The 57671-nt window shown below is 66.2% G+C and carries 37 protein-coding genes and 1 pseudogene (1 of these 38 running past the window's edge); 17 read left to right on the forward strand and 21 right to left on the reverse strand.

From position 1 onward, the window contains the following. Positions 1 to 141: 141 nt before the first annotated feature. Both IU459_RS29095 and IU459_RS29100 read right to left on the reverse strand, forming a co-directional pair. The gene (locus IU459_RS29095) at positions 142 to 330 is read right to left on the reverse strand and encodes a hypothetical protein (protein ID WP_195132787.1); all 189 of its coding nucleotides are present in this window, start codon (positions 328 to 330) and stop codon (positions 142 to 144) included. Between the two features lie 623 nt (positions 331 to 953). Further along, on the reverse strand, positions 954 to 1136 hold the full coding sequence (locus IU459_RS29100; RefSeq protein WP_195132788.1) for a hypothetical protein: 183 nt from the start codon (positions 1134 to 1136) through the stop codon (positions 954 to 956). A 630-nt stretch (positions 1137 to 1766) separates the two neighbouring features. On the opposite strand from IU459_RS29100, the pseudogene IU459_RS29105 reads away from it, so the two are divergent. Continuing rightward, positions 1767 to 2215 (forward strand): annotated as a pseudogene (locus IU459_RS29105) (SulP family inorganic anion transporter); the annotation flags it as partial. Between the two features lie 1687 nt (positions 2216 to 3902). Here IU459_RS29105 and IU459_RS29110 read toward each other — a convergent pair. Further along, positions 3903 to 5123, reverse strand: a complete 1221-nt coding sequence (locus tag IU459_RS29110) for a PucR family transcriptional regulator (protein ID WP_228838688.1) — start codon at positions 5121 to 5123, stop codon at positions 3903 to 3905. Positions 5124 to 6292: 1169 nt separating this feature from the next. Between IU459_RS29110 and IU459_RS40535 the strand changes: the two genes are divergently transcribed. Next, the gene (locus tag IU459_RS40535) at positions 6293 to 6826 is read left to right on the forward strand and encodes a LysR substrate-binding domain-containing protein (protein ID WP_440446540.1); all 534 of its coding nucleotides are present in this window, start codon (positions 6293 to 6295) and stop codon (positions 6824 to 6826) included. A 56-nt stretch (positions 6827 to 6882) separates the two neighbouring features. On the opposite strand, the gene IU459_RS29115 is transcribed toward IU459_RS40535, so the two are convergent. Both IU459_RS29115 and IU459_RS29120 read right to left on the reverse strand, forming a co-directional pair. Beyond that, positions 6883 to 7086, reverse strand: coding sequence for a hypothetical protein (locus IU459_RS29115; RefSeq protein WP_195132790.1), 204 nt, complete (start codon positions 7084 to 7086; stop codon positions 6883 to 6885). Positions 7087 to 7358: 272 nt separating this feature from the next. Next, entirely contained in the window at positions 7359 to 7661 is a 303-nt protein-coding gene (locus IU459_RS29120; protein WP_228838689.1) for a hypothetical protein, read from the reverse strand. A gap of 385 nt (positions 7662 to 8046) precedes the next feature. Between IU459_RS29120 and IU459_RS29125 the strand changes: the two genes are divergently transcribed. Genes IU459_RS29125 through IU459_RS29140 form a run of 4 tightly spaced genes read left to right on the forward strand, consistent with a single transcriptional unit; the run spans position 8047 to position 16124 of the window. After that, positions 8047 to 9555 (forward strand): TIGR02677 family protein, encoded by a 1509-nt coding sequence (locus IU459_RS29125; protein WP_195132791.1) that lies wholly within the window; start codon positions 8047 to 8049, stop codon positions 9553 to 9555. A 1-nt stretch (position 9556) separates the two neighbouring features. Continuing rightward, positions 9557 to 10756, forward strand: a complete 1200-nt coding sequence (locus IU459_RS29130) for a TIGR02678 family protein (protein WP_195132792.1) — start codon at positions 9557 to 9559, stop codon at positions 10754 to 10756. Beyond that, a complete protein-coding gene (locus IU459_RS29135; protein ID WP_195132793.1) occupies positions 10753 to 14898 on the forward strand; it encodes a TIGR02680 family protein in 4146 nt (1381 codons plus the stop codon). Before IU459_RS29130 ends, IU459_RS29135 begins: the two co-directional genes overlap by 4 nt. Next, on the forward strand, positions 14895 to 16124 hold the full coding sequence (locus IU459_RS29140; protein ID WP_195132794.1) for a TIGR02679 domain-containing protein: 1230 nt from the start codon (positions 14895 to 14897) through the stop codon (positions 16122 to 16124). The genes IU459_RS29135 and IU459_RS29140 overlap by 4 nt, the downstream gene beginning before the upstream one ends. Before the next feature lie 87 nt (positions 16125 to 16211). Here the strand turns inward: IU459_RS29140 and IU459_RS29145 are convergent, their stop codons facing one another. The 8 genes from IU459_RS29145 to IU459_RS29180 all read right to left on the reverse strand — a co-directional run bounded on the left by IU459_RS29145 (position 16212) and on the right by IU459_RS29180 (position 35591). Continuing rightward, the gene (locus tag IU459_RS29145) at positions 16212 to 18326 is read right to left on the reverse strand and encodes a DEAD/DEAH box helicase (RefSeq protein ID WP_195132795.1); all 2115 of its coding nucleotides are present in this window, start codon (positions 18324 to 18326) and stop codon (positions 16212 to 16214) included. Beyond that, a complete protein-coding gene (brxD, locus tag IU459_RS29150) occupies positions 18327 to 19622 on the reverse strand; it encodes a BREX system ATP-binding protein BrxD (protein WP_195132796.1) in 1296 nt (431 codons plus the stop codon). Continuing rightward, on the reverse strand, positions 19619 to 22414 hold the full coding sequence (gene pglZ, locus IU459_RS29155; RefSeq protein ID WP_195132797.1) for a BREX-2 system phosphatase PglZ: 2796 nt from the start codon (positions 22412 to 22414) through the stop codon (positions 19619 to 19621). The genes brxD and pglZ overlap by 4 nt, the downstream gene beginning before the upstream one ends. Further along, on the reverse strand, positions 22411 to 26181 hold the full coding sequence (locus IU459_RS29160) for a DUF6079 family protein (protein WP_195132798.1): 3771 nt from the start codon (positions 26179 to 26181) through the stop codon (positions 22411 to 22413). The genes pglZ and IU459_RS29160 overlap by 4 nt, the downstream gene beginning before the upstream one ends. Next, entirely contained in the window at positions 26181 to 29765 is a 3585-nt protein-coding gene (gene pglX, locus IU459_RS29165; RefSeq protein WP_195132799.1) for a BREX-2 system adenine-specific DNA-methyltransferase PglX, read from the reverse strand. Before pglX ends, IU459_RS29160 begins: the two co-directional genes overlap by 1 nt. Further along, on the reverse strand, positions 29765 to 33841 hold the full coding sequence (locus IU459_RS29170; RefSeq protein ID WP_324199073.1) for a protein kinase domain-containing protein: 4077 nt from the start codon (positions 33839 to 33841) through the stop codon (positions 29765 to 29767). The genes pglX and IU459_RS29170 overlap by 1 nt, the downstream gene beginning before the upstream one ends. Positions 33842 to 34468: 627 nt before the next feature. Continuing rightward, complete coding sequence (locus IU459_RS29175) at positions 34469 to 34675, reverse strand: DUF397 domain-containing protein (RefSeq protein ID WP_195132800.1); 207 nt, start codon at positions 34673 to 34675, stop codon at positions 34469 to 34471. Continuing rightward, the gene (locus tag IU459_RS29180) at positions 34665 to 35591 is read right to left on the reverse strand and encodes a helix-turn-helix domain-containing protein (protein ID WP_195132801.1); all 927 of its coding nucleotides are present in this window, start codon (positions 35589 to 35591) and stop codon (positions 34665 to 34667) included. The genes IU459_RS29175 and IU459_RS29180 overlap by 11 nt, the downstream gene beginning before the upstream one ends. Positions 35592 to 35841: 250 nt before the next feature. Between IU459_RS29180 and IU459_RS29185 the strand changes: the two genes are divergently transcribed. Both IU459_RS29185 and IU459_RS29190 read left to right on the forward strand, forming a co-directional pair. Beyond that, positions 35842 to 36039, forward strand: a complete 198-nt coding sequence (locus IU459_RS29185) for a hypothetical protein (protein WP_195132802.1) — start codon at positions 35842 to 35844, stop codon at positions 36037 to 36039. 31 nt (positions 36040 to 36070) lie between these two features. Continuing rightward, positions 36071 to 36355 carry a hypothetical protein gene (locus tag IU459_RS29190; RefSeq protein WP_228838691.1) on the forward strand — a complete coding sequence of 95 codons (285 nt, stop codon included), beginning with the start codon at positions 36071 to 36073 and terminating at the stop codon, positions 36353 to 36355. A gap of 138 nt (positions 36356 to 36493) precedes the next feature. On the opposite strand, the gene IU459_RS29195 is transcribed toward IU459_RS29190, so the two are convergent. The 4 genes from IU459_RS29195 to IU459_RS29210 form a co-directional block, all read right to left on the reverse strand. Next, positions 36494 to 37087 (reverse strand): hypothetical protein, encoded by a 594-nt coding sequence (locus IU459_RS29195; RefSeq protein ID WP_195132804.1) that lies wholly within the window; start codon positions 37085 to 37087, stop codon positions 36494 to 36496. Between the two features lie 162 nt (positions 37088 to 37249). After that, the gene (locus tag IU459_RS29200; RefSeq protein ID WP_195132805.1) at positions 37250 to 37627 is read right to left on the reverse strand and encodes an alpha/beta hydrolase; all 378 of its coding nucleotides are present in this window, start codon (positions 37625 to 37627) and stop codon (positions 37250 to 37252) included. A 39-nt stretch (positions 37628 to 37666) separates the two neighbouring features. Continuing rightward, positions 37667 to 40468, reverse strand: a complete 2802-nt coding sequence (locus tag IU459_RS29205) for an AAA domain-containing protein (protein ID WP_195132806.1) — start codon at positions 40466 to 40468, stop codon at positions 37667 to 37669. A 124-nt stretch (positions 40469 to 40592) separates the two neighbouring features. Beyond that, positions 40593 to 40856 (reverse strand): hypothetical protein, encoded by a 264-nt coding sequence (locus IU459_RS29210; protein WP_195132807.1) that lies wholly within the window; start codon positions 40854 to 40856, stop codon positions 40593 to 40595. 170 nt (positions 40857 to 41026) lie between these two features. Here IU459_RS29210 and IU459_RS29215 point away from each other — a divergent pair, with 170 nt between their 5' ends. Then, complete coding sequence (locus IU459_RS29215) at positions 41027 to 41842, forward strand: alpha/beta hydrolase (RefSeq protein ID WP_195132808.1); 816 nt, start codon at positions 41027 to 41029, stop codon at positions 41840 to 41842. Between the two features lie 212 nt (positions 41843 to 42054). Here the strand turns inward: IU459_RS29215 and IU459_RS29220 are convergent, their stop codons facing one another. The 3 genes from IU459_RS29220 to IU459_RS29230 are packed head-to-tail and all read right to left on the reverse strand — an operon-like array spanning position 42055 to position 44791. Beyond that, entirely contained in the window at positions 42055 to 42660 is a 606-nt protein-coding gene (locus IU459_RS29220; RefSeq protein WP_195132809.1) for a response regulator transcription factor, read from the reverse strand. Beyond that, the gene (locus IU459_RS29225) at positions 42657 to 43802 is read right to left on the reverse strand and encodes a sensor histidine kinase (RefSeq protein WP_195132810.1); all 1146 of its coding nucleotides are present in this window, start codon (positions 43800 to 43802) and stop codon (positions 42657 to 42659) included. Before IU459_RS29225 ends, IU459_RS29220 begins: the two co-directional genes overlap by 4 nt. Next, positions 43799 to 44791 (reverse strand): hypothetical protein, encoded by a 993-nt coding sequence (locus IU459_RS29230; protein ID WP_195132811.1) that lies wholly within the window; start codon positions 44789 to 44791, stop codon positions 43799 to 43801. The genes IU459_RS29225 and IU459_RS29230 overlap by 4 nt, the downstream gene beginning before the upstream one ends. Positions 44792 to 45433: 642 nt before the next feature. Here IU459_RS29230 and dpgA point away from each other — a divergent pair. The 8 genes from dpgA (at position 45434) to IU459_RS29270 (ending at position 57111) form a co-directional block, all read left to right on the forward strand. After that, positions 45434 to 46495 carry a 3,5-dihydroxyphenylacetyl-CoA synthase DpgA gene (gene dpgA, locus IU459_RS29235; RefSeq protein ID WP_228838692.1) on the forward strand — a complete coding sequence of 354 codons (1062 nt, stop codon included), beginning with the start codon at positions 45434 to 45436 and terminating at the stop codon, positions 46493 to 46495. Positions 46496 to 46534: 39 nt separating this feature from the next. Next, complete coding sequence (dpgB, locus tag IU459_RS29240; RefSeq protein ID WP_324199074.1) at positions 46535 to 47236, forward strand: enoyl-CoA-hydratase DpgB; 702 nt, start codon at positions 46535 to 46537, stop codon at positions 47234 to 47236. Then, positions 47233 to 48549, forward strand: a complete 1317-nt coding sequence (gene dpgC, locus IU459_RS29245) for a (3,5-dihydroxyphenyl)acetyl-CoA 1,2-dioxygenase DpgC (RefSeq protein WP_195132813.1) — start codon at positions 47233 to 47235, stop codon at positions 48547 to 48549. The genes dpgB and dpgC overlap by 4 nt, the downstream gene beginning before the upstream one ends. Beyond that, a complete protein-coding gene (gene dpgD, locus IU459_RS29250; RefSeq protein WP_195132814.1) occupies positions 48546 to 49355 on the forward strand; it encodes an enoyl-CoA-hydratase DpgD in 810 nt (269 codons plus the stop codon). The genes dpgC and dpgD overlap by 4 nt, the downstream gene beginning before the upstream one ends. 7 nt (positions 49356 to 49362) lie before the next feature. Then, positions 49363 to 51174 carry a thiamine pyrophosphate-binding protein gene (locus tag IU459_RS29255; protein WP_195132815.1) on the forward strand — a complete coding sequence of 604 codons (1812 nt, stop codon included), beginning with the start codon at positions 49363 to 49365 and terminating at the stop codon, positions 51172 to 51174. 22 nt (positions 51175 to 51196) lie between these two features. Next, the gene (locus tag IU459_RS29260) at positions 51197 to 52243 is read left to right on the forward strand and encodes a ketoacyl-ACP synthase III family protein (protein ID WP_195132816.1); all 1047 of its coding nucleotides are present in this window, start codon (positions 51197 to 51199) and stop codon (positions 52241 to 52243) included. A gap of 17 nt (positions 52244 to 52260) precedes the next feature. Further along, positions 52261 to 56100 carry a type I polyketide synthase gene (locus tag IU459_RS29265; RefSeq protein WP_228838693.1) on the forward strand — a complete coding sequence of 1280 codons (3840 nt, stop codon included), beginning with the start codon at positions 52261 to 52263 and terminating at the stop codon, positions 56098 to 56100. Positions 56101 to 56196: 96 nt separating this feature from the next. Continuing rightward, entirely contained in the window at positions 56197 to 57111 is a 915-nt protein-coding gene (locus IU459_RS29270; RefSeq protein ID WP_195132818.1) for a D-alanyl-D-alanine carboxypeptidase family protein, read from the forward strand. 87 nt (positions 57112 to 57198) lie between these two features. Here IU459_RS29270 and IU459_RS29275 read toward each other — a convergent pair whose 3' ends face one another. Further along, positions 57199 to 57671: the 3' portion of a glutamine amidotransferase gene (locus tag IU459_RS29275; protein ID WP_324199075.1), read on the reverse strand. The gene runs 283 nt beyond the window's last position; the window shows 473 of its 756 coding nt (coding positions 284–756); the start codon falls outside the window, past its right edge; the stop codon is at positions 57199 to 57201.

Raw genomic sequence — 57671 nt, forward strand, 5'->3', positions numbered from 1 at the left:
ACCCCCGCCGAATACGCTGCCAGCTGCACCCACCGCCACCACCCGGTGGCCTGCACAATCAACTGAAACTGGATCGACAACAACCCGGACTCAAAGACCGGGTGGTCCCGTCATCGGGGACCGGCCACAGGCATGGGTAGATCACCCGTAAACAATTCTTTCCAGCAGATCGAGCGCGTCGTCCACCTTATGCAGTTCGCTCGATGACAAGCTCTCGGACAAGATCTGCGCGAGAGCGTTGTTCAGTTGTGCCTGCTGCCCGCGCACCCAGGCGCGGCCTTCGTCGGTGAGCATCAGGTTCACGCGGCGCCCGTCGATCGGGTCGCGCAAGCCGACGATCAGCCCCAGATCTCGTAACCCGTCCGACGACGTTGCGCATCGTTTGCGGGCGCAACATCTCCAGGCGAACCAGATCGACGGCGGCCATGGCTCCACATCGATTCAGGCGTCCCAGCACCGCCCATTGCGTCGCGGACAATTGACGCCCATCGGGATGCCTCCGGGCGCGGCGCAAAATCACGGTCAGTGCAATGCGCAGGCGTGCCGCCGTGGCGGACAGTGCTGTGGCGTCCGCGGTCTCAACGCTCACGTACAACTCCTACTTACCTGATCGGGAATGATCCATAGGGGGCGATGGCCGCGGACGCCGATGCGCCGAGGCCAAGCCCTGATCCCGCGCTCGGTGATCGCGCAGGCGCCCAGAGACGCCGGAGGGGTCGCCGTGCACGAACACGGCCCGACGTCCGGCTGTTCGCCTGATCCCGGCGTTTGCCCGGCTCTGCGACACCCGCCCTGACGGGGTGGTGCCGCTCGCGCGCAATCCCTCCGGTGCCCCCCACCTGGAGCCCGCTCGCCGACCTTGGGGCGCAGGCTGAGGGCGGTGGCGACTCCGAACTGGAAGCACGGAGTCGTACGGACCATGGATGGTGTCGCCACCGCCGCGTGCGCCCGGGCTAGCCGATAGGCAGGCAGAAGGTGTTCTCGGCCGAGCCAAGGGGGATGGGAATACACAATTCCACCGAGCCCGTGACGGGGGTGGCCGCGGACGCATCCGCTGAGGCCGTGCCGACACCGAGGGCGGTGGCCGATAGTGCGAATGCGGCCACGGCGAGCGGACGGATAATTCTCGAGTTCATACAGTCATCCTCAGTCGTGTTATGCGAAAAGCCCCAGGCCCGAGACGGCCCAATCAGATCACGACCCCGGGGATCGCTGCACGCCGTTTTCGAGAATTCAGATTCCAAGATCAATTACTTGCAAAACTATCGTGAACGATCACAAAATTCATTGGCGTTCACATTAACTGTGTCGTGCATACACACGATAATTCTGTCGATTGGTTGTGGTCTTCGTCCTCGGCATCGAATACCTCGAAGTCGGCCACGGGGGCACACTGCGCCACTCGAGTTGTGACGCCGAAGAAGACATTGCCGTTCGGAATAGTGTCGGTCACAAAGATCCGTGCGACCCGTTTTCGCTGTGCTGTTGCCAGTACTTTGATCTTGGAAACCCTCCTGCCTGAGCGCCTGCCGGTGAATGATGTGTCTGACACACATTGGCCTGCAGTTGCTTTCGATGCCTGGAGAACATGTTCAACCGACCGGACCGGCCCACCGGCCTGGCGAAGGAGAAATATGTCCGCCGACACCGATACGACGCCTGGATCGGAAGCCTCACCCGGGATTCCCTGGGGGTCACGACCTGGGCCGCGTACGAGAGCCCCGCGCCGAACGCGATGAGCAGCGCGGTCCGAACGATTTTCGTCGATCTGCCGCCATGATCTGCCCGCCTCGATCGTGGTGTTCCTCGTCGCTCTGCCGTTGTCGCTGGGCATCGCCATCGCTTCAGACGCCCCTATCGCCGCAGGCCTGATCGCGGCCGTCGTGGGTGGCATCGTCGTCGGCTTCGTCGGTGGAAGCCCGCTGCAGGTCAGCGGGCCGGCTGCGGGCCTCACTGTGGTCGTCGCCGAGACCATTCACCAGTTCGGCTGGAAGACAACCTGTTCATCACCATGGCCGCCGGCCTGTTGCAGATCGTGTTCGGATTGAGCCGGATCGCGCGCGCTGCGCTGGCGATAGCGCCGGTCGTCGTGCATGCCATGCTCGCCGGTATCGGCGTCACCATCGCGTTGCAGCAGGTGCACGTGGTGCTGGGCGGCTCGTCGCGCAGCTCGGCCTTCGAGAACATCACCGAACTACCCATGAGCATGGTCAACGTCGCCGTGCAGCTCGAGACCCTGCAACGCCACCCGGTGATCCGTCAGGCCGTCGCCGACCGCGGCCTGACAGTGTCGGGCCTGTTCTTCGACATCTCCACCGCCTGCGTGCTCGAGGTCACCGCCGACGGCATCAGCGAAATCACAGACCAGGTCGCCGCCCCGGGCGTCGTGACCGGTCGTGTGCGAGTTCCCCAGTTCACCAAGTGAACTCGCACCCAGTGCCGGTGGCGACACCATCCGGACTAGACGTCGATCGCCAGATTCCGGCCTGACACACGAGATGCGTTCAGCGACTGATTCTTTCGGGTAGCGGCGATCGGCGCCGAGGTTAGGGCATGTGCCAGTTGATGAACCGACGTGGCTGACAGCTCTCTACTCATTGCGCTGCGCGCGGATCCACTATTCCGATCCCATCTGTCCTATCGGATGATTCCGGCCCGGATCGAGCCAACAAGCGACAGCTTTCCAATCCGCAGAAGTCATTCCTGTACGAGCGCCCTCCCGGGCGCGGCATGCGTGCAGGCGTTGGCAGCCTTCCATTGTCGATGGCAAGTCTCTCCCGCACGGACGGCAATGAATGTAATCCATTAGGTGAACCAGTTTCATCTGGTCAGGCTCCCGAGCGCGGAGGCGCAAAGGTTATCGATATTGCGGGCCTATGAAAGTTACTCAGGGCCACCATGGCTAGGGCCCGTTTCGAGGTCCACGCCATTGTGGACCGTCATCGGCGTCGTTGCCGGACGGCGGGGTGTCGAACACCCACACCTGAAACCGGCATTCCGGAAGAACTGGAACGGCGTGCAGCTCTGATCGGCCTGTCGCGAGCACGGCCTGCAGGAGACCTCGAGGGCAGAGCCGAGCTCCAATCGACATGATCAGTGCGCCGAGGCCGAATACAGCGGCAAAGCTGCAGGGCTAGTTCGTCGTGTCAGGTGAACGAATCCAGGAGCGGGCAGCGCTGAAACATCTCCGGTATCTGCGCTGGGGGAGCCAGCGGGCTTGCTGACCAGTTCTTCAGCGTCGGGTTGCCGAGAGCCCTGGCCCTTTCCGGCTGTGTCGCGTCGACCACACGGCGGTGGTCATTGGTTGAGAGCCCGATGCGCACGCAGCAGTGGGCGCGGGGCTTCAAGATCGCGTCCATCGCCGTTGGCACCGTGGTTGCGGCGGAATGAGTTTGGTCCAGAAGTCGTGCCGTACCGCGTCCCACAACTTGTTCATTTCCGGAAGGAGTTCTCGTGCTTGTGCGAGATCGGGAAAGTCCTCGGGGCCGAAGGATACGATCGGCGTGGCGCCGTATGCCTCGTGGACGGCGACAATGGAGATCAGGTGGTCCTGAAACGGCCGCCATGTCGCACGCAATCCGTCTGCTTCGGTTCTTCGCATATCATCCATGTTTTGTTTCCAACTAGTCGGCTTTGTTCCAGAGCGTTTTCGACCATTGTCAATGCCATCCTCCTGCTGATTCTGACCGCACGAATGATATCGATCGGGTCCGGTGCGGGCATGGGTGAGAGAACGAAACAACCATGCCCTGTATTCGTAACTCATAGGCGTATCGGACCGTATGGAGTCTGCGATTAAAAGCGCCTGGCGGCGCCCTTCAGCGCTGGCGCCGTCGTGCGGCGGCGGAAACGGCGAACGCTGATCGACCGGAGTAATTCCACACCGCTCGACCGCACTCCGCTCACCTGCGGTAAGAGTGGGCAACCAATGCCGAACGCAGATACCACACCCCGCTCGCCTTGGTGGGATCGAACCCCGTGAGCTGACCGATCCGCTTGAGCCGGTAGTCCACGGTGTTGGTGTGTACATGCAGTAGCCGCGCAGTGCGCTGGCGGTTCAGGTTGTGCGCTATATGGACCTGCAGGGTCTCCAGCAGTTCTGGATGCTCGTCCAGTGGATCGAGCAGCGACCCGAGATATTCACGGGCAGGGCCTGGGCGGGTGAGCTGGTATTCCAGCGCGAGATCGTCGAAGTGATACAGGCCCGGCACCGACCGCATCCGGGTGACCATGTCGAGTAGTTGGTGGGCTTGATCGGCAGCGGCAGGCACGGTGTCTGTGGGGACGGTGACCACCGCGGCGGTGATGGGCACGCGGGCCGCCCGCGACAGGTGCCCGATCAGCTCCTTCAGGGTGCCCTTGGTGATGCGATCGGCGGGGATGAGCAGGGTGCCGCCGTCGATCGACAGCAGCGACAGCACGGCGTCGCCGCAGCGGGTGGCCAGTTCCGCCTGTACGCGCCGGAGTTTGCGGCGGGCAACGACTTTCGCGTCCAGCATCGGGTTGGACTCGTCCGGGTGGGACGGAATGGCGAGGGCTATTACGCGATAGCGGTCGGAGATGTCGATGCCGCACTCGCGGGCCATGGTGGAGGTGGGGTGCCCCCCGAGCAGCGCCGAGGTGAGCGTGTGCACCGCGGTGTGGTGCTCCGACACGACCGCGCGAAGTTCGCGCACATAGGCCACCGAGACCACCGTGGTCATGGTGTCGAGCATTTCGACGACGAGTTTGGCGCCGTCGAGGATACTTTGGTAGTCGGCCATGCTGAGGGTGAGCATCGGCTCGGTGTCGGCCGAGCCGGAGGCACGCTGCTCGGCCGAGGCGGCGGACACCACCAGGTCGAAGCCGATCTTGAAGCCCTCGTGGATAGCGTGGTGAATGGTACCAATGGGCACGCCTTCGCGAGCCCATTGGGCCGCAGCGTCCTCGAGTTGTTCGGTCTTCTCCGGAATGTTGCTGCCATCCAGCATGCTGACTGCAAGTTCCAAGCACACGCGGGTGATGATGGTGATGTCGCCGTGGATCGCGTCACCGGGCAAGGTGCCGCAGGGGGCGACGGTTTCGACGAAATGCCCGACCATCTGCCGCGACAAGGCCCGTACGTCTTTCAACGGCAACGACATGGGCCGGCCGGATACAGTGAGTCCTTGCCGGCGCGGAGCGGTGACAGACATAGTCGAACTTCCTTCCATCCCCGTTAACTGCACTATTGCACCAGAGTAACCAGAACAAGATTCGTAAGAAGGGTTGACTCCGAGTAACGTGATATTTTGGGAGGGTCGGTCATCGAGCGGTCGTGATAGTTCACAATGGCGGTCAGCCAAACTGCGACTGACGTGCCGAGATGCCGGAGAGCGGCGAGTCGAGCGCGACCGGGGGAAGTCGCCGAAACGACGTGCAACCGGCGAGATCGACGGCGTGGATCCACACCTCCCCGTGCGGGCTTCGGCCTGGCCATGCGACCGAGGGAAGGTTTGTTTCCCTAATCAAGGACCAGCTAGTCTGCTGCTTTCCATCTGGACATCGGTACAGGTTTCCGCCTAGCCGGTTTCACCTCGGTCGGATTCTCGACGAGGTAAGCACCTCCGGTTCGAAACTGCATAGGTGGTCTATTTTTGCGCTCGCGCCTGGTGTTGAGTTGGTGGGTCCAAGCCGATCAGCGCGGCTCAAAAGTAACGCACGAGGAGTGCCTGGCGATTGCGACACAGTACTCGAAGTCGCCTTCTGCGAAGACGACTCGCAATCGGAGAAACCCACGATGAGGTCGAATGCCATACGAATCCGCCCCATTCTTCTGGCGCCTCGCCACCAGGATCCGCGATCTTGCGTTCTGCCTGCTGCTCACCGGCTGAAACCGGGGCACACGTGCCATCCACATCGGATTCGAGGCAGGAACCTGTACGGTACAAGACCGGCATTCACTCCTGGACCAGCATGTTTCCGTCGACGGGTGCGTGTGCGTATTGGTCGACTCCCTCTAACGCCGTTTGCCATGCGTCCTCCGCAAATTTGCAGAGGACGCATTCTCTTTGGGGTGCGGACGGTGTCCGCTGGGTGGCCGGACGCTGTCGATCTGCAAATGTGCGCAGATTGCCGGTTAAGGCGTAGACGGCGGCACCAGTGAGTGCCCTGTTCGGCGGTCGCGAGTCGGTGCGGCAGTCGAAACGCAGCGCCTGGTTCGGCTAGAAGCCCACGTGCTCGGTCACTCCTCGTTCAACGCGGTCTCGAAGACTGTCTTGGTGAACTGCTCGAGCGGCCCGCCCGACCCGGTCATCGGCAGATCCAGGCGGCCATCCAGCGCGCGACCTGTGCGGCCGGAGGCGTCGAGGGCACCCTCGTCGTCGGCTTCGATAGCCTGGCGTCCGGCCGGTTCATCGTGGCGGCGGCCGAACTATTCCAGGCCGAGCATCCGAACGCTGACGTGCAGATCCGGGGATTACACATGTCGGAGGGTTCGGCGGGCTGGCGTAGCGGCAATTATGACATGGTGTTGATCGGCCGCCCGATCGACGACCGGATCTGGTCATCGGCCCGGTTTTTTGATGCGCGAACCACGCATGCTCGCGGTGGCCGTGCACCATCGGCTGGCGTCGCGCACCTCCATCGCGCTGGAGGATCTTGCCCACATCACCCTGTTGGACATGCCGGATTCCCTACCGCAGTCCATGATCCGGGACCACGCACCGCGACGCACTCCCAGCGGTCGCACCTTCCCGCAGGGACGGGTGGGCCACAGCTGTCAAGAACTCCTGGCCCTCGTGGGCGCAGGCAAAGGCGGCGGCGTCGGCGGCCGAGACGAGTTGGGCAGCTGTCGGGCGCGCAGTGACTCTGCCGAGATGGTCTACATCGCCGCCCCGACCGGTCGAGTCGGCTGTTGGCGGCTCAGCGGCGGACGCGCCGCCAGTTCCAGGAGCGACCCCCGGTGCCTACGCGCGCGCCGGTACCGAATCCCGCGAGGTGCAGCGCGATCAACAATAGTCCGACGGTGATTAGGGTGCCGTCGGTAATGCCCTCACCGAGGGTGGAATCCGCCAGATCGAGAATGAGGGCAAGACCGAACGATACGGCGGCGGCGATAGCGAGCATGAGAACCTCCTGATGTTCCGCCGGAAACGATGACACACGAGCAAGTTCATCGAGTTCCTCTGTTGCGCATACCCCCGAGCCGCGCCAACACACAATCGTGACGCGAATCGGCTGGCACAACCTGCTACGACTCGAGCTATCCGTGCCAGAACCCACGGTGCCACGCGGCGAAGTACGTCCTGACCTGACCCCTGTGGTTCGTTCGATGCGCAACGGCTGACACCATGCGATAGACCGCGCAGGGAGGATCCCGCTGAACCCCATACGTCTGGTCAGTGGTCGAATTCGAGCCGTTCCCATCTCAGTGCTGTTCGCCAGCCTCCACGCTGGAATGCCCAGTCCTGGACGGTGTTCACCACGGTGTCGAATGCGGGAGAGAAGGCGCTGCTCCACGGAGCGTCGTCACTGACGGTGGCACGGAAATGCGCATCCGGTCCGCCGTCGCGAAATTCGACGATGTAGCCGTGCCCCTGCTCTGGATCCACTTGTTCATCGAGGTGAACCTGGATGTAGTAGTCGCCGGGTTCGGGGCCGTCGAGCCGGTCGACGATCACGAACGGCACACTCAGGTTCATGTCCGCAAGGATGTCGTGCAGCTGCGTCTCGGATGGATTCTCGATAGTCCGGTAAGAATCTGTCGCTACGATTCGCGGCGATGTGGTCTGGTCTCGATTCACTCCGAGCAGGGTACTGGGATAGGGGTGTCATCTCGCCGACGGTTTCGAGTGATCGTCGCGATGCGGTTCATACTGTCACTTCGGTGTCGAAGACCTCGGTGGCGGTAGGCCACTCGAGGAACCTTCCTTGTACGCCTCGAAACTTTGGCAATCCTGACCCGACGAACGACGCGCCGATCCGTCCGGTTGTTCCTCATCCATCAGCCCAAACTTGTCCGTGTTCGGTCTTATGGTGTTCAGCGGGCGGGATGAGCATCGGACAGGCGACGTGATCGGAGGGGGCATGAGTCAATCAGCCAGGGAGTCAGCCAATCTGGACCTGTTCCGATATCTGGCAGCGGAGGAACGCGGCGAGTACATCACCATCATGTCGTTGTTCACGGCGTCATTGCTCGCGGACATGTCGGCGGCCACGGTGGCCGAGCAACTCGCCGCCGCAGGAACTCCGTTGCCGGCGGAGGTCGTGGAGAACCGCTGCAAGCAGCTGGTGCGGTGGGGCAATCTTGTGCCGTCGCTGCGCGATGCCCGGGTAAGTACGGTCGCAGAGTACCTGCGGGCACGATCGCGGTATCAGGTGTCGACGCTCGGCGGGCGGGTGCATCGCGGCGCGATCGAGATCATCGGGGCTTCCGACGGTGCGCGCGAGGTCGCGCGCGAACTGCTCGGCCAGATCGCCGATGCGCTCGCGGAGATCCCGGCGTTGCTGGATGCCGGCGTCGAGGGCGAACGCGCGGAACGCCTGGCCGGCGTCGTCACGACCATCTTCAACAACCAGCGCTTGTTCACCGCGAGCGTCACCGATTTCTACGCCTACCTCTCCGGCGTGCTGTCTCGCTTCGATCTGGGCGGCGAGGAATACGCCCAATTCAAGACGCTGCTGTTGGACTACGTCGATCTCATCAACGCGGATGTGAACCGGCACGCGCCTTTGATCGCCGCAGCGCTCGACCGCGTGCTGGAACGGCTCGACCAGCTGTTGTCCGCTCTCGAAACGCTGCCGGGTCTCGATCTGGGCGGACAGGTGGAAGTGGAGCGCTCCGAAGGTCGCTCCCGTCAGGACTGGAAGCAGTTGCAGCAATGGTATTCGGGCGCGGAATCCGGTCCGGGGCAACTGCGCAACGCGGCCGGGCAGGCACTCGGGCAGCTGATCGCCAATGCTAAACGCATCCTCGACTCCTCCCGCACCGGATACTCTCGCCGAGCCGATCTGCTCCGGCTGGCAGGCTGGCTGGACCGCTCTTCCGAGGACGACGCGACTCGTCTGTTCACCGCGGCATTCGGCACCTGGCCGGCCCGGCACCTGGGGCTCGGGCCCGAGGAACCCGATCCGCGCGTGACGCCGACTACGTCGTGGACGACGGCCGATCCGATCGACGTTCCGATCTCGCTGCGAGAACGCGGGAATCGAGTCGCGCGCGGCAGAACCTCGCGAGTGCCGGACCCCACCGCCGACCGCAAACTCGTCGAAGCGGCCGCACGTGAGGAGGCGAGGCGACACCGTGAGGCGGCTGCCGAACTGGCAGCGTGTGGCCCGCTGGACGGTGCCCGGATCTCCCCGGCAGCACGTGCCGTTCTGCTGGACCAGTTCGCTCGCCTGTTGACCGTGCAGTCGGATCCAGCGATCGAGTTTGCTATCACCGACCCCGACCTCGGATTGGTACTGGAAGCCGCACCCGGCGGTGCGACCCGAATCGAGTCGAATGACGGCACACTGCTCGTCGAGGGATACACGCTGGCGATACGTGCCATCGGCAGCGAATCGTGCGCGTGGCAGATCCGCGAGGCCAGGTGAGATGAGTACCGATTCCCGTCGGGCCCGGTCACTGGGCACCCGATCCCAGGACGCCGCCGGCGTACTCGAGGCAGCGAGGGAGTTGCTCGCGACGCCGATCGTGACTGCGACCCGATCACCGGAAACTCTCACGCTGATCCGCAGACATGCCACCGCACTGCGCACGATGTTCAGCACTCAGCTCGGTTACCACCTGATCGTCGAGTCGAGCTTCGCCCGGTTGGTCAAGTCGCCTCCCGAAGCAACCGCGCCGCTACGCCGCACCTTTCGGCGCAGTGGTGCTGCGCTGGACGCGCAGACCTGCGCGCTCGTGGCACTCGCCTGCGCGGCGTTGCTCGCACCAGGCGTCGGCGAGCAGATTCTCATCTCGCAGCTGGTCGCCCAGATCCGTTCCGACGCGGCCGAGCAAGGCATCGCCTTGTCCGACGACCTGGCCGAGCGCCGCAGGCTGGTGGCGGCACTGACGGTGTTGACCGGATGGGGTGTGCTCGCCGAAACCGATGGGACCGTGGCCCAGGGGGGGGAAACCGTCGGTGGCGAAGCACTGTTGACCGTGTGCAGGCCCCTGCTGCCTCATTTGCTGGTCCGCTCGATGGGCCCGTCCACCGCCCTCGCCGACATATTGGCGCCGGATACCGAGGCGCCGCGACGACGGCTACGCCGCAGGCTCACCGAAGACCCCGTGGTGCTCCGTGGTGATCTCAGCGCCGAAGAACTCGACGTGCTGTCGAGGGAACGTTCCGAACTCACTCGATTGCTGAACGACAATTTCGGGCTGACCCTGGAAGTCCGTGCCGAGGGCGCCCTCGCCTACGACCCGGCAGGCTCGCTCAGCGACATCGACTTCCCCGGCGCAGGCACCGTCAAACAGGCCGCGTTGCTTCTCATCGGAGAACTGGGCGCGCGAGCCGCCGAACACGACAGTAACATGACCGAGTTCGACTGGCCCGTGGTCGATGCGACGCTGGCCGAACTGCTGAGCCGGCATCGACGGGCATGGAAGTCCGAATACGCCGAAGCCCCGCAACGCCTGCGGGGCGATGTCGTCGCACTGCTGACCTCGCTGCGCCTCGCCGAGCCCAGCGAGACCGGCATGCGCCTGCTCGCCCCAGCGTTCCGGTATCGACCGCGGATCACGATAACCGAACGACCCGCCGACCAACTCAGCTTTCTCGTCGATGGACAGGGGGATTCGCAATGACCGCCGACCCGGTGAAGTATCACCCCAACCGCTGGCGCTTGGCGCGCGCCGGTGTCGTCAACGTGTGGCATTACCTGGACACCGAATTCACCATCTCCGGTGGCCGGCTGATCCTGCGCGGCGCCAACGGCTCCGGCAAGTCCAGGGCGTTGGAGATGCTGCTTCCGTTTCTGCTGGATGCCGACCGCCGCCGTATGGACGCCACAGGTTCGCAGAAGGTCAGTCTCGATGAGTTGATGAAAACGGGGGCGCGAGGACAGACCAACCGAGTCGGATACCTGTGGCTGGAACTGCAGCGCCCGTCGGAGCCACGGGACACGGTCGAATTCCTCACACTGGGTGCGCACATCAAATACAGTGCCTCGGCGCACCGATCCGAAGTCCTGTTCTTCACGACGAGCAAACGGGTCGGCGAGCAGTTGCCGCTGCTGAGCGGTGACCGCGAAGTGCTCTCACGCGATCGGCTGCACGCCTTGATCGGCACCGAAAATCTCACCGACGCGGAAGGCCATCGAGACAATGTCCGCGGCAAGGTGTTCGGGCTGCGTGGCGATGCCGATCGGGACCGATTCACCGGATTGATCCAGCTGCTGCACACCCTGCGCTCCCCCGATGTGGGCAATCGCATCGATGAGGGCAAACTGCCGCAAATCCTGTCCGACGCGCTGCCCCCGTTGAGCGAGCAGACCCTGCAGACAGCGGGTGAGCGCTTGGACGGACTGACCGAAACCCGTCTGGCGCAGCAACAACTCGTCGAAACGCTCGACCATGTTCGACGGTTCCACGCCGTGTACGGTTCGTATGCCGCAGGTGTGCTGACCGAGAGCGCCACCGCCCTGCGCAAGGCCGCCAAGGAGCTGGGTACCGCACAGGACACCCGCAACGACCTCACCGAGCAGGGTGAGCGGCTCCGAGCGCGGCTCAGCTCGGCCGAGGCCACGATCGTGGAACTCACCGACGAAGAGACCGAACTCAAAACCTCCATCGAATCTCTCCACGAAGCACCGCAGTTCAAAGAGCGCGCCGATCTCGTTCCGCGAGAGAACGCACTCGAAGCATTGAGGCAGACTGCTGAACAGGCGTTGCAGATCGCCCGACGCGCCCGCACCGACGAAGCCGACGCGGCTGAGCGTTTCGCCGAATACCGTACCGAGCTCCGGTCAGATAGCGACGCCGCCGCGACCACGCTCACCCGCGCGGTCGCCCGGCTGGCCGACAGCAGGATTCCGCACGGCACGCTGCCCGCGTCGATCACGCTGCGTGAACTCGAGGAGCCGCCGGTGACCGATTCGGTCCGAGACACTCTCGATCAGGCTCCGACCCAGGTGCAGCGTCCTCGCCTCGTGACGGTCGAGATCCTGCCCGACGATGTCGCCGGAATCGGTTCGGCCGCTCTGGACTGTGCGCGAGCAGCATCGGACACAGCGAGCAAGGTCGCCCGGCGCGAACAAGAAGCGCGCCGACTTGCCGACCACCGCGTGAAGCTGACGCAGCTCGAGAACGCCGCCGCTGAGGCTGAGCACCGGGCAGCTGCCGATGAAGCCGCCGCCGGTGATGCCGCCGACCGGCGTGACGATCTGGCCGTGTCGCTGAATCAGTCGTGGCGCGGGTGGATTTCGTCTGCCGACACCATCCGACTCATGCCCGACGCACAGTGGTCCTGCCCGCCGGTCGAGGCCCTGCGCTCCGACACCGAGGTGCTCGCCGGGGACACTGCCGACGACACTCTGCTCGACGAGCTCGACACGCTCGCAGCGGAACTCGCCCGCCCCGTCGACGGCGGACTGGCCGCCCGGATCGCCGACATCGACCACGACATCCTCCGGCTGCGACAGGACGCCGAGAAACTGCACGCGGAGAATGCCCGCCTCGACGCGGAGCATGATCCCGAACCTCCGACCACACCGTGGCACCGCGCCGGACAGGGCACCCCGCTATGGCGGACGATCGAATTCCAGGACGAAGTGACCGCGGACGATCGCGCCGGGATCGAAGGCGCGCTGCTGGCGGCCGGCCTCCTGAACGCGACCCTCACCGGCGACGGCGCGCTGCGCGCCGAGAACGGCGAGACCTACCTCCGACCGGGGAATACACGCCCGGCGTCACCGCTATCGCAGGTGCTGCGCCCCGATCCCGCCATGCCCCTGCTCGCCGATCTGGTCTCGGGTGTCCTCGCCGCCATCGGTTGGCGCGACCCCGACGCGACGATTTCGATCGCCGGGGACGGCAGTTGGCGCACCGGCATGCTGACCGGCCGCCATCAGCCGCCCACGGCCCGCCATATCGGCGCGACCACACGGGCCGCGACGCGCAGGGCCCGAATCGCCGAGATCGGACAGGAGCTCGAAAAGCTCTCGGCATCCGTCACGGACCTGTCGGCACACCGCGAACGACTGGACGAGCATCGTAGACAACTTGCGGCACATATCCGCACCGCACCGAGATCCCGCCCTCTGGCGGTGGCCAGGGAAGCCGCTCGCGGAGCCATGAAGCAGGCCGTCAGAGCCGCCGACCATGCTCGTGAGGCGCGGGAGAAGGCCGTTCACGAACGGTCGGAGTGGAGCAGACAGGACCGCGAGCACCGCGCGATCTGTGACCAGTTCGCCTTGCCGTCCGGATACGACGACTTGGTCGGGAGGCGAAAAGCCTGCGACAGCGCGGCCGATGCGTGCAAGACGCTCGACAGCGCCTGCAGGGCACTCATCGGCGCGCGCTTAGCCGCCGACCGTGCGCGGAAAGAGTTCATCGACGCCCGCAACCGCCGGCAGGAGGACGAAGCTCAGGCCGAAATCAGCCGACGCGACTGGGCCCGCGAGGCCAGCAGCTTGAACGCGGTGCGTGAGGCGCTCGATCTGCCCATCAAAGAGCTGTTGCGGGAGATCGAGAAGAGTGCGGCCGAGCTGAAGCGCACGAGAACGAAGCTGGACGCGGCCAAGCGAGAACACGGCCAGGCTGCGCTGGACGCTGTCGGCGTCGAGACCACGCTGGTGGCAGCCGAAGCCGCCATGCGCCACCGTGCCGACGAGTTGCGTCTGGCCGCCGAGCTGTTCAACGCCAGACTGCACCTGCCCGGGCTGCGCGCCGCCGCCGGTATGGACGAGATCGCCGCGGTCCGCGACGTGACCGACCGATTCGAGTCCGCGCACGTCGCCGAGACGGTCCTGGCCGGTCTGCGGGGCCGGAAAGCGGCCGATGTCGGCAAGATGCTCAACGCCCTCACCAAATTCGGCGGGGAGTCCTCCGGCTATCTCGAGGTGTCCCAGAGCTACGAGCACGGTGCGCATCTCATCCACATCGATGGCGTCGAGCACCACCACGATCTACCGTCGGTCCTGGCGCACCTGCAGGAAAAGGTCGAGAACGGCCGACAGGCACTGACCGATCGGGAGCGCGAAGTCTTCACCGAGTTCATCCTCGGCAGCGTCACCGACGAACTGCGCCGCCGCGTGCAGCAAGCCCGGAACCTCGTCGGCGCGATGAACGCCGGTCTCGCGAACACCACGACCAGTCACGGCATCGGCGTCCGGATCGGCTGGGAACTGGACGGTTCCGACCCTGAACTGCGTCGGCTGGTGCACCTCGTCGGCATCGCCGATCAGGTGCGTTCCGACCAGGACAACGAGGAACTGGTCGCGCTGGTCCGCGCCCGGGTGGAGCGCCTGTACAGCTCCGACAACGCGGCCGGCTACACCGCCCATCTGCGCGAGGCCCTGGACTATCGCGCGTGGCACACCGTCGAGGTCACCATCCTCGGGCCGGAGCCGAACCAGACCAGACGAATTTCACGGCGTGCGAAGATCTCTCAGGGCGAGACACGATTCGTCTCCTACGTGACGCTGTTCGCGGCGGCCGACAGCTATCTGTCCGGTCTGCCCGACGCGGAGGGCGCATTGCGGCTGGTACTGCTCGACGACGCGTTCGCCAAGGTCGACGAGCGCGCCATCGGCGAACTGATGGGCCTGCTGGTGCGGTTGGACATCGACTTCGTCATGACGGGGCACGCGCTGTGGGGCACCGTTTCAGAAGTTCCCGCGCTGGATATCTACGAGATCCGACGGATCGGCGACAGCTCCGTGGTGCCCACCCGCATCCATTGGGATGGACGCAAGCGCACCTACCTGGCCTCGGTAGGAGGGACGTGAACCTTCCCCCGAGATTCCAGGCGTACCTCGATGTGCCGGGCCTGCGCGAACTGTGGTCGAAACTCCGCGACCGGCTCGAGCGCTCGGGACACGCGATCCGCGGCTCGATCAGTGCCGACCTGGATACCGATGCTGCGGAACGCATGTCCGGTCTACTCGGCCGTCATCTTTCCGCCGGGCGGCGCACACTGTCGCTGGGCGAGCTGGACGCGGCACTCCTGCGCAGCGCGGCCGGGCAGGGACTTGTTCCCGTGATCGCCGAGCTCACCGGCGGTCCGTTGCGTGATCGGCCGTCCGAGCGACTGGCGCGGCGCGAGGCGGTGAGCGCGCTTTGGAGCGATGTCGAGAAGGTCTTGCACGACCGGGGCCTGTCGACGGCGCCGTGGATTCGCGGCTGGACGCAGTGGCTGCACGACACCGGGCTGCTGGTGCGCTCGGCCGATACCGCTCGAGCCGAATTCGACACCGCCGCGCACGCCGTGGCCGTCGCCCTCGGTCGCCCATCGGAAGCACCCCGCATGCTCGGCCAGCTCGCCACGACGGTCGCAGGCGACTCCCATGCCCTCGACAACGACCGCCTCGCCGGTCGCTTGGCCATTCGGGCACTGGCTTTCGCTCTGGACCGACCGGAGCCGAGCAGTCCACGGGACCGGATCGCCTTGTGGCAGTCGGCGGGGATCACCGTCGACATGGTGTCCGGCACCGTCCTCACCTGGGGGCTGCGACCTCCGGGTGTAGACCGCTGGTCGGAAATGATGCGAATGCGCGCGGATCTCGGCCTGGTCACCCACCTGAGTCTCGCCGAATTGAATAGCTTCACAGCACCTTTGACCGACCCCGGCGCGACGATCGCCGCCTGCGAGAATCCGCAGGTCTTGCAGCGCGCCGCCGAAGCCGGAGTCCAGCATCCCTTGCTCTGTTTCAGCGGCAATCCGTCCTCGGCCGGCCTGGCCGTCGCCGAACGAGTCCGTATCCGCTACCACGGGGATTTCGACTGGCCGGGAATCGCCATCGCCGCCCGCTTGCATGCGGGCGGCGCGGACCTCTGGCGCATGACGACCCAGGACTACCTGCGCGCCACCACCTCGGACGCCACTCGGCTTCCACTCACCGGTGCCCCGATACCGACCCCGTGGGAGCCCGAGCTCTCCCCCACCATGACCCGTGTCGGGATGGTCGTCCATGAGGAGGCCGTCCTGGACGACCTCCTCGCCGACCTGCTGTGAAGCCGATCAGTCGATAACGGGCTGTCTCGGGCGGTGGGAAGAGCAGCGGACACGCCTGCACCGGCACGAGAAGGTCCGTAGGTGGCGCTATCCGTTCATCTGGTGTGCTGTCCCACTGATTCGCGTTCTCTCACCCAAGACGGCCAGCGCCGTCGCGGGATCGGTAATGCGCGCGGCGAGGGTGGCGCGCGCGAGATGCGGAGGAAGCGCCGCGGTGAACTTCAAACCCTGCAGCGCATTCGTGTCGATCTCGGGCAACGGCCTGTTCCGAGCGGTGCGAAGCTGTGTCAATCCGGAACGGATGTCGGCGACGCTCAGATCGGAGTGCAGGCGTAGTGCTTCCGCGCCGATTCGCTGACGCGCCGGCACCAGGTCGGGTGCCCAGGCAGCGAGGGTTCGATTGGCTCTACTTCCCGCCCAGGTCCACCAACGCCACTCGTTCCGGTCGTCGCGAGCGATGACGAACGCACCGTCGGTGACTTGGTCGGCGCGCACCACACGCAGATCCTCGAGGGTCGCCGCGGCACGCTTCGTGAGAGCCACCCCCGAAGGGTGGGCGCCGAGCAGCACCTCCCGGATCGCGCGGGTGATGGCGAAGGAAGCACCGTCGGGCACCGAACGCCACTTGGCTCGACCGGGGATATCGGTGCTTTCGACGTAGACCTGCCGCCGCTTCCAATCGATGTGGGTGACCTTCCACGATCGACCGCCCAGCAGCAGGATTCTTGCCCCTTCGACGGGGTCGGTGAGGACGCTCGATTCCACGGAGCCGATCTCCTGCCGTCCCGCGAGCACCAGGAATTCGGGCGCGGCGGTGAACACGGCGAGCAGATCCATGAAATGTCTTCGGCCGAAATGCTTTTCGGCTTCGGGGCCGATGAAGGCGCTGCCGGCGTCGTGTTCGAGGAACCCTTCGGCGAGCAGGTGCTCGAAGATCTCCTGTCCGTCGGCGTCGAACAACGGCAGCGCACCCCATGCTCTTCGCCAACCGCTCAATGGCACCCGTCGCGTCTGCAGCGCCGCGGCCAGCAGTTGCTGGGCGGCGATGTGTCGCGGTTGCGGGGGCGCGACGACCGGTTCGACCCACCCCGAGGACCAGCACCGCAGCATCCCCAGCGTGTCCAGGACAGCTTGGTCCGTGATACCGAGGAACAGGCAGTTGCGGGTGGTGCCGGGGCGACGGCCGGTGCGGCCGAGCCGCTGCAGGAACGACGAGACGGTTCTGGGGGCGTTGATCTGGATCACCCGGTCCAGGTCGCCGACGTCGATGCCCAGTTCGAGGGTGGAGGTGGCGACGATTACGCAGTCACGGGCCTCGGCGAACGCCTGTTCCGATTCGCGGCGCTCGGCAGCGGAAAGCGAGGAGTGCGAGAGGAAGGTGGTGACCGAGCGTCTGCGCAGTTCGGTGCCGAGTTCTTCGGCCACCCGTCGCGAATCTACGAACACCAAGCGCTTTTCGCCCAAGTGGAGGGCGGAGATTACCTTGGCGGCGTTCTCGACGCTGCCGACGGAATCGACGGTGATCTCCGGCACGACGGCGTTACCGGAGACCACCGGGGCGAGGACTCGACCGGGCCCGGCGGAGCCGCCCTGCAGCCAGCCGAGCAGTTCGTCCGGGTTGCCGACGGTGGCGGACATGCCGACCCGCTGCAGCCGGCGTCCGAGAAGCGTTTCCAGCCGCGCGAGGACTGCGAGCAGATGCCAGCCACGGTCGTCGCCGGCGAAGGCGTGCACCTCGTCGACCACGACGGCACGAACCTCGCCGAGCAGCTCACCGGCGTCGACACTCTCCGACACCAGCATCGACTCCAGCGACTCGGGAGTGGTGAGCAAGATATCGGGCCGGTCGCGTTTGATTCGGCCGCGCACCGATGCGCCCACATCGCCATGCCAGGTCATGGCGGTGCGACCGAGCCATTCGGCGTATTCGGCCAGCCGCGGCTGCAGATTGTTGAGCAGTGCCTTGAGCGGGCAGATGTAGAGCACCGAGATCCCGGTCCAGCGCTCGGCCTGCATGCGCGTCAGCAGCGGGAACGTCGCCGCTTCGGTCTTCCCGCCGGCGGTGGGGGCGAGCAGGATCGCGTCGGCTCCCTCGGTGATGGTCGCTACAGCTTCGTCCTGGAGCGGCCGCAGGCCGGGCCACCCGAGCGTGTTGACGATGTGGTGTTGCAGCGCGGGATCGAGCCGGTCGAATCCCGTCATCTACAGCTCCACATCGTCGGCGCTGACCGCGGCGCGCTCGGTGTCGGTGAGTTCGGTCGCGGTGACGGTGAGCGCGTAGTGCTGGCGCGGATCGAAATCGGGGAACTGGTCCACCCGGTCGAGAACATCGAGAACCAGCTTCTTCAAGAACAGTCGCGGCGAGATTCCCACCTGCCCGCCGAGCTTGCCTGCCACGGCCGAGGCGAGGTCGCGCAGGTACGCGTCGTCCACGAGCGCTCGTATCCGCTCCGGGGCAGCCGCACCCTCGGCATAGACTCCGCGGACGCGCATTCCCACTTCGACCAGCCGGTCGAGGTCGAACCCAGCGAGCCGTATCTGCGGCGCACGCGGATTGTCGAACCGGGCGTCGGTGGTGAAATCGGTGTGCAGACGCTGTGCGAGCGGCGGAAGCGACTGGACGCCGAGCCGGCCGTCGAAGAATGCCGGGGTGCCGGTGATGAGCAGATACAGCCCTGGATAGCGGCCCGAGTCGAGTTCGTCGATCCACTGCCGCAGGGCATTGAGGGCTTTGGCTCGGCTATCCGAACGCATCCGCTGCAGTGTCTCGACCTCGTCGATCACCAGCAGCAGTCCGGGATGGCGCGCACCGCGCAACACCGCGAGCAGACCCTGCAGGAATCCCATCGCCAGGAAGTGATCGACATCCTGGCGCACCCCGGCCGCGCGTTTGGCGGCTGCGCCCACGTGTGGTTGCCCGCCGAGCCAGGCCACCAGCGCGTCCGCGGTGGCCGGGTCGCCGTCGGCGAGGGCGGCGCGGTAGGCGCGCAGCACCATCGGATACACCGGTGTCGCCGAGGCGACGGTGGCCAGGCGTTGCTCGAGCAAGGCATCGACCTGCTCGGTGGTGGCCTCGTCCACACCGGCGGCGGCCGCGGCGTCCTCCTCCACTCCGAAAAGCCACGCGTCCAGCACATTACGGAACGCCGAGGGCGAAAACGCAGCGGTGCGCAGGGATTCGGTCGTGCGGCGATAGACGGTCTCGAGTTTGTGCAACGGAGTCTCGAGCTCACTGATCTGCACCTCGGCGACGGCCAGTCCGCGACGCATCGCCCGTTGCTGCATCCAGCGGGCGAAGAAGGTCTTGCCGGAGCCGTATTCGCCGCGCACCGCTTTGAACAGGGAGCCGCCGGCCGCTACGGCCTCGAGGTCTTCGTCCACGGTGGGCGCGAATCTGTCGATACCAACCGCGAGCACGTCGAGACTGCCGGCCGGAACGGTGCCCTGTCGGAGCGCCTGCAGGATCTCACGCCGCCGCACCGGCGAGAGCGCCGTCACGGCGCCACGCCGTACTGCTCGAACATCAATGTGGTCTCGAGCTCGACTTCGACGCCGTTGTCGGACAGGACCACGACCCCGTCGGTGTTGAGCACTTGGGCCAGCACCGCGATCGCGGCGCGGGCGCGGGCGGGCTTGACCTCGAGGATCTCGGCGGCGCGGCTCGACGGCAACCTGCCGTTGCTGTCGATCAGCTCCTGTAGCAGGCGTCCGATCACCGTCTTGCCGAACTTCGGCCGGAACAGCCCGTACTGCTGCTTGAACAGCTCGCTGTTCAGCAGCTCCGCGACCCGGTCCCTTTCCCGGGCTACGGGTTTCGCGGCTGGGGCCGTGCCGACCTCGAACAAGGCGTCGACGTGCGCGGCGGGCTTCGGCGCGGTGGTCGGCTTCGGTCGTTTCACGTGTGTGCTGGTGGTCGGCGCGGAGACGGGCTCGATGATTTCGCGCGCGGTAGTCCACCATGAGGGTTGCGGAGGCGGCACGACTTCGAGCCCGAGATGCTGCGGCACAGCGCCGTTGACGAGGATCGTCACCGGAATCACCACCTCGGCAAGTGATCCGCCGCCGTGGTAGCCCGCTTTGAGGCCGGTGTAGCGCAGTTGCTCGTCCACGGCGAGGATCGCGCGCTGCTGCCCGGAGAGCACCCGGTCACCGGTGACCAGCACCTCGTCGTCCCGTACGTCGGCGTCGGCCTCCGAGGCGGATCGGTAGCGAGCCGAGATCTGCTGGCCTCGCTGCACGCTGGGTTGTTCTCGCCGTTCGACCACGTGTCCGTGGTCGCTGACCAGGACGACGGTCCGTCCGACGGCGGCCGCCGCCGTGAGCAGCGGGTCGAGATGCTTGAAACTCGCTGTGCCCCAGCTTGTTCCGATCGGATCGGAGCGGTCGAGCGCGTCATCGATGTCGTTGAGCACGCAGGCGACGACCGGGCGGCGCAACGTGTCGTCGACCGCGTCGCGCACGTCTTCGGCGAGGGCGTGGTTGCGGGAGACGAGGTCCAACGCGCCTTTGTGGAACAGCACCGGTCCGGTCTCGCGCCCCAGGCCGTTGCGCCGCAGCCAGTCCGCGAAACCCGACTGTTCCTTGTCCTGGCCGCCCTCGGCAAGAGCGCCGGTCAGCAGCGAGCATCGCGAGAACCGGGTGAGGGTCGGCAACACGGCCAGCGCGGCATGGGGGCCTTCGGCGCCTGCGAAGCGGCATTCCTGCCACTGCGGCCGGTGCCGGCGCAACGCGTCGGCGACCACTTCGTTGGACACCGCCGCGCTCATCCCGTCGGCGATCACGAGCAGCACCGGTGATCGTTTCGGACCTCCGGAGGCCACACCGCCACCGAGCCCGCCTGTCGCACCGAAAGCGGGGGCCGTGAGAGGTTTGACGACGCGGTCGAGAATGTCCTCGACATAGAGCAGTTCGCTCGGCGCCGAACGGTGGCCACCTTCGGCACGCAGTTGCCGCGCGAATGCGCGGTCCGCGTGCGCGCGCCGCTCGCGAACCGCGGTGACGATCCGATCGGCGACCTCGGCGAGGTCGCGGTTGTCGGCGCCCACGAAGGCATCGTTGACCGCTTCGTCCACCCAGGACAGGTCCTGCCGGTAGTAGGTCAGCCAGTCGGCGAGTCCGCCTGGGGTCGGCCAATCCACGCCACGACGGCGCAGCAGCCGGAGCGCGGCCGCGGCGACCCGCACATTGCGCGGTGCATCCGTGGTGCCTGCGTGCGCGGCGCGATGGACGACCACGTCGGCCCATGCGTTCTCGGCGTCGGCGAGATTCCCGGAGCCGGCGGCGGCTCGCAGCGCGGCCGCGAAGTGAGCGATGCGCGGCGCCAACGCCATGGGCAGCACATCCGAACGCGCCACCAGCGGCTCCGCGTGCAACCGGCGCACGGCGTCTTCGGCTCGCCGTAGTACGTCGTCGGTCGCATCCGTGCCGGACAACGCGAGCGTGGCAGCGTTGCCCCACGCGGTGAGCTGCTGTTCGGTGACCGGATGCCCGCGTAGCTCGACCTCGAGGAGGGTGCGGACTTTGACGGTGATGTCTCGCGGGGCGGAGAAGGAGGTGCTGCTGTCCCCCAGCAGTGCCGCGACCAATCCCAGCGGCACCAGTTCGGCGGGGCCGCGCGTGCGCCACACGGCGACGAACGCGGGCCCGAGGGCGCCGAGCCGGTTGCCGATCCAGGTGTAGAACTGTTCGAGCAACGCGGGATCGGTGCTCTGTGCCCACACGTCGAACCGCGTGGTGGCCGCGGCGCCCATCGACCACAGGGCGATGTGGTGCGGCGTGTATTCCGCGCTGTTGAGCGCGAATTTCTGCTCCGCCAGTGTCGCGAAGAGGTGATCGTTGGTGAGCACCCCGCGGGGTGCGGGTGAGGGCGCCCCGCCCAGGTCGCGCAGTGCCGCCCGTGCCGCGTCGTTGCTCAGCGACAGGAGGTGGAACTCCTGTCGAGCGGCCCGGAACAGTTCGCGCAGCGCCGGCCACGGGTCGAGGTTCGACAATCGCCCGGCGGTGAGGTGTTCCAGGATTCCGGCGGGCAACTCCGCGGATTCGCGGTCGGTGAGGATCACGACCCAGTCGTTGGCGTGCCGCTCGGTGAGCGCGTCGCGGATCGCGAGCACGCTGGGCGCGACACGCACCCGCACCGTCTGACCGTCCAGTTCGAAGGTCTCCGGCCCCGACCACACCGGGGCGGCCGCGATCGCCAGCACACCGCGCCGGTAGTTCTTGCTCCGCAGCCCCACGACTTGGCTTCGGATCGCGGCGAGATCCGCTTCGGGCAGCGTGGACGCCGTGGTCACGGCTCGACCTTGTCGATGGTGACGGTGAAGGTCGCATCCGGGTGCGCCAGGAGCAGCTCGAGCAGCTGAGCTTCGACGGCGGAAAGCCCTTCTCTTCCTTTGAGAGTGAGAGTGAGGCTGAGACGCTCCGGCGATCCCGTGGGCAACTGCCCAGGCCGGGCGGCGGGAAGGGGCATGGGTTCCGGCATTGGATTCGGCTGGGTTGGGTGTACCCGTACGGCGACGCCTGCCTCGAGCCACGCGTCCCGCGCTTGGTCGGCGACGCGCAGCGCCTCCCCGAGCGGACGCGCGAGTTCGTGCTCGGTGAACGCCTTCGCAAGGCCAGCGACGATCGCTGCCGCCTGCCGTCCCCGGTCGTCGTCGGCCTCGGCGGCGTTGCGCAACAGGTCGAAGCGCGGCAGGTTGTATCGACTCACGGCGTCGGCGACCGCGCCCGCGCTGGTCAGGCATTTGCCCGCCTCGTGGTCGCTGCCGCCGAGTGCGGTCGTGGCGATCGCGTCCACGACGGCGAGGTTGTCGAGATGGTTCAGGCGGGCGTCGAGCATGTCGTTCAGATCGCGGGCGAGGGTTAGCCGCTCCCCCGATGCGAGCCCGAAGTACTGGTAGGCGCGGGTGAGCGTATCGAGGAGCCGCGACCGATCGGCTCTGCCCGTGGCCGCGTGCTCGCGCACGTGCTCTACGAAAGCCGCGACGTTGGTGGCGGTGAGGTAGTCGTTGATGACGTTGCCGGTGAGCGTCTTCCACCGCGTGCACGCCTGCGTCCACACCTGCCGGTCGGGAAGCGGTTCGAGCCGCAGAGCGGTACCGCGCCGGAATTCGCCGATAGCGGGTTCGTCGATGGGCGAGGAGTACAGGAACCAGGACCGTTTGCCTTGTGCTGCCCACGCGCCCGCGACGAGGTCGACCATGTCGTCGGTCAACCCGCGCTTGGGTCCGCTGGCGACGATCGCGCTGCGCAGTTCCTCCAGAGGGACTTCTCCGGCCTCGTCCAACCCTGCGCGGGACAGTTCTTGGGTGATGCGGTTGCGCCAGGTCGCGAAGTGCTCCGGCCCGGCCAGCAGGTGCGTGTCGTTGGTGCGCGCGATGCCGAGCGATTCGACGATCCGCCGCACGATCTCGCGTTCGCCGCGCTCCAGCGGAATGCGCCCGTCGGCCACCGCCTGCGCCTCCCGCAGCCGGGCGAGCGCGGTGTTGAGCTGGCGGCGCATGATGAGCTGGTCGGCCGGGGTGAATTCCGGATGGTCGGGATACAGCGCCGCGAAGGCGTCGTCGATCAACCGGTTTGCGGCTTCGCCGAGGTTGTGGCCGATGGGCGGCTGCACGGCGAACCCGGCGTGCAGCGAACGCAGCGGTGGCTGATCGTCGGGAAACTTCACTCCGGTGGCGACCCCGTAGACGACCTGGATGGCGTTTCCGAGCTGGCTGCGCACCTGCGTCTGCTGCTGTTGCAGAATCGAGCGGGCGGCAGCGCGGTCGGCGTCGGACAGCTCGTTCGCATACGAGGCCCACCGATCACCGGCGAGCACATAGTTGAGGATGACCAGTCGCCCGAGCTGCCGGTTCATCTTCTCGTTGAAGAAGGCGGGCAGCCAGACGACGGTGAACCGGTTGTGGCCGGTGCGCAGCAGTTCGTCGACGCGGTCGTGGTCTTCGCCGGTGGTGTGGCCGGAGTCGTCGAACGGCAGGTCGACGACCAGCCGCAGTGCGCCGTCCGCCGAGGGCCGGAACGCCTCGTCGGGCAGATAGCCGTGGTCGCGGACGTTGCCGAACACCACTTCCACCTGCCGCTGGGTACCGCGCCAGATGCGCTGCCGCAGTAAGGCGTTGTCGACGGTGTGCTCGGCCCCGATCACGCCGAGCTGTTCGGACAGCAGTTCGCGGATGAGTTCGCGACGGCGTCCGTCGGTGTCCTCGGCCTGGGCGCGGCGGACGATCCGCTCGTAGTCCACCGATTCCAGCGTCACCGAGATGATCGGGTTGGCGTCGGCGGTGACGGCCAGTTCCGGGATCTCGGCCGCCCACTGCTTGACCTTGCCGGTAATCTGACCGATCTGGTCGTTCGGCACGAGGCTGATGACGCTGCCGTGGTTGAGCGAGGCCAGCCGGGCGGCGTCGATCTGCTTGAGCGCGGGCACATTCGGCGCGACCGCGGACATCAGCAGCGTCTTGGCGATGCGGATGTCGGCGCGCAGCCCCGGCGGCACGTCCTTGTCGAGGGTGGACTCGGGCACATTGGCGTTGCGGAACAGCAGCGGTCGCAGTTTGTCCGTCCACAGCGAACGCGCCGTCTTGAAGGTGTGCACGGCGGCGTCGTTGATGGGGGTGGCGTTGGCGCTGTCGATGATGTAATCGAACGCCTCGCCGACGGGGATCACGTTGTCGATGGTGAGGCGGTCGGCGTTGTCCTCGAGCATCTGCTGCATCACCTTGAGCGCGGTGCGTTCGCGCTGCATCTGCCCGGCCAGCTCGCGCAGGGTCGCGATGAGCGCCGGGGAGAACGGATAGGTGAGTTTGAACGCGTCGGCGTCGGAGCCCCGGTGCCGGTCATCGGTGTTGATGCCGTCGAGCAGCACGTCCCACACCTGCGGGGTGCGGTCCAGGCGGTCGAAGGCGGCGTCGAGGGCGGCCTGTGCGTCGGCGTCGCGGGCCCGCAGCAGTCGTTTGTGGGCGATGTAGGGCAGGTTCTCGTCGCCGAGGGTGACCAGCCCGAAACGGCCTTCCTGGTGGGCGAAGGCGCGTTCGACGGCCTGCTGGATGGCGCCGGCGTCCGGGCCGCTCGCGACCCATTGGGCGAGGTTGTGCTGGCGCGCCACGAACGAGACGACCGGCACCGCGAGGCGACCGCGGCTGGTCTCGACCAGTTTGGTGATCTTCTGGACCTCGGCGTTGAACCGTTCCCGTTCGGTGATGAGGAACGTCAACCACAGCACCAGCTCGTCGAGCATGAGCACCACGCCGTCGTAGCCGAGCGATGCGGCGTGATCGGCGATGACCGCCAGCCCGTCCTCGAGCGAGAGCCAGTCGGTGTTGCGCGAGTAGCTGGTGAAGTAGGTGGACACCAGCGCCTGTTGCAGGCGGGCGCGTTCGGCGGGGTCGGCGTCCGGCGCGCTCGCGGCGGCATAGGTGCCGGGTGTCCACGCGGCGGCGGCCTGGCCGAGCGCGGACCAGTCGACGGTGGTGCTCGCCCGCGGGGTTCCCGAGGCGTTGAGCGCGGCGAAGAACTTCTCGTCGCCCACCTCGCGCCGCCGGTTGTCGGCATCGTCGAACAATCCACCCGCGGAATGCAGTACGGGCGGCAGCGTGCCGGGGTGCAGGGTGGTGATTTGGCGCAGGTACTGGTCGAACAGCGCCGACTCGAGGGTGGTGGCGTCGAGGAAGTGGAAGGTCAGGCGCAGCAGCTTCGCCTTGTTCACCACCGGGTGCTCGGCGACGATCGGCTGCAGTTCCGGCACCGACAGCGCTTTCGGGGAGTGCCCGAGGATGCCGTGCAGCATGGCCATGAAGTGCGACTTACCGGAACCGAACGAGCCGTGCAGGAACGCGGCTTTGTTCTCGCCGGTCCGTAGCGCTTCCTCCACTACCGCCAGCGCCAAGTTGAAAGCTTCGGCCAGGGCAGGCGTGACGACGTAGGAGTCGACGGTCGCGGCCAGGTGCTCTTCGCCGACCGAATCAGACAGCCGCAGCACATAGTCGTTGGTGCCGTGTGATTCGGGAATGTCGAACGTCTGCCGCAGCGTGCGCGCGGAGCCGGAGGCGCCGGGGAACACTATTGGCCTGCCTTTCGGGTTGCTGCCTTACGAGCACGTGTCTTCTTCTCGGGCCGCCACTGCGCGAGATCCTGCACCGGCACACCGACAGCCGTGGCCTTCTCGGCCAATTGGTTGCTCAGATACTCGGCCAGATCGACGCCGAGATTCGGGTCCACGCCGGAATGCCACTGCTTCACCCACGGCAGCACCTCGGCGATACCCGCGACCACCGGCACCAGTGACGCGAGCGGCCTGCCCTCGGATTCCCGCCAGGCGTAAATGGTGGCCAGGGCCAAACCTTGCTGTGCGTGGTTCCAGCCCGCCCAGCCGAGCAGCGGCGTCGGGTCTGTGTCGCGGCCCGCATCCGGGTAGGCGATGAAACGCTCCTTTGGCACATCGAGCTTGCCGCGATGCGACCAGTACGAGGTCTTCAGGAAATCGGCGCTGGTGTACTTCGGCGGCACCGGAATATCGGTCGCCTTGATGAGACCGGCGTCCTCGTCGCGTTGCATGTCCCACACCCGCTCCCACTCGGCGCGCTTGCGCAGGCCGGAATCCTTGTAGCGGAGCGCGGCGAGATACGGCACGGCCTCGTCGGTCAGCAGCTTCACCAGCGTGGCGGTGACCGGGGCGTCCTTCTGGCCTGCCCACAAATCGAGGGCTTCGATGAACTCGGGGTTCTTCTCGACGTGCCCGGCGAGTTCGCCGACGGAGCGGGGCAGGGGTGTGCCCTGGGGGGTGAACCACAAGCTCGGGTCCTCGAGCTTGTCGAGCAACCAATCCTTCAGGGCGCGTTGCAGTTTGGCGTCCCAGGAGTCGCCCGCCCAGCGTCGCTTGTACTCGGGGCGTTCGAGCAGGCGGATAAACGGATTCGATTCGATAGCGGCCAAACGCTTTTCGACCAAATCGCGGTATTCGACAGGCCAGTGCGCGGGGATCTCGGTGATCGGTGTGGAGCCGTGGCGGGTGAACCATTCGGTTTCGACTTCACCTGCGGCTATCTTTCGGGCAAGGGCAAGCTCGAATGCGCGCTCGCCGAGAGCGATGCCAGGTGCTCGGCCGACGGGCAGAGTGAGATCCCCGTCGATCAGGCCGTAGTGACGGTAAACCTCCCAGTCGAGTTCATCCTGCTCGGCGATCATCTGAGCCCGAATACTGGAGTACTCCATGCGCGCGGCGTGGAGTGCGCGCGCAGTAGCGCCGTCGGATTGAATCGCGGCCGTTGGCTCCTGGTCAGTAAGTCGCTGCGCCAGCAGGTCTAAACGACGGCTGCGCTCCAGCGGAGCTTCCTTTGACAAGGGGAAGTCCTGAAGCGTGGTCCCGGTAAATTCGTAACGAGGCTCCCACTTTTCATCTCCGATTCCCCCACCGATTCCGCCGTTTCCCTTGTCATGACTGTTCTGCTTGAGCCAGAAGCATGCGGTTGAGCTGTTGAGTGTTCCCAGCAGCCGCAGGTGATCGTCCTCACTTGCGCCCTTCGGCAACTTGATCACCGGCGCGGACTGCTTGAACACCTTGCCGCCGCGGTCGAGCACGAAGTGATTGTGGGTCGCGACGAAAGCGAAGGTGATGGAAAGCGGAGTCCAGTAGGCGCTGGCCGTATGCTGCATGTAGCTCCACCAGCTCAGGCCGGCATCTGCCATGTTGCCTTGAAAAGTGCGGCGCTCCTGGAGAAGACGACGAAGGGACCACAGCTCGCGCGGCGGATCAGTCACCGCCAGCGTCGACGTCCCGTAAAGGTAGGGGTAGTAGATCCCGTTGTTTTGCTTGCTATTCCAGTCACGTATTTGTTCGCCTAGCACAAGCGGGCGGAAAATCGCATCGCTTCTATAGCGCGGAAGATTGATCGGACGCATGAAACCTTCGTCTGCGCCAGCACGTATCGAACGCCCCACGGGTGATTCGATTGCGCTCGAAAGCGAGTAAGCGCTTGCTGCGGATATTTCGCCAAGAAGTGAGCTGGCTCCGCCGCCACTCAGACTCCAGGGGTGTTTGCTCAGGTTATGCCTGGGAAGGTCGGTGACTGAGATCCACTGGTCTTGGTGGTCGACACGACTCAGATACTGAGTAATCGAGGTCCAAACCATCCCCTTGGACGGGTTCTCCGGAGCTCCCGGCTCACCCTGAATGCCGAGCACGGCCCGGACTGTGTCAATGACTCGCGCATGATTTCGACCGACCAAAATGACTGTTGGAGTGCCGTGTCCAGGAATATACGCGCCGGATGTGTCGACGACCAGGCGCAGGTCCTTCCGTGCGAGGAAATCTTCGATCAACGGCACACCGAACTCGCGCTTCATGAACGAGTTTGAGGTGATCTGCCCGACCCACCCTGCCCGGTCGCCAGGTTTGGCGAGGTCAAAGAACTTCTCCATAAAAGGAACTGTGAGAGCGTACGTGCCCTTACAGTAGTGAAAGTTCTCCCGATAACGCGCGTTGAGCGCCTTGTCGTTGACGGTGACGTACGGCGGATTACCCACCACCGCGTCGTATTGCCCGGGCGCGAGGAAGCGCCGCAGGACGCGCGCGTCTTCGGTGCTGTAGGTGAAGCCCGACACGACAGCATCCTTGTCGAAGGCTGCGTTTCCATAATCAAATGCTTCCTTGCCGTCCTGCTCCGGCCCGTGCAGTAGCGAATCCCCGGCGACGAGATTGAGGGTGAACTTCGGAGCGTGGACTAGAGACGTCTCCTCACACGCCTTCATGGCCGCGACGATGAGGCGGAACTTGGCGATCGCCACCGCGAACGGGTTCAAATCCACGCCGTAAATCGATGACAGCGCGTTGTCGACGCGGGCGCGCAGTTCGACCCCCGGCGCATGCCGATGCCACCGTTCCATCAGCCGCGCGAACGCACCAAGCAGGAAGTGTCCCGACCCGCAGGTGGGGTCGATGAGCTTGAACCCTTCGAGCGGCCGATCCTTCAACGCCGGTTCGAGGGTCTGGTCGAGGATGAACTCCTCCACGAACTCCGGTGTTTGCAGCAGCGCGTACTTCTTCTTCGCGAAGTCCGACAGGTCCTGATAGAGGTCGCCGAGGAAGCGGGTGGACAGCGATTCGTCGCGGAACGACCACACCAATTCGCCTGCGTCGTCGGTCTGCCGCCAGAATCCGAGCAGCTTCTGCACCGCATCCGAGGACGGCGCGATGATGTTCAATGCTGCGTGCTCGTCCACTAGCGCCTGCGTCGCCGGGTTGCGGCGCAGGGCGTCGAAGGACTGCTCAAGCCATTCGCGGTAGGAGCAGTCCTGGTGTTCGCGGTAGAAGGCGTTCTCCGCGTCGACGGCGCGCTGCCGCAGCAGCGGGGTGGGTCCGCCGATCCAGACGGCGGTGTCGCCGAGCAGCAGGTTGTCTTCGCAGAATCGGACGAACACCGAGGTGAGCAGCCAGCCGACCGCGGCCTGGGTGAGTTGATCCTCCGACCAGTCGGTCCACGAAGTGGCGGTGCGCTTTTCGCGTACCGCTTCCCGGTGCGTCTTGCGCCAGTTCTCTAGTTCGTGGGCGTCGGCGTGTAGGCGCTCGCGCATGTCATCGACCAGCAGGGTCAATTGCGGCTTCAGGGCAGCCGTCAACCGGGCTCCCGTGAGCGTCGCCGATGCCATCAGGCATGCTCCTTCGTTGTCGGATCATCAGCGATGGCGCCCAGCAGCGCCGTCACCTCTGTATCGTCGATCTGCGCGAACTGTTCCGGGCTGTTGATCGGCAACCGGGTGCCGTCCACTTTCGAACCGGGACGCCCGCCCGCCTCCTCGCGTTGCGGCACCAGCGCCCACACCGCGTGCGGCGGGGGTGTGGTCAGGTCGGTCCAGCGGCCGAGCACGTCGAGCTGGCCGTAGGCGGCCAGTGTCGACAAGTCGGTGAGCACGACCGGGCCGGGACCTGTGGTGACGGCGTCGACTAGGTCCGGGATCGCTTGGGCCACAAATCGTTTCAGACCTTCGCGGTCGGCGGCCGCGCCCGCGTCGGCGGCGAGGATCATGGTCCAGTCGATGCCGGCCGCGTCGGCGCTCGCCCGCAGCTTCGTCAACAGCAGCTCGGTCACGTCGATGCGGGTGGCGTCGAACTTCTCGGCCAGCGCGCGAGCGACCTCGTCCGACCTGCCGAGCGGAATCCCGAGTGCCCGGAACGTGCGTTCCTGCCGACTCGACCGGAGCAGGTACTCCACATCCGAGAGCCCGTGCTCGCGGCGCACCGGAGCGGCCGCGCTGGTGTGCCGGGTCGGCACATACGAGGCGGCGGAGTGCTCCCCCGTGAATTCGTACCTGGCGAGCTCGGTGTTCCAGTGCATGTCCGGCACCACCGCCTGCACCACCGCGTCGAGCTCCGGTCGCCTCGGCAGCGTTTGCGCCAGCGCCGGAAAGCGCGCAGCCAGCCGCGATTCCAGCTCGGGCCGCCCGAATACGTCGGCGGACGAGAGACCACGCAATACCGTCCGCAACGCGTCCGCGATCGGCATCGACCGGGCGTGCAGTTCGTCGCGAGAGGTCAACGCGACCTGCGTCGACGCCGCCGCCGCGATACGCAGCAGGGCGTGCCCTGGAATCTCCACGTCGTCGGCGGCGACACCCAGCAGGCCCGCCGCGACCACCCGCAACGCCGGTTCGGCGTCGACGGGCGAAACCAGTTGCGCGCCTTGCGCTTGAGCGCTCGCTACGAGACCTTCGGCGCGGATGGCGAGCTGGGCGGGCAGTTTGGGCGGAACCGAAGGCGTCGAGACCATCGCTACGGTCCCGGCCCCGTGCCTGCGCACCAGATGCACCGCGGGTTGGGTCGCATCCGTCTCGTCGGTGTCTGGGGGCGAGGCGAGCAGCAGGCGCAGCACGCCCAGAGCGACACGCTGCGGATTGTCGACGCCGTCGCTGGGCAGCGCGGAGACGAGTTCACCGGCCAGTAGTTCCGGAGTCGAAGCGCCGGATTCGAGCAGGTCGAGCATCCGCCCGTACAGATCGGTGACGATGGCCTCGAGCTGCGGGTTCTTCGTCCACAGCGCGGGGAATTCGCCGAAGACCTGCGCGATGCGGCCCGAGGTGACCCCGGCCCGCTCCGCCAGCGTCTGATAGGTGACGAACGGATCGCCGGGGCTGTCGGCATGCGATCCGAGGACCAGTTCGACGATCTGGCGGCGCATCGCCGACGGCTTGGTGGCCGCGGCATCCACGAACATGTCGGCGAGCGCCTTCAGCGACGTGCGGGTGGCGGACGGCTCGGTACCGGCCGCCGGAACCGGCGCGGGCTTCTTCACCGGCGGCGCCGGTTCCGCCGGTTTCGCGGTGAACGCGGCGATCCACGCGTCCCGCATCGCGGCGGCGGTGTCGAAGCGATGTTTGATGTTGCGCGCCAACGCTTTCCGGAAGAACTCGGCCAGCACTTCGGCGCGCGCGGACCCCATGCCCGCCACCGTGAAGTCTTCGGCGGTGACGGCGACGTCGTCATCGAGAACCCGCGGATCGCTCAATCCGTCGCCGTAGACGGGGGTGCCCGCGGTCGCCATCTCGTACAGCACCACCGCGGCCGAATACCGTTCCGCCGCCGAGTCATAGGAGGTGCGCGTCCCGGTGCCGAGGAACGGATCGCGATATGGCGGCGTGCCCGCCTCGATCTGCTCGACCGGTGCGCGCGAGAGCGAGAAGTCGAACAGCGCCAGCCGCGCCTTCGCTTTGGCCTTCCCCTCCGGCTTGGCCAGGCCGAGGTTGGACGGCTTGAGGTCGCGATGGGTGATGCCCGCCGCGTCCAGCGCGACCACCACATCCAGCAGTTCCTTGCCCCAGGTGCGCAGCTGCGTCTCACCGAGCGGGGTGTAACGCACCACGTCCGCGAGCGTCTGCTCACCGCAGTTGCTCAGCAGCAGCGCGGTGCGTTTCCCCAGGTCGAGCGGGCCTTCGATCAACTCGACCACACCAGGCACCGGCGGCGACTGCCGGGCGAGTTCGGCGAGCACCTGCGCCTCGTCGTGCAAGCGGGTCACGGCCGAATCGTCCAACCCGACTTTGAGCACGCGCAGGCGATCGTCGTGCTCGCGATCGGTGACCAGCACACCGCGCGCGGTCGAGCCCGCGCCCAGCACCCGCACCACCTCGAAGCGGCCGCCGAGCAGCGATCCCGGCGCGGGATTGAGCGGGTCGGCCTCCAGCGCCGCCAGCCGATCGTGCCGATAATCCATCAGCGCCGCGGCGAACTGCTGTGCGCCGAACTGCGGACGTCCCGTCCTGCGGTCGATCCGCATCCGCTGCGACACCGACGGTGCGGTCGCTTGCAACACCAACGCGCGCAGCGTCTCGTCGACGAATCCGGAGCTCGACGCGGCCAGGTCGAGACCGTGCTCGAGCCGTAGCCGCTCGAGTAGCGCGGCGCGATCCCTGGCGGGCGCCTGGCCGCCGGAGAGCAAGTAGCAGGCGAGGGCGCCGAGCGAGAACACGTCGAGCGCGAGCCGGTCGGCGTCCGGCGCCCACCGATCCTCCGGCGCCTGATAAGCCTCGTCGGCAGGCGCCATACCGGGACCGGCCGGTGTGCCGACGGACGTGGCCGAACGGGTGTCGGCGCTGTGCACGCGTCCGGCCCATGACCAGTCGGCCAGGCGGACGCGCACCTCACCGCCGTCGAGCGCGTCGGTGTGGACCAGCACGGTGCTCGGCCCGAGGCCTCGGTGCGCCACATGGTTGCGGTGGGCGTAGGTGACGGCCTCGGCGACTTGGGTGAGGATCTGCAACTGCTGTTCGGCGGTCAGCTCGCGCGTGGCCAGCGCCAGGTCCAGCGGCTCGTAGCCGGGAGTGTCCGGGTAGACGATGACGGTGTTGCCGTCGTCGTCCTGCACCAGGTCGAGGGGGGCGAGGATCGATTCGTGGCGCAGCGACGACAGCAGCGAGAACTCCCGCTGCATCCGGCGATGCGCGGCCGCCCGCGCCTGCAGCGGAGTGCCGCGGTGCAGTGAGACGACGCGGGCCCGCGCCCTGGCATCGCTACCCTTGTGGGTGGCCACCCACTCCTGCCAGTCGTCGCCGCTGGCCAGCGGGTCGCCGGTGATGGTCCACGACCCCGCGTCGCGCTCGGTGCGGCGGGCGATCCCCAGGTTCCGCAGCGCGAGCGCGATGATCATCGACAGGTCCTCGTCGATCCGCCGCGTGTCGGTGGGCGGCTCGAGCAGGCGCGTGGAAAGCGCGGGCAGACCCGTTGTGCCTTCCGCGCCTTCCAGGCCGAACAGGCTCGACTTCGCCAGATCCGACATCTCCACCTGGAACGGCGAGCCGTGCAGGAACACCGCTTCCTGCACGAACGGCAGCGCCCGGTGCACCTTCTGCACATCCAGTCCGATGTCCAGCGCGACCTTGCGCGCCTCTTCTGCGATGCGGGTCGCCAGCCGCTGCGCCTTGCGGCGCGTGATCAGCAGCGGAGAGCGCTGAGTGCGTGTCTTGCCGCCGAGGGTGGTGCGCACCCAGCTCGTTTCGCTGCCCCGCAGCACGCCGGTGTAATGCTTGAGCTCGAGCAGATGCAGTCGGCGGCGTCCCAGCACCAGGGCATCGATCTCATGCCACTGGCCGTGGTTGTCCATGAACTCGAAGTTCGTCCACGCGCGGTAGGGCGGCGCATTGGGAACGATCTGCCTGAGCATCGCCAAACCGTCCGCTTCATGCGGAAACGCCGATGTGGATACCTCGGTCCACCGGTCGTCGATACCTGCCACGTCACCACCTACCGCTCGGCCCCCCGCGGCCGGGGCGGGTCGCGTGCTTTCGGAGGTCGAGGTTACCAATCACCGCAGGACTCCGAGCAGCGGTCCGACTATCCGGTGGGTCGCTCGGCGTGCGGCTGGGCGACTTGCGGGATTCGCCACAATCAGACCTACCCCGAGCACGCGTCGACAAGGTTCCGACCACATCGTGAACGACCCGGATTTCACATGCGTCCGGTGGCAGGCCAGCTCGAATTACGGCTTCGACACCTCGCAAGCCCCGTCAAAGGTGCGTCGAGACGGCATCGTTTACCGATCCCGTGGTGCCACGCCGCGGTTCCATTGTGTGCGGCGCGAACTCAGTGCGTGATGCACGTCCGGCAGCCGGGTCGCCATTCCCGAGCCGGAAGTACGTTCGAATAGCGCGGCGAGTTCTCGACATCCGCTCCGACGCGGTGTCGCACGAACAGGTCATGATCGAGGTCCCGTGTCGGTCGGCGGTGGCGGCGGCCAGGTCACTCGAGCCGATGGCCGAGTCTCGATGGCTGCACGCTGCCGAACCGACGCACACCGGTCCAGTCGGCACGGCTCGCGCCGACTGGCTTCTCGGAATTCCCCTACCACGTAGGAGCGATCGGCTCAGGGCCTGTCGAACTCCCCGTCCCGCGCGCCCGACAAAAACGCATCCCACTCCGACGGCATGAACACCAACACCCCACCGTGAGGATTCTTCGAGTCACGAACCCCCACACGCCCACCGTCCAGATGCGCGATCTCGACGCAGTCACTACCGGCGGAACTACGAGTGCTCTTGAACCAGCGCGCTCCGGATAGGTCAACGGACACAGTCGAACTCCTTCGCTACCTGCCGCAGCAGGCGTTTGCTACTCGGCACGTCCAACGCTACCCGCTGCATGACCTCGATTGCAGCTCGATAGCGGCGAACCGTGCTCGGTCGCTCCAGATAGATATCACCGGTATAGCTCTGGACGTAGACCACCGGTGGCTCCAGCGCCCGCCCGTCATTGTCTGCCGCAAAGTCCAGAATCGTGAACGGTCCGGTGGAGGTCCCCAGTGGGTACCCCGCCCCGAATGGAAGCACTTGAACGCGAACGTTCGGCGGCAGGTCCGCCAGGTGCCGCAGCTGCATTGACATGACGCGAGGGCCGCCGACCACTCGCCTGGTTATCGCTTCGTCCAGCAACAGCACCGCATTCAGCGGCGCGATATCGCGGGTGATCAGCGCTTGCCGGTTGCGCCGCACCCGGACACGACGCTCGATCTCCTCGGCGGTATCCATCGGGAAGTACACCCGGTCGAGCGCACGCGCATACTCGGGGATCTGAAATATTCCGGGCAGCAGATCGGGACGGTAACTCGTGAGATGGGAGGCCGCCGCCTCCATCTGAATGTAGGCGTTGAACGTCGGATTCACCTGATCGGGAAACTCGTCCAACCATGACGGCGTCCTTCCCTGCGCCGCGAGCGATTTCAACACCGGCAGCATGTCCACCCGCTGATACAGCTTGCACAGCCGCCGCAGGTCTTCGTCGCGCACGATCACGTTCGGCGCACCGGTTTCCAAGCGGTGCAGCGTTCCAGCCCCGCGCCCGATTGCCCGCGCCGCCACTTCGATGGACAGTCCCGCCTCCTGCCTCATCCCGCGCAGGCAGCGGCCGAGGCTGCGGTGTGGAACGCCCCCGGTCCCGCGAATATCGGCTTTGAGCTGCCGAATACCGGCGCTCGTATCGCTCTCCCCCATGCTGTTTGCTCCCTTCTGTGGAATATCCACACCCGCTGACTGGAATGTTCCGAAAGTTATTGTGGAAGGCCATATTTCGCCCTTCTGGAGGACATTGTGCAGGGTCGCTGGAAGGTGTCCAGGGCTTTTGCCACTTTCCATCCCGAATTTCCGCGGGAAGGTCAACGCGGCCCGCGTCCGGTGCTCCACTGACCGCGTGATCGGCGCGGCGAGACACCCCGTTCGCCGCCATTCGACCAGCGGAGGACACATGACCAACGCACTACCGCAACGCGTTCCGTTCCCCCGGCCGCGCGCCTCCTACAAGGGCGTGCCGCTGCCCGTGCTCGAGCGCTACGCGGCCGCGCTGCGGCAGTGGGCCGCCGCACCCGAACGTCCCGGAGGCGGGGTGCCGACCCCTCCCCCGCCTCCGGTGACCCTCACCGAAGCCCTGTCATGGACCGAGTGACCCGGCGTCGTCCCGTCCGAGCGCGGAGGCCGTGACCGTGCGCCGGTACTACGTCGAAGTGTACTGCTGCGGCCCGCGTTGGCTCATCCATGTGCCTGCCGTGGATCGCTGGACGGTGACCGGCGACAAGTCGGCGATCCGGTCCACCGCCCGACGGATGATCGCGGCGACGACCGGCCACGCCGAGGACTCGTTCGAACTGGACCTCGCCGCGGGCCGGGCACTGCGCGATGCCGAAGAGTTCGCGGTGGGCTCCCGGGTGCTGACGCGGTGGCACGCGCCCGACGAACCGGCGGAGCGCGTACCTCCGGAGTGATGCGGTTCCGAGAACTCAGGTCGCCGTGATCCGAGCGGAACGCGGCGATCCTCCGGCTGCGTTTGCGGGTCGAGGCAGCCGAGCGTCAGGATGAAATACTTCTCGCATCATCCTGTGGCGTTCGCCCGCGTCCTCGACTCACGGTTCCCGCCCACGTGGTCCCCCCGCCTTCGGCAGATACTTCAGCCAGTCTATTCGGGCGAATAGTACGACAGCAGCGAGAAGCGCGATCTGAATCGCTATTCCGAGAGGTGAAGTGAACGAATCGAGGAACGTGTCACTGAGTTGCCGCTCGGCGACGGTGGTAGCCGTGACGTAGAACGAATAACTGACGAGTCTGCCCGCGATATGCGCGAGGGTTATCGGGAGCAATCGCACGCCCATCAACCCGGCAGCTTCGAACATCTGCGCGGACGGCAACGGCGACACCACGAATACGGCGAGTCCGGCGAGAGAACGCCCGGTGTGGCCGGTGACGTACTGGTTGGCGGCCTCCAGAGAGGCCTTGCGACGCTCGCTGAGGTGGTCGCGGACCCGGTTGGTGGCGACCGCCAGCAGGTAGCGACCGGCGCCCGAAGAGAAGGCGCCGAGGATGACCACGGCGACCGGCTCCAGGTGCCAATTCAACCCGAGAAGCACCACCACCAACGCGCCGGGCGGACCGAACGCGGGCATGAGGTTCACCGCGAACACCACCGCGATGAACGCCAGATAGTACAGCGCCGGGTTCACGGTGCTCCCGTCCCGTCCGACGCTTGCGAATCAGTCGTCATCGCACCTTCTTGTCGTACATGCCTGCGCGTATCGAGTCCATCAGGCGTATGCGAGCCCCGGCCAGAGAACAAGGTCACCGGTCGTCGTCGATCGGCCCTGCCGAGAGTGAACCGGCCCGAGCTAGCGTGGCCGCGGCGCGCCCGCGGCCACGGCCGAGTCCCGCGCATTCAGCCACGCTGTCATCGCATCGAGTGCGAGCCGGAATCCGTTGAGATGTGCTCGATTCAAGTATCCGTGCCAGGAACGCGGCACCACGGTGTACGACACCGGGACCCCGGCGGCGGCGAGTTCGGCGGCGAAGGACTCCCCCGAGGCGCGAAGGGTGTCGTGGTCGGCGTCGAGCATCAGAGCCGGCGGCAGGCCGGTGAGGTCGCGACCGCCGGGGAAGGCGCCGCTGTTCAACAGGTCCTTGTTGCCGACGTAGTTGAGGTTCATCCGGTGGACGGCGGGCGGTGACAACTGCCGGTATCCGGCCAGTCCGCGCACGGCCGCGCGCACCGATTCCGACAGCGGCGGCGAATCGGCGGTCGGACGTGACTACGCGCCGGCTGCGTTCGCGTCTCGAGGCAGCCGGTCGAGGAACCTGCGGACCTCGGCGGCTTCGCCGCTTCCGGTGGTCGGCAGGCGCAGCAGCTCGAAGTCGTAGCGCCGGCAGATCTCGTTCTTCAACGCGTCGCGGGCGAGCTGCTCCGGGTTCGCTTCATGGGTGCTGTGGCCGTCCACCTCGATGGCGCCGACGTTCTCGTTGGTGATGCGGTTGTAGATGACGAAGTCGAACGACGATCGGCGCCGGACGAACTCGCGCTGGCGATCGTCGAGCCGGTCCAGACTGCGCGGGAACACATTTTGCAGGTAGACCTGCCGGTGTGTCGCGAGGTGGCCGTAGCGGGGTTCGGCGAGCACTCCCTCCAGCATCGTCAGGGCGATGTCCTCCGAAGGCCACTCGGTACGCCCCCACCCGATACGCGGGTGCGCACGCCGCCGCTGCCTGTAGTCGGTGTACAGCAGGTCGAAGATCGACACCACATCGCTGTCGACGACCGCGTTGTCCGGGTCCCGGTACCGGATGTAGCCGATCAGATCGCGCAGGTGCCGGCTCTCCGGCAGCCCGGAAGGATGTGTCACCAGGATGAACAAGCGCATCGCCCGGGACACGGCCACATTGATCAATTTGGGATCGTCGGCGAACTTCAATGCTGCCCGGCTGCTGGGGGTGTCGTCGAGCACCGTGGTCATGACGACCGCGTCTTTCTCTCTTCCTTGGAATCGGTGCACGGTGTCGGACTCGATGGCCTCGATCAGGGCATCCGTCGCCTTGTCGGCCTGACGGCGATACGGAGTGGTGACCCCCACCTCGTGCGCCGGGATATCGGCGGATATCCACGGGATGACCTCGTGCCGGATCACGTCGATCTCGCGCTGGTTGCTGCGCCCCTTCGACTTCGGGTCGTCGTCACCGTAGGTCCGGCGCATGTGGTTGCCGGGAGCGGTCCGCACCACTGTCATCGGGGCGACCCCCGGTGTGCTGCGCGTATACGGAATCAACTGGCCGTCGTAGAACTTCCGGTTGCAGAACTCGATGATGTCCGGATCGCACCGATAGTGTTCACGCAGCATCCGCCGAGGCAACTGATCGTTGTACCGTTCGATGACCGAGGACAGGATGCTACGCCGGTAATCGAAGACCGGATCGGGTGCCGGAGGAGGGTCGGTGAGCTCCTTCGTGACCGGCGGCAGCTGTTCCAGGTCGCCGACCACGATGACATTCCGTGCACATGCCAGTGCCGGGCTCACCGTCACCAGGTCCACCTGTGATGCTTCATCGATGATCAGGTAGTCCAGTAGGGCCGAGCGTCCGATGCTGTTCTGGAGCGAATGGCAAGTGCTCAGGATCAGCGGGTAGTCGTGGGTGAACTGTCCGAAGTTCTGCCGATACCGTGACGTGTAGACCATGCGGGACAGCGAGCCGTACCGGGTGCGCAGCGCGTCACGCAGCAGCTGCTGGGACAGCCGCGCCTGGTCGGTCAGCAGCGCGTCGAAATTCTTGCGCTCCAGCGTTCTGGTCAGTTGCTCGGCCTGCCGCTCGAGTTCGGCGATCTTCTTCTCGTAATACAGGCGCTGAATTCGCAGCACGACGTCGATGTCGCCGGCGTCGACGTGGCGCAGCGCCCGGTACTTGAAGTAGCGATTCATCATGTCAACCAGCCGCCCCCAGCCACTGTCGCGGATCCAGCGCGGATCGGTGTCGGCGATGAAATCGAGCAGTTTGCCCGCACTGTAGCGGCGCAGCAGCGGCAGGTCGTCGGCGTCCGGTACCTCGTGGCGGTCGAAGAACGACTGGAAATGCTTTTGTTCCAGCCGGTATGCGTGCAGCTGGTGGCGCAACTGTGCGCGCAGACGATCCTGTTCCAGTAGCGCGGCCAGGCGCCGGTTCACCTTGACGAGTTGGTCCGCGGCACCAGCGTCAGGTGCGGGACCGGCGCGCAGCATCGCATCGACCGCCGCGTTGCGTTGGCCCTGGCTGTCGAAGAACTCCTGCCGCTTCTCGGCGCGCCCCAGATTGGCCGCCACCATCCCGAAGCCTTCCTTGGTCAGCTTCTCGAAGACGTTGTCGACGGCGGAGTTGCTGAACGACACCACCCCCACCGTCGCGCCAGGTCGGCAGATGACCGAGGCGATGATGTTGAGGATTGTCTGCGTCTTCCCGGTTCCGGGCGGGCCGTCGATAACCGAGATGGGATACCGCAGCGCATTGAGCACCGCATCGCTCTGGCTGATGTTGGTGCGGAACGGGTACACCGGCAGCGGTATCTCGTCGTCCGGGCGGGGCTCGACCGGCGCCTGCTCGAGAATTCGGGTCAACGCGCTTTCGGGGTGAATGAAGCTCAGGTTCTGGTGGTTTCGGAGCAGTACGCCGGAATCGCCGGTCAGTTTCTCCGCCACCTTATGCCAGTACTTCAGCACATCTCGGGAGCCGGGGGTGATGGCAGCATTCGGCAGCACCTCCACCCGATCCGCGCTGTAGGCGCTCCATTCGCCCTTACTGTGCATATGCCACCACGATCCGGCCTCCGGCGGTCCGGTGAACAGGTAGGCCTCGGTCGCGTCCTGCGGGGATCCGTCGACGAACAACAGCGCGTGCCGCCCCAGCGGCACTCGCGCAGGCCGGTCGAGAACCGTCACTCGCTCCCACCCGAACGCGTAGTCCTTGGACCTGCCGAACCGCACCCGGACCCGCTCCGATCGCGGTTCGTATTCGGTGATCTCCAGGGTCTTGTCCTCCGGGAACGAGTCCTCCTTGCGACGGATGACGACCGCGACAACCCGCGGATCGAGCATCGACCCCCCTTTTTTTCGCAACCGCAGCGTGCGGTGCTCGATTTCCACGCCGCTCCGGCCAGCGCCAGCGGATCGACGTTCACGCAGCGCCCAGACTACCGCTGAAACACATTGTGCGGGAGGACTATTCGCGGCTCAAAGTAGATCTGCGGCGGCGGGTCGGGTAGCCGGCCCGCACCACCAACCCGGCGCATTCGTCAGTGAAGCCAAACCGTCCACACGGCCTGCGCATCTCCCCCAGCCGCGCCAGCTCGCGAGTGGCCCTGCGCTCGGCGCCGATCGGGAACACCCTGCGCGACGTCAGCAAGGCCTGTAGAGCTCCGGTTTCTCCGACCATGCCGCGGCGTTCACCCCGGTGGTGGATGCGTTCGGCAATGACATTCGCCATCGGCCACCGCACACATCCGTATCTACCACGCCGTCGGCCCCGGCTGCGACAGTCGGCAGTGTCATCGACCATTGGGCGCTCACGGGGGACTTCGACAGCACGTGGAAGGGCACCGACCTCACAGGCCCACTGAAACCGGGCAGCGCTCATCTACACGAGATTGGAACGCCATGCAGATGCTCGTCCGACTCCGAAATGTCGCCACGGCTCTCGTCGCGACCGCCATGCTGGCAACTACCGGATGCGGCAGCGACACCGAGTCCACCTCGGAACCAGCCGCGACCGACGCGGCCCCAAAGCCCACGATTGTTCTGGTCCACGGCTCTTTCTCGGACAGCTCCAGCTGGGACACCGTCGCGAAAAACCTGCGCGGTCAGGGCTATGAGGTGGTTCAGCCCGACAATCCGCTGCGGGGCCCCGCAGCGGACGCGGCCGCCGTCACCAGAGCTATCGAAGAGATAACCGGACCGGTCGTCCTCGTCGGGCACTCCTACGGCGGTGCGGTGATCAGCAATATCCACCGCCCGAACATCAAGGCCGAGGTATTCGTGGCGGGCTTCGCACCGGAGAGCGGGGAAACGGTGCTGGCCCTCAGCGATCCCGCTCGTTATCCGGGCAGCAAGATCGAAACGGCGCTGCGGATCCAGCCCACCGAGAACGGGGCGGAGGTGACGATGGCACCGGAGCAGTTCGGTGCGGTTTTCGCGCAGGATGTCAGCGCCGATGTCGCGGCACGGCTCGCGGCCAGCCAGCGCCCGACCTCCGTCGCCGCGAACACCGAGCCGAGCGGGGAACCGTCGTGGGCCAAGGTGCCGTGCTGGTACCTGATTTCGACCGATGACCTGACCTTTCCGCCTGCATCGCAACGGTTCCAGGCTGACCGCATGCAGGCACGAATCAGCGAGGTGAAATCCTCGCACGCCTCGCCGGTGTCACACCCGGATGAGGTCGTCGCGACCATCACCGCCGCAGCAGGCAGCTCCTAGTACTCCAGCCGCATTTTCGATATGCAATCGGCGTCGCCGCTGGTAGTGGGCCTGTCTGCTCGGTCATCTCCGCGTTCGTGACGCACTTGCTCGTCCAGAGGGCGGTCCGGAACCTCCCCGTTGTTGTGGCGGCGGCCGGGACGGAGTGGCGACGTCATCGAACGTTGCGACTCGGTCCCGGCTTTCACCACGACACGGGTTTCGCAGTTCCGCTACAGCCAGCCCGCGTTCCGGGCGATACGGATCGCATCGATACGATTGCGGCCGCCGATTTTGGCGATCGCATTCGATAGGTAGTTGCGCACGGTCGCGGACGAGAGGAACAGCGATCGCCCGATTTCGTCGGTGCTGATCCCGGTCTCGGCGGCCCGGAGCACGTCGGCCTCGCGGGTGGTGAGGGGACTGGTGCCGGTTTCGAGGGCCGCGGCGACCAGGTCCGCATCGATCACTCGCTCACCGGCGACGACCTTACGGATGCTGTCGGCGAGCGTCTGTGCCGGTGCGTCTTTGACGACGAAGCCGCGCACATGCGCCTGCAAGGCGCGCAGTAGGTACCCCGGTTGACTGAGCCCGGTCAAGATGAGCACCCGGCACTGGGGAACATGTTCGTGGACACGTTTGGCGGCGCTGAGGCCGTCGAGGCCTGGCATGTCGATATCAAGCAGTGCGACATCAGGTCGCGTGCGCAGGATTTCGTCGACGATACGATCGCCGCGATCGAGTTCTGCGACCACGTCCATGTCGTCCTCGCGGGAGAGCAACGCCACCAGCGCGCCGCGGATCATGTGCATGTCTTCGGCGACCAACACTCGAATCATCGTGTCACCTCCGGTATTTCGATGCGCAGCCGGAATCTGCCGTCCCTGCTCTGTTGCGCGGACAAGGTACCCGACAGCGCCGCGGCACGCTCCGCGAGACCGGACAGGCCATTGCCCGCGCCGGTCTTCTTCTGCGCGCCGTCGTTGACGATTTCCAGAAAGACCATGCCGTCGTCACGGCCGGCGACAATCGAGCAGGTGCGCGCGGCACTGTGCCGTAGCACATTGGTGACGCCTTCGCGGGTTCCCCATGCGAGCGCGTCATCTACTTCGGGCGTGAGCTGTGGCAGGTCGATGTGGTGGTGGGTGTCGATGCCGACGGCGGAAAGGAGTGCGGCGGCCCCCTCGGCCTCGGCCTTCAGCGAAACGGTGTGTTCGCCGAGTGTTACCCGGCGCATCGCCTGGAGGGTGTCGCGAGCGAGCGTGGCGACGCCTTGAATCTCCGATTTCGCCGCGCCGGGGTCGCTCGCCAGCAACGCGGCAGCCAGGTCACCTTTCAGCGACACTGCCGAGAGACTTTGACCGAGCAGGTCGTGCAGATCTCGGGATACCCGGAGCCGCTCGCGCTCGGCCGCCTGCTCGGCCAGGTCGGTGCGGGTTCGGTCGAGCTGGTCCACGGCGCGTACCAGCAGCGTCACGCCGATGAGGCACGCGGAGAGCACGGTGAACACGACCACCACCTCGATGACGTCCGCAGTGATCAGCCACCTGTCGGCACGGTCGGAGCCGACCAGATTGCCCACCGCGGTTCCGATGATCGGCACCGTCACCAGGATGAGCCGGACCCACCCACGGAACAGCATTGCGGCCGAGGCGATGAAGAACACCTGGCTGATGCCCCACGCCACCGGAAACCAGGTCATCGGAAAGTATACGAGCCCGGTCAGCAGCAGGAACGTCACCGGCCACAAGCGTGGGCGTTCGTTCGGGATCGTGCCGAACGCATGGCGAAGGTGGACCAGGACCACAGCGGCCGCGACAACCCACAACAGAACGGCGACGCCGAACTGATCGGGGCCTTGCGCGGGCGCCCGCGACGGTGCCAAAGCGCCTGTTGCACAGGTGGTTCCGATCAGGAGCACCCGTGCGTGCCGGACCGTCACCAGCCAGGGTCCGACGAGGGGTCGCGATGCATCGGTCATGCGCTGCTCCCTGGGCTCGGTACGAGCGTCTCGACATGGCACTCGAGCACCCAGCCACCGTCGACCTGACCAACGGCGAGCACCACCGACCCGTCCGCCCCGTCGCGAAGCAGCCGCGCCAGCACGGAGCGCAGAGCGGCGCGGAGCGATTCGTCTGCCTGCTCCGGCAGCCCGGTGGCGGGAAGCTCGAACCGGGCTTCGATCCCCGCAGCGGTGAGAAGTGCCGACGCAGAGGCGATCTCATGATGGAACGCCGGATGCTGGAAACCGCGGATCAGTTGGCGGGCCTCGGACAGACCGCGACGCGAGACATCGACCAGAGCTTCGAGCTCGGTGCGAGCCGATGCGCGATCTCCGTGGGCGGTGAACTCTTCCGCACGACTCGCGGAGGCGGTGATTTCCACGAGCGCTCGTTGCACCGTCCGCGCCAGTTCACGATCAATGCGCAGTCGTTCCCTCGCGACTGCCCGCTCGGCGAGGGCCGCCCCGGCACCACGCAGCCTTCGCAGGGCGACGACCATCCAGACCAGCGTGTATACCGCGATGACTCGCATTCCGGTCGTCACCGACAACCACACCGCGTCCTGCTCGGACGCGCCGAGCAGCAGCGCCGACGGCGCCGTGGCAGCGACGAGGATCAGCGAGATCGGCAGCGCGAGGATCGGCCGCAGCGTCAGGACGACGACTACGGCGACGACGTGCAGGGTGTTCAACCAGGGAACCCCGAGCACGGGCGTCGCGCCGAGCACTAGCGCGGCCAGTACCGCCAACGTCAATGACGCTCCACGCGGTATGGCGGCACGCATAGCAAAGACTATGTGCCGCAGATAGATCGGCAGACACACGGTCAGCAGAACGGCGGTCACGCCGACATTGGACCTCGGGTCGGCGCCACTGCTGGTCACCGTCGCGAGCAGGGCCAACAACGCGAGCGACAGCGCGGCCACGACTGTACCTGTCGCGGCGACATCCACGATGTCGCGCGGCATGCGTGCAGGTAGACGCCCCAATGCCCCCGGTGCGGCTCCGCCCCCCTCGAGTCGGGCCGCGCTCTGTGCCGGCGCACGCTCCAACGTGACCGCTACCACCCCCGTGAGTGTTCCCCAATTGCGGATAGTCCACGAGTGACGAATGTGGACGTTCACCCATGATATTAATCATCGAACGCTGTCGACATACACCTCTGGTGACCTTCCGGACCGGGATGCGATCGTCGAGTCCGTGGGTCCAACGAGGGACGTATGGTTCGGCTTGCCCCCGGCACTGGGGGCTCGCACAAGCATCGATCAGTCCGTAGCTTGAAATTCGGGCCGTAGCTTGAAATTGATTTCGGGTCTCCGCGTGCCGGCTCTCTCGGAGCGGAGACCCTCGGGTGGACAAATCAGGCAACAACAACAGCCTTTCTGGGCGCACAGTCAGCAGTGCGCCGCTCGAAGTTGCTCTTGGGAGGGAGCAGACATGTTACGAGGACATCGTTCTTCGCCCGATTGCGCTGCGGAAAGCCGTAACTGGCGCCGCGCGCGGTGCCCGCAGCGATAGATCGGACGTCGTTGATGACCACCATCGAGCAAGCCAGATTCGCTCGGTCGCGCGGACACGGGAGCAACTCCGTTGCAGGACAAGCAGTTCCGATGTTGCTGGGCGTGGCGACCGCCAACCCGCCGACGAGGTACAGTCAGCGCGAACTGATCGACCTGCTGGCAATCGACGACCCGAAGATCCGCGGCATCTTCCTCAACGGCGGTATCGAAAGCCGTTATCTTACGTTGCCGCCCGTTGACGACGAAGGAAACTTCAGGTCCGAGACGCAGGGCGAGTTGCTGCAAAAGCATCGGCGCCACGGGGTGACGACCGGAGCGGCGGCAATTCGCGAGTGTCTCACCGGAATCGGCAGATATCCGCACGAGGTCGACTACCTCGTCGCGGTGACGACGACAGGGTTCCTCACGCCTGGATTCAGTGCGCTGTTGATCAACGAGCTCGGGTTGTCGCCGCGGACCGCGCGGTTGGATGTCGTCGGAATGGGATGCAACGCCGGGCTGAACGGGTTGACCGCCGCAGCCGCGTGGGCGACCACGAATCCGGGCAAGCTAGCGGTCCTGGTATGTGCCGAATCATGTTCGGCGGCATACGTATACGACGGAACAATGCGGACAGCAGTGGTCAACAGCCTGTTCGGCGACGGCGCGGCCGCGGTGGCAGTCAGCACCGACGCAGCACACGCTCGTCCCGGACAGCCCGCGGGGTGTCCGACGCCGCGGCTGTTGGGCCTGCACAGCTACATGATTACCCACGCCGTGGATGCCATGCGCTATGACTGGGACGACGAGGCCGGAAAGTTCAGCTTCTACCTCGACAAAGAGGTCCCCTACGAGGTCGGTGCGCACGTGGAGACGGTCGTCGACCGGCTGCTCGGCGAAGCCGGGCTGCGGCGCAAGGAGATCACTCACTGGATCGTGCATTCCGGCGGTAAGAAGGTGATCGACGCGGTGAAAATAAACCTTGGTCTGACGAATCACGATCTGCGGCACACCGTCAGCGTCATGCGGGATTACGGAAATCTGTCGAGTGGATCGTTCCTGTTCTCGTATCAACGACTTCTCGCCGAGGGTCGTGTGGCGCGCGGAGAATACGGCGTCTTCATGACGATGGGCCCCGGCTCACAGATCGAAACCGCGCTGTTGCAGTTCTGAGCAGCAAATCGTGAAAACTTCCACGACGAAAGGCAACTCGTGACTGTCAATCCGCGCGAAGACGAATTGCAAATGTTCATCACCGACGTAGCGGCGAATACCGGGCTTTCGCCGGATCTCACCACGTCGGTGGTGGCAGCGGCGGTGGCGGCCGAGGACGCCTCGGCGACGTCAGGAACCTGTGTCGTCCTGCGTATCGTCGGGGCGCGGACCGGTCAGCGGTTCGCCTGGCCCGGTCGGGTCACCGTTGGTGATGTGGGCAAATGGGAAGGTGTGTTGCGCCGCCTCGAGCGAGCGCCGGCGCCGATCATCGCCGTCGTCGACGGCGATGCCTACGGACCCGCCGCCGAGCTGCTCCTCGTCGCCGACTACCGGATCATGCAAGCGGGCACGACCTTCTCGTTCGCGTCGACGGACGCCGGAGTCTGGCCCGCGATGGGGGTGTATCGGCTTGCGGCGCAGGTCGGTATCGGCCGGGCACGTGAGCTGGCGGTACAGGGAAGAGCGCTGTCGGCCGAGCTGGCTCGGGCCTGCAGCGTGGTCGACGCGGTAGCCGAACCCGGTGCCGAAACCGACGCGGTCGCCACCGGCCTCGCGATTTTCGAATCCTCTGTCGGATCCGAGATCGCGATTCGCCGACGCCTCGTGCTGGACGCAGCGACAACCCGGTTCGAAGATGCGCTCGGCGCGCATCTGGCCGCATCCGACCGAACGCTACGACGCGAGCGGGCCGCATCATGACCACCGCCGCCGGCACCAGCTCGATCACCGGCGACCTCGACCTGGATCGGGTGGAGTTACACACGGCCGCACGTGAACACGCCGCACTGCTACGCGCGCTCGGCTCGGTTCGAGCCCGCGACGACATCGCCGCGGCACGTGCCGCCACGGCGCACCGGGATCTTCGCCGACTGCGCCGGGAGTTCCTGCGCCGGCACCTGAGCACGGTTTACCGTGCGGCAACCGACGACCTCCGGCGTGGTCTACGACTGTCGGAGCTCGGTGCGGCCACGACCGAGCTGTTTCCCGGTCTGCTCCCGGATCCGGAGCAGTTGGGCGCCGACGCCGAGGTGGCGCAGCCGGAGAAGGAGGGCTGGGAGATCGATCAGGGGATCTTCTTCCACGCCGTGTTCGCGGATCCGGTGGCCGGCAACCATCTCCTCGACGAGATGCGCGCCCCGACGACTCGTGCCACCGACCTGCTCCCCGAGTTCCGGTCCACAGGTGCGATCACTCTGCCGGCCGTACACCTGGCGCGCAGTGGTGCCACGTCGACGATCACGATCACCAACACGGCTTGCCTCAACGCCGAGGACAACCAGCACGTCGCCGACATGGAAACCGCGGTCGACCTGGTGCTGCTGGATCCTATGTCGCACGTCGGCGTCGTCCGCGGCGGTGTCATGGACCATCCGCGCTACCGCGGCAGACGAGTCTTCAGTGCCGGAATCAACCTCGCGCACCTGCACCAGGGCAAGATCTCGTTCCTCGACTTCCTGCTACGTCGGGAGACCGGCTACATCGCGAAGATCCTGCGTGGACTCGCCGAAGAAGACACCGCGTGGCCCGGCGGCCCGGCCTGCAAGCCCTGGATAGCGGCCGTCGACTCCTTCGCGATCGGTGGCGGGGCACAGCTGCTCATGGTCTTCGACCGTGTGATCGCCGGCACCGACAGCTATATCAGTCTTCCCGCCGCACAGGAGGGCATCATCCCGGGCGCGGCGAACCTGCGTCTGGGGCGGTCGTCGAACTTCCGGTTGTCCCGGGACGTCATCCTGTGGGGCCGCAAGCTCTGGGCGACCGACCCGGACGCCCGTTTCGTCCTCGACACGGTGGTCGAGCCGGCCGCCATGGATCGCGAGATCGCGGAAGCCGCAACAAGACTCGCGTCACCCGCAGTCGTCGCGAACAAGCATATGCTGGTCGGCGCCGAAGAGCCGCAGGATGTTTTCCGCCGCTACCTGTCGGAGTTCTCGCGTCACCAGGCCATGCGCCTCTACTCCGCCGACGTGATGGCCAAGACCGGACGATTCCAGCAGTCGGCCAGCCGATGACCACCGCCATGGACCTGTGCACGGTCGACTACCGCAAGCACGGACGTATCGCCACCGTGCAGCTGAATCGACCGCACGTGCTCAACGCGATGAATCTCGCCATGCACGCCGAGCTGGCGCGGGTCTGGGACGACATCGAAACCGACGACAACATCTGGCTGGTCGTCCTGAGCGGGGCGGGGAAAAAGGCATTCTCGGTCGGTCAGGACCTCGAGGAACTTGTCGAACGAATCGACAACGGCTCGGCCCGATCGTCGTTCGGCAGCGCCGGAAAGCCGGGATTCCCGCGCATCACCGAGCGGTTCTCGTTCGCCAAACCGATCATCGCGAAAGTGTCCGGGTACGCGCTCGGTGGCGGCTTCGAGCTCGCACTGGCCTGCGACATCGTCGTCGCTTCCGCGGACGCCCAATTCGGTCTCACCGAGGCCAAATTGGGCCTCATACCGGGCGCGGGTGGCGTCTTTCGGCTGCCCCGCCAGGCGCCGTATCGGATCGCGATGGGGCACCTGCTGACCGGACGCACCATGACTGCCGCGCGTGCCTTCGAACTCGGTCTGGTCAACGACGTGGTACCCGAGACCGACCTCGATTCGTGCGTGGAACGCTGGGCCGCCGACGTTCTCGCCTGCGCGCCGTTGTCGATTCGCGCGATCAAGGAGTCCGCCGCTGCGTCGATCTCGATGCCGTTACCCGCTGCCTTCGCTGCCGAATACCGGTGGGAGCGCATCAGGGCCGACTCCACCGACGCCGAGGAGGGCCCCCGGGCCTTCGCCGAAAAAAGAGCCCCGAACTGGACCGGACGATAGGAGCAGAATGAATTCACCTGAGCTCGGCCGCGATGTCGTATTCGACTACCTCCGCGACGCCGGAGTCGAATACATCTTCGGCGTCCCCGGCACGCAAGAAATCCCGTTGATCGACGCAACCACGATTCCGGAGTACGAGGTCGACTATATTCCGTGTCTGCACGAAAACATCGCCATGGGTGCCGCGATGGGGTACGCACGGGCATCCGGGCGGCCCGGTGTCGCGCTGGTACACATCACGCCGGGTGCGGCCAATATCACCGGGAACCTTTTCAATGCGTATACGTCGAATATCCCGGTACTCGTCCTGTGCGGTCAGCAACACAGTGACCTGTTGATCCAGGAGCCACTGCTCGGCTCCGATCTGGTCCGCACCGCGGGGCAGTATGCGAAGTGGGCGCACGAGGTCCGGGATGCCGACGAGATACCCATCGTGATGCAGCGCGCCTTCAAAGAACTGCTCTCCCCTCCGTTCCGCCCGGTCTTCCTCTCCATTCCGTGGAACTTCCTGATCGAGCAACCCACCTTGCAGGAGGAAGCCCGCACGACTCGAATCGCGCACGCCGTCACCGGCGACCCTGCAGGCGTCTCCGCGGCGGTCGACACGCTCGCGAACGCGAAGAATCCGGTCCTCCTGGTCGGCGACGGCGTCGGCGAGGCCGGTGCGTGGCCGGAAATCGAACGGCTCGCGAATCTGCTCGGTTCCGCCGTGTATTCCGAGTTCCAAGCGAGCCGGATGAACTATCCGAACGACCTACCGCACTGGCAGGGCGAGTTGCTGCCGATCCAGGACGGCATTCACATGCAGCTGGAGGGATTCGACACCATATTTCTCATCGGAGTGAATTCACACGCGCAGATATCGGTCTTCCGCTGGGAGAAGGGCCCGATCATTCCGGCGCACCTGATCCAGGTCGCGTTGCACAACGATCCGTGGCAGATCGGCAAGAACTACTACTCCGAGGTCGGTGTCCTCGGCGACATCAAGAAGACGCTGCCGCTGATCATCTCCGGCATCGCCGACCACGCCCGCTTCGACAGGACCTCAGCCGAAACCCGGAACAAGAAGCTCCTGCGGCTCGGCGCACAACGCGACGAATCATTCTCCACCAAAGCCGACAAATTCCGGCGCCTCGAGAGCGAAGCGCCGATACCCGGTCATCAGGTCGCATTCGTCCTCGCGGAAGTGCAGAAGACCCTGGACAAGCCGATTACCGTTCTGAACGAGGCATTCTCGATCGGCAGCGTCATCCAGAAGGCGATACACTACGATTCACCGGACGCCTACTTCTGCACCTCGGGCGGCTCACTGGGATTCTCCCTTCCTGCCTCGATCGGAATTTCCCTGGCTCTGCAGCAGGAGCGTTTCGTCGTAAACATCATCGGCGACGGCTCTGCTTTGTTTCACACCAACTCCTGGTGGACCACCAGCAAGTTCGACCTGCCCGTGCTGTACCTCGTCGTGAACGACTCCCAATACACGTCCCTGATGATCGGCCTGGGCCTGATCGAGAAGGTCTACGGTTGGAAGCCGACGAACCCGCCCTCCTACCTGAGCCTTGGCGATCCCCCACAGGATTTCGCGGCGATCGCCAAGACATTCGATATCGGCAGCGATGTGGTCACCGACGCGAGCAAACTGCGCAGGGCGATCGAACGCGGATTCAAGGTGATTGCGAACGGCAAGCCGTACGTCATCGATATTCGTACCGATCCCGGCGCGCCCGACAAACCGCCCACCGTGGATGTACTTCTGGCCGAAAAGCCCGGTGTGGACCTCGACCTCGTCGAAAAGCTGCGCCAAATCGGCCCTCCGTGAGAGCGAACCCGAGGAGACACTGATGCGTACACCCGACACTTTTATCGCCGCGCTCGGCTCGTTCTTGCCCGCGACGGTCACCGCCGAGCAGGCGGTGGCACAAGGCCTGTACCCGGCCGAAACCGCCGAGATGCACGAGCTCGGCGGTGCGGCGGTTGCCGGCCCGATACCCGCACCGGAAATGGCGCTACGGGCCGCGGAGACCGCGGTCAAGCGGTCGGGCCTGGCCGCGGACGAATTCGATCTGCTGCTGTACGCGAGTACCTGGCTGCAAGGGCCGGAAGGCTGGCTGCCGCACCCGTATCTCCAGCGGCATCTCGTCGGCCCGATACCGGCATTGGAGATCCGGCAGGGCTGTAACGGAATGTTCTCCGCACTGTCGATGGCCGTCGAATACCTCCGCGCGGATTCGGACCGGCGCAGCGCACTGCTGGTTGCCGCGGACAATTTCGGCACGCCCCTGATGGACCGCTGGCGGATGTCGGCGCTGTTCATCGCGGGCGATGCCGCCTCGGCGGTGGTGCTCACCAAGACGGACGGGTTCGCCCAGCTGTTGTCGGTGTGCTCCACCTCGATTCCCGAGGCGGAAGAGATACATCGGGCCAGCGAACCACTTTTCCCGCCCGGTGTTTCGCTCGGGCAGTCTCCCGATTTCTTCGCCCGCCTGCAGGAAATCACCGCCAAGGTCGCGGCCGCTCCCGAATCGCCACTCGGAGCCGCCATGGCCAGGGTGCGCGAGGAGATCCCGGTGGTGGTCGGCCAGGCGCTCGACGAGGCCGGTATCGGCCTCGACGACATCGCCCGGGTGGCGTTCTTGAACTGCTCGCGCGAAGCCACCGAGCAGCGCTGCATGGTGCCGCTCGGGCTGCCGATGGAGAAGTCGACCTGGGACTTCGGGCGGATGATCGGCCACTGCTCGGCCAGTGACCAAATTCTGTCCTTCGAGCACCTGGTCACGACCGGACAACTCGGCGCGGGGCAGTACCTGTTGCTGTTCGGCTCGGCGCCCGGGGTTCTGTTGTCCGCCGCCGTCATCAAAGTGCTGCGCGAGCCGGGGTGGACCGAATGACGAGGAGTGAGAACGACATGTCGCATCGACCGAACACCGACGATTTCCAGCGTGCCGGCGCCGAGCCCGTGGCGGTGGTCGGCATCGGCTGCCGGTTCCCCGGCGATGTCGGATCACCGGAGGACTTCTGGCGCCTACTCGCCGCGGGCCGGGACACCTACGGTGAGATACCGGACGAGCGCTGGGCTCGGTACCGGCAGCACACCCCGCAGTTCGCGACCGCCTTGCGGCACACCGTCACCCGCGGCAGCTTCTTGCGCGACATAGACCGATTCGACGCGGAGTTCTTCGGCATCTCGCCCCGCGAGGCCTCGCTGATGGACCCGCAGCAGCGGCTGCTGCTCGAGGTCACCTGGGAGGCGCTGGAGCAGGCCGGGCTCCCGCCGCGCGAGCTGGCCGGCAGCGACACCGGAGTGTTCGTCGGTGTCTGCACCGGCGACTACGGCGCACTGATGCTGGAGGATCTCGCGAGCATCGAGGCATGGACCGGCATCGGGGCGGCGACCTGTGCGGTGGCCAACCGTATCTCGCACTCGTTCGATCTGCGCGGCCCGAGCGTCGCGGTGGACACCGCGTGCTCGGCGTCGCTGGTTGCCCTGCACCTGGCCACACAGAGTCTGCGCAATGGGGAGTGCGAGGTGGCCATCGTCGGCGGGGTCAACCTGGTTGTGACCCCGGGACAGACGCTCACGCTGAACGCGGCGGGCGCCCTCGCACCGGACGGGCGCAGCAAGGCGTTCGACGCCGCCGCCGATGGCTACGGGCGCGGTGAGGGGTGCGGCGTCGTGGTGCTGCGCAGGCTCGCCGACGCACAACGCGACGGCGACCAGGTGCTCGCGGTCGTGCGGGGCAGTTCGGTCAACCAGGACGGCCGGACCAACGGAATCATGGCGCCGTGTGGCGAGGCCCAGACGCATGTCATGCAGCGAGCCTGCGCGCACGCGGGTATCGATCCGGCCAGCGTCGATTTCGTCGAGGCACACGGTACCGGCACTCGGCTCGGTGACCCGATGGAGGCGCAGGCACTGGCCGCGGTGTACGGATCAGGCCGCCCGCCCGGCGAGCCCTGCCTGATCGGTTCGGTCAAGTCGAACATCGGTCATCTCGAAGGGGCCGCCGGAGTCGCGAGCGTCATCAAGACCGTGCTGGCCTTGCACCGGGCGGAAATTCCGCGCTCGCCCCTGGTGACCGAGCTCAACCCGGAAATCCCATGGGACCGAGGTGAGATCCAGCTGGTCACCGAGCACATGCCGTGGCCGGCTCGCAGCGGTCCGCGCCGTGCCGGGGTGTCCGGCTTCGGGTACGGCGGCACCGTCGCGCATGTAGTGCTGGAGCAGGCACCCGAATCGGCGGATGCGCCCGCCGCCGAGCCCGATGGCGAGATCGGCCGGCTGTTCCCACTCTCCGCGGGATCCGATGCCGCCCTGCGGGCATACGCCGATCGGCTTGCGGACTGGCTGACCGAGAGAGCAGGCCACGTGTCACTCGAGTCGGTCGGGCACACCCTGGCCATGCGCCGGTCGCGCCTCGACCGGAACGCGGCCGTCGTGGCCGGTGATGAGAACGAGTTGGTCGCGCGGTTGCGCGAGCTGGCGGCCGAGCGGCCGGATCCGGGCGTGGTAACCGGAGTCTCCGCCGCCGAGCCCGGCAAGGGACTGGTGTGGGTCTTTTCCGGGCACGGCTCGCAATGGCGTGGCATGGGCCGAGACCTGTTGGCTGTGCCGGAGTTCGCGGCCGTCGTCGACGCGATCGAGCCGATCTTCGACGAGGAGATCGGGTTCTCGCCGCGGCAGGTCCTTATCGACGACGAAGTCGACGGCGTGGACCGGATCCAGACAATGATCTTCGTGATGCAGGTCGGCCTGGCCGAGGTGTGGCGGTCCTACGGCGTGACGCCCTCCGCCGTCATCGGCCACTCGGTCGGCGAGATCGCCGCCGCGGTCGCCAGCGGAGCGCTGTCACTCGCCGACGGCGCCCGGCTGATCTGCCGCCGCTCGATCCTGCTGCGCCGCGTGTCGGGCCAGGGTGCCATGGTGATGGCGACGATGCCGCTGGACGAGGCGGCCGAGCGGCTCTCCGGCCGAACAGATATGGTCGCGGCGATCGCGTCCTCGCCGCTGCAGTGCGTACTTTCCGGAGATCCCGCCGCGATCGAGGAGGTGATCGAGCGCTGGCCCGCCGAGGGCATCGGCGTCCGCCGGGTCGCGTCCGATGTCGCCTTCCACAGCCCGCACATGGACCCGCTGCTCGCCGACCTGGCCACGGCGAGCGCAACGCTGACCTATCGGCCGCATTCCGTGCGGATGTACTCGACGGCGCTGCCCGACGCCCGGTCCGAACCGGCGGCGGACGGACACTACTGGGTCGCGAACCTGCGTAACCCGGTGCGACTGGCCGGGGCGGTCGAGGCCGCGCTGGCGGATGGTTTCCGCGACTTCCTGGAGATCTCGCCACACCCTGTCGTGGCGCATTCGATCCGCGAGACAATTGGCGAGAGCGATGTCGAGGATACGTTCGTGGGCACGACGCTGCGCCGTGAACTGCCCGAGCGGCAGACGTTCCTGGCAGCCCTCGGCGCCGTGCACTGCCGTGGGATTCCGGTCGACTGGACCAGGTTGCAGCCATCCGGAGAGCTGGTCGGATTGCCCGGATACGCCTGGCAAGGACGCCAACTGTGGCACGCGCCTTCGCCGGCAGGGCGGGTGCCTGGCCCTGGCCACGACATCGACTCGCACACCCTGCTCGGCACGCCGAGCAGCATCGCGGGCAGCGAGCTGCGTGTCTGGCGCTCGGTGCTGGAGGACGACAACCGTCCATACCCCGGCAGCCACGCGCTGAACGGTGCCGAAATCGTCCCCGCCGCAGTGCTTGTCGAGACGTTCCGGCAGGCCAGCGGCCTGATCGGAGACCAGGTCGAACTCACCGCCGTCGAGATGCGCCACCCGCTGCTCACCGACGGCACGCGCGAGATCCAGGTCGTCGGTGACCCGGATCGGGGTGAACTGCGGATCGCTTCGCGAACACCGGCCGAAGATCCGGAGGAAGACCCCTCGTGGCTGATCCATGCACAGGCAGCGACGGTCCCGGAGGATGCGCGGACTCCCCTGCCCAGGAGTCTGGGCGACGCTGCGGCGCAACGACTACTGCCGGTCGATCCGCAGCTCGTCCACCAGCGGCTGGCCGCTGTCGGAGTGCCGGAAACCGGGTTCGACTGGACGGTCGAGGAACTGCAGTACGGGGTCGATGTGGTGCGGACGCGGGTGACCGTGGCGGCTGGGGGTGCAGCCACCTGGGCGCCGCTGCTCGACGCTGTAATGTCCATCGCGCCTGCGGTTTTCGCCGGTGACCCGGCATTGCGCATGGTTGTCCGGATCGACAATGTGACAACCGCGGGCACACCGCCACAACAGGCACTAATCGAAGTCGCGTTGGATAAGGGCCGCGCCGACATCGTCGACGGGCTCGTCGCCGACGCCGACGGCACGGTGGTGGCTCGTGTGACAGGCATGGCGTACCCGGTCATCGATCGCCCGGTCGATGACGATCCGGCGGCGGGCGCTGCCACCACGTCCAGGCTGTCGCTTACCGACCTGACGCCGGAGCGGTTGCGCGAGGTGATCTCGGAGGAAGTGACCGGCACGATCGCGGCCGAAATGCGGTTGCCCGCAGCGAGCGACCTGCATCCGCGCCGACCGCTGCTCGAACAGGGCCTCGACTCCGTCATGACCGTGACGATCCGCAAGAAACTGGAAAAACGGTTCGGCCACAAGCTGCAGGCCACCGTCTTCTGGCAGCAGCCGACTGTCGTCGCGATCGCCGACCACCTGACGGAAATGCTGTCCGGCAGCCAGTCGTAGTTGGTTAGCTGATTGCTGGCTATTGCCGGAGCGGCACGGAAAATCAGGTCCGTGAAATCCCGCTCTCAGGCGGGAGCGAACGGCAGAATGTGGCCAATGCGGACATTTGCCAGATTGTTGCAGGCTGTCGTAGTCGCGGCGCTGGTCGTGGCAGTCGGTCATGGTGTCGCGGCCGCCCCGGCCTCGAGCGACGCCCGTATTCAGTTGCCCTGGCTGACTGCTGAGCCGGACGGCGTGCAGGCGCCCGGGGCAGCTCTGGCAGAAGGAATCACCGGCACGCTGCTGTGGTCGCGACAGCCGGACATTCCGGTTCCGATAGCCAGCATCGCGAAGGTGATGACGGCCCTGGTCGTGATCAACGCCGGCGACCTCGACCGGACTATTACTGTGCCGCAAGAAATCATCGCCTACTGCACCACCTACAACGGAAGCAACGCAGGCCTGGTCCCCGGCGAGGTGCTCACCGCGCGACAACTCCTGTACGCGATGTTGCTGCCGTCAGGCTGTGACGCCGCCTATACCCTTGCCGAGGCCTACGGGCCCGGCCAAGACGGCTTCATCGCCACAATGAACGACACCGCCCGTCACATGGGCCTGGCCGGAACACATTTCACCGACCCCAGCGGACTGCCCGCCCCCACCGACCACTCCACCTACTCCACACCCGCGGACCTGGTGGCCCTCGGCCTGCGCGCGATGAGCCTGCCGGTGTTCCGCGACATCGTCAGCTCGCAGAGCTACCACCTGCCCGCCGGACCGGGCAACCGCGGTCACCTCTGGCAAACCACCAACCAGCTACTGCACGACTATCCCGGCGCCATCGGCATCAAAACCGGATACACCGACGCCGCGGGAACCTGCCTGCTGTTCGAAACGGTCAGGGCAGGAATACCGCTCATCGGTGTGGTCCTGCACAGCTCACCCCACAGCGACGCCGCCGCAAAGCACGACGCCCAGCGCATGCTGAACTGGGCCTACAACCCGATCCTGAGCCTGCTGCCGATCAGCTAGCACTGCATGCGGCAGCCTGCCTGCAGGCCAGCCGAGGATCTCGGCGCCGAGATCGTGGAGGAGCCGAGGGGACAGGCTGTTCTCCCGCTATCGCCCCTCGATGTCCTTTCGGTACCGGGCGACGAACCGGCGCAGGATCTCCCCGGGAACGGGGACCGATTCCTGGTGGCCGAGGGCAGTCAGGTACGCGGCCTCGGCAGGGTCGAAATAACCGGCGTCGCGGTAGGTTTCGATGCGGAGCGCCAATCCCTGGCTGTCCAATTCGGGATGGAACTGGGTTGCGTAGATATTCTGCCCGACGCGGATCATCTGTACCGGGCAACCGGACGACTCGGCCAGCAGTTCCGCGCCCGGCGGCACCTCTTGGCAGGCTTCCTTGTGTCCGACGAACGCCCGGAACGAACGCGGAATGTCGCTCAGCAGCGGGTCTTTGCAGCCTTCGTCGGTCAGGATCATCGTTTGCGCGCCTGCTGTCTCAGCGTATCGTCGATCGCTCACTTCGCCACCCAATACGTCGGCCAGGATGCTCAATCCATAGCAGGCGCCGAAATATGGGAAAT

Origin of the sequence: Nocardia amamiensis, from assembly GCF_015477605.1 — a bacterium.
In the GTDB taxonomy this organism is placed as follows: Bacteria; Actinomycetota; Actinomycetes; order Mycobacteriales; family Mycobacteriaceae; genus Nocardia; species Nocardia amamiensis_A.

Bases quoted from the DNA above. Each gene is read 5' to 3' on its own strand.
- IU459_RS29100 (WP_195132788.1), bottom strand. From the start codon at position 1,136: ATGAACTCGAGAATTATCCGTCCGCTCGCCGTGGCCGCATTCGCACTA.
- IU459_RS29110 (WP_228838688.1), bottom strand. From the start codon at position 5,123: ATGTCGTTGCCGTTGAAAGACGTACGGGCCTTGTCGCGGCAGATGGTC.
- IU459_RS29115 (WP_195132790.1), bottom strand. From the start codon at position 7,086: ATGCTCGCTATCGCCGCCGCCGTATCGTTCGGTCTTGCCCTCATTCTC.
- IU459_RS29120 (WP_228838689.1), bottom strand. From the start codon at position 7,661: ATGAACCTGAGTGTGCCGTTCGTGATCGTCGACCGGCTCGACGGCCCC.
- IU459_RS29125 (WP_195132791.1), top strand. From the start codon at position 8,047: ATGAGTCAATCAGCCAGGGAGTCAGCCAATCTGGACCTGTTCCGATAT.
- IU459_RS29130 (WP_195132792.1), top strand. From the start codon at position 9,557: ATGAGTACCGATTCCCGTCGGGCCCGGTCACTGGGCACCCGATCCCAG.
- IU459_RS29135 (WP_195132793.1), top strand. From the start codon at position 10,753: ATGACCGCCGACCCGGTGAAGTATCACCCCAACCGCTGGCGCTTGGCG.
- IU459_RS29145 (WP_195132795.1), bottom strand. From the start codon at position 18,326: ATGACGGGATTCGACCGGCTCGATCCCGCGCTGCAACACCACATCGTC.
- pglX (WP_195132799.1), bottom strand. From the start codon at position 29,765: ATGGCATCGGCGACGCTCACGGGAGCCCGGTTGACGGCTGCCCTGAAG.
- IU459_RS29180 (WP_195132801.1), bottom strand. From the start codon at position 35,591: ATGGGGGAGAGCGATACGAGCGCCGGTATTCGGCAGCTCAAAGCCGAT.
- IU459_RS29185 (WP_195132802.1), top strand. From the start codon at position 35,842: ATGACCAACGCACTACCGCAACGCGTTCCGTTCCCCCGGCCGCGCGCC.
- IU459_RS29205 (WP_195132806.1), bottom strand. From the start codon at position 40,468: ATGCTCGATCCGCGGGTTGTCGCGGTCGTCATCCGTCGCAAGGAGGAC.
- IU459_RS29210 (WP_195132807.1), bottom strand. From the start codon at position 40,856: ATGGCGAATGTCATTGCCGAACGCATCCACCACCGGGGTGAACGCCGC.
- IU459_RS29215 (WP_195132808.1), top strand. From the start codon at position 41,027: ATGCAGATGCTCGTCCGACTCCGAAATGTCGCCACGGCTCTCGTCGCG.
- IU459_RS29220 (WP_195132809.1), bottom strand. From the start codon at position 42,660: ATGATTCGAGTGTTGGTCGCCGAAGACATGCACATGATCCGCGGCGCG.
- IU459_RS29225 (WP_195132810.1), bottom strand. From the start codon at position 43,802: ATGACCGATGCATCGCGACCCCTCGTCGGACCCTGGCTGGTGACGGTC.
- IU459_RS29230 (WP_195132811.1), bottom strand. From the start codon at position 44,791: ATGCCGCGCGACATCGTGGATGTCGCCGCGACAGGTACAGTCGTGGCC.
- dpgA (WP_228838692.1), top strand. From the start codon at position 45,434: ATGTTGCTGGGCGTGGCGACCGCCAACCCGCCGACGAGGTACAGTCAG.
- dpgC (WP_195132813.1), top strand. From the start codon at position 47,233: ATGACCACCGCCGCCGGCACCAGCTCGATCACCGGCGACCTCGACCTG.
- dpgD (WP_195132814.1), top strand. From the start codon at position 48,546: ATGACCACCGCCATGGACCTGTGCACGGTCGACTACCGCAAGCACGGA.
- IU459_RS29255 (WP_195132815.1), top strand. From the start codon at position 49,363: ATGAATTCACCTGAGCTCGGCCGCGATGTCGTATTCGACTACCTCCGC.
- IU459_RS29260 (WP_195132816.1), top strand. From the start codon at position 51,197: ATGCGTACACCCGACACTTTTATCGCCGCGCTCGGCTCGTTCTTGCCC.
- IU459_RS29265 (WP_228838693.1), top strand. From the start codon at position 52,261: ATGTCGCATCGACCGAACACCGACGATTTCCAGCGTGCCGGCGCCGAG.
- IU459_RS29270 (WP_195132818.1), top strand. From the start codon at position 56,197: ATGCGGACATTTGCCAGATTGTTGCAGGCTGTCGTAGTCGCGGCGCTG.